We start from the raw sequence: 52,270 nt of genomic DNA on the forward strand, positions 1-52,270 counted from the left end.
ACGATACAAAGTAGTGAGTAACAGCTCACATATTGTTGATGTGGCGGGGATTTTTAAATTAAATCAAATGGATATGATGATTTTGATGTTTTCCTATTGCCACGATGAATTCGATTGCTTGAGCAACAGTAGTGAGTAACAACTCCGATTTCATATTTGTAATGGAAATTAAATCATCACCATAACTTGGTCGGTGGTATAGAAGCTAACCTGATAGGCTAATCAAATAACGGTATCTTAGATATAATTTATCGAAAAATTTAAATAGCTTATGGTAAATAAAAATAGTAGTCACTAATACAATATATTGAAAATAAAAAGATTAATGGTTGTATATAATCATTAGAAATAAGCTATAAGTTACAGTGCTTGAAATTATTTCATTTAACCTTGAAACGCTCGACAAGATGAAAAACATTGGTTAGATTATTTAGCATTCTAGAAGTCTAAACGTATAAACAGATAAAAGGGGATGAATGATGCCTATTCGTTTACCAGATGAATTACCGGCAGTTAATTTCTTGAGAGAAGAAAATGTTTTTGTTATGACAACAACAAGAGCAAGTCATCAGGAGATCCGTCCCTTGAAAGTATTAATACTCAATTTGATGCCAAAAAAAATAGAAACTGAAAATCAGTTTCTCCGTTTATTGTCAAACACACCATTACAGGTTGATATTCAACTATTACGAATTGATCAACGAGAATCAAAAAATACTCCAACAAAGCACTTGGATACTTTTTATTGTGATTTTGAAGAGATACAGGATCAAAATTTTGATGGGTTAATTGTAACGGGAGCTCCGTTAGGCCTAGTTGAGTTTAATGACGTATTATACTGGCAGCAAATAGAAAAGGTGATAGCTTGGGCGAAGCAACATGTGACATCAACCCTTTTTGTGTGTTGGGCTGTACAAGCGGCTTTAAAGGTATTGTATGACTTACCAAAATGGACAAGAGAAGAAAAATTATCAGGTATTTATCAGCATGATACGTTAGAGCCGTACGCTTTATTAACTAGAGGGTTTGATGGCTCATTTTATGCGCCTCACTCTCGATACGCTGATTTTCCTGAAGATCTTATCCGACAGCATACTGACCTAGAGATTTTAGCAAGTTCACAGGAGGCTGGTGCTTATTTGTTTGGGTCAAAAGACAAACGCTTAGCATTTGTGACAGGCCATCCTGAATATGATGGAGATACTCTTGCACAAGAATATTGGCGTGATCTAGATGCTGGTATTTCTCCTCAGATCCCATGCAATTATTTCAAAAATGATGATCCCAACAACCCCCCGATCGTGAGTTGGCGTAGTCATGGGCACTTGTTGTTCTCAAATTGGTTGAATTATTATGTGTACCAGATCACACCTTTTGATCTTACGAATATGGAACCAACGTTAGATTAAAAAAAGAAATATAAATTTAAGAATTGCAATAAAATAAGTTTTTTTACTGGTTCTACCAGTTTAAATCAAGCTTATATAGTAGAAAGTGGAGCCACAGTTAGTCTGAAAGCAGCTATTTTTAGCTGCTTTTTTTGTTTCCAAAGAAAAATTTTAAAAATGCAGTTTTCTATAATTAGTTGATTTAACGACTATTTAACATTTTAATCTAGTTAAAGGAATGGGTAATCAATTTTTAATTTTATTAAAAACTCATATTTATCAATATAATGAAGTTGCATTTAAATAAAATGGAAATCGTTTTTGATTTATTTCTATTTTGATCTTATGCTTAATTCATAGTCAACGATGAATGAGGGTTTGGTCGATGGAACAGCAATTATCTATATCGGAATTAACATTCACAAAGAATATTAAACAGCTTGATAATCAAGTATTAAATACTGATTCTATTGCATTTCTTTCTAGATTGGTTGAAGAGTTTCTTCCTCATAGAGAAAAACTATTAAAAGATAGAGTGCTCAGACAGCAAAAGATAGATGCAGGTTCTTTACCTGATTTTATTTCGGAATTTGATTCCATAAAAAAATCAGATTGGAAAATACAAGGTATTCCTGAGGATTTACAAGATCGCCGTGTCGAAATTACGGGGCCGGTTGAACGTAAAATGGTTATTAATGCTTTGAATGCCAATGTAAAAGTATTTATGGCAGATTTTGAAGATTCCCTCTCACCTTCATGGGAAAAATTGATCGATGGACAAGTCAATTTAAGGGATGCAGTTCGCGGTGACATTTCTTATACCAATGAAAATGGAAAAGTCTACCAATTAAAATCAAACCCTGCTGTTTTGATTGCGCGTGTTCGTGGTCTTCATTTAGATGAAAAACACGTTTTATCAGGAGATAAACCGATTCCTGGTGGGCTATTTGATTTCGCTATTTACTTTTTTAATAACTACCAAGCGTTATTAGAAAAAGGAAGTGGCCCTTATTTTTACATCCCAAAACTTGAGTCTTGGCAAGAAGCTAAATGGTGGAGCGATGTCTTTAGTATGGCAGAGGATCTAGTGGGTATACCTCGGGGAACGATTAAAGCCACCGTACTGATTGAAACATTACCCGCAGTGTTCCAAATGGATGAAATCTTGTATCACATGCGTCACCACATCGTGGGGCTGAATTGTGGGCGCTGGGACTACATATTCAGTTATATCAAAACACTGAAAGAGCATGCAGACCGAGTATTACCTGACCGCCAAGTTGTCACAATGACACAATCATTTTTAAGTGCTTATTCGCGCTTATTAATTAAAACGTGCCATCGCCGTGGCGCATTTGCGATGGGAGGAATGTCTGCTTTTATACCGAGCAAAGATCCTCAAGAAAATGAAACTATTTTAGCGAAAGTAAAAGCGGACAAAGAATTAGAAGCGAAAAATGGGCACGATGGCTCTTGGGTTGCACATCCGGGCTTAGCGGATACCGTTATGAATGTGTTTGATCAAGCACTTGGTCGGCACCAAAACCAGCTACATGTATCTCGTGATTTCGATGAAGAAATTACGGCTGACCAGCTATTAGAGCCTTGTGAGGGCGAACGAACCGAGGCGGGGATGCGGGGTAACATTCGTGTTGCAGTGCAATATATTGAATCATGGATTTCAGGGAATGGCTGTGTACCTATCTATGGTTTGATGGAAGATGCTGCGACAGCAGAAATTTCACGTACTTCAATTTGGCAATGGATCCGCCACGGTAAAACATTGTCTACCGGTGAAAAAGTCACTAAGGCATTATTTGAAGAAATGCTGGATGAAGAGTTACAGGTTATCCAAAAAGAACTTGGTGATAAGCGCTTTCAAAGCGGCCGCTTTCGTGAGGCTGCGGAATTAATGAGGCGCATAACAACGCAGGATGAACTTATAGAATTCCTAACTATCCCCGGATACCAATTATTAGATTAAGCATAGTAAATAGAAAATTCGATAAACCCTACATATTCTTATAAAGGAAGTGGATCATGACTACATCGCGCTTAGAACAAATTGCCCAATTAGAAAGTGAATGGAAAAAACCACGTTGGAAAGGTATTACTCGCCCATATACTGCGGAAGAAGTAGTGAAATTACGTGGTTCTGTGAATATCGAACACTCTTTAGCACGCAAAGGTGCAGAACGCTTTTGGGAGCAATTACATGGTGGTTCAAAGAAAGGTTATGTAAATGCACTGGGAGCTTTAACCGGTGGGCAAGCGTTACAACAAGCGAAAGCCGGTATTGAAGCTATTTATTTGTCAGGTTGGCAGGTAGCCGCGGATGCAAATACTTCATCAAGTATGTATCCAGACCAATCACTTTACCCTGTTGATTCAGTACCATCGGTCGTTAAGAAAATTAATAATACTTTCCGTCGTGCAGACCAAATTCAGTGGGCGAATGGTATTGGCCCTGACAACAAAGAGTATATTGATTATTTTTTACCTATTATCGCGGATGCGGAAGCTGGGTTTGGTGGCGTATTAAATGCCTTCGAACTTATGAAAAATATGATAGAGGCAGGGGCTGCGGCTGTCCATTTTGAAGACCAATTAGCCGCGGTTAAGAAGTGTGGTCATATGGGTGGGAAAGTCCTTGTACCTACTCAAGAAGCGATTCAGAAGCTGGTTGCTGCTCGTTTAGCGGCAGATGTTTCAGGTGTACCAACTATTTTGGTTGCTAGAACAGATGCCGATGCAGCCGATCTTCTAACATCTGACTGCGATGCTTATGATGCGGCTTTTGTTACTGGAGAACGCACCTCTGAAGGTTTTTTCCGTACCAAAGCAGGAATTGAGCAAGCGATTAGCCGCGGGCTAGCTTATGCACCATATGCAGATCTTGTTTGGTGTGAAACGTCAAAACCTGACCTTGAAGCAGCAAGGCAGTTCGCTGAGGCTATTCATGCTAAATTTCCTGGTAAATTATTAGCTTATAACTGCTCTCCATCATTTAATTGGAAAAAGAATTTAGATGACAGCACGATCGCGCGTTTCCAAGATGAACTTTCAGCAATGGGCTATCGCTTCCAATTTATTACGCTAGCAGGTATTCACAGTATGTGGTTCAACATGTTTGATTTAGCCCACTCCTATGCACAAGGTGAAGGCATGAAGCATTATGTTGAAAAAGTTCAAGAATGTGAATTTGCCGCAATGAATAAGGGCTACACCTTCTCTTCGCATCAACAAGAGGTGGGAACAGGTTATTTTGATAAAGTAACAACCGTTATTCAAGGTGGTGCTTCATCAGTGACGGCTTTAACTGGGTCGACTGAAGAAGAGCAATTCTAGTTAGATTATTTTCCTTTTGATCGGTGTTTCTGGTGTCTTTGTTGGTTAGCTATATCTGTTAATTTTTCAGGCACGTTTAGTGCCTGTTTTTTATTCAAAATGGGTCTGTATTCTAATAGGAGTGGTTATGATATTGACGACAGAACAGATAATAGCGCAGACCATTTTACAAGGGTTTGATGCACAATATGGTCGTTTTCTTGAAATAACCTCAGGTGCACAAGAACGGTTTGAACAAGCAGATTGGCATGCAATTCAGCATGCGATGAAAAGACGAATTCAACTGTATGACCACCATGTTGGCTTAGTTGTCGCTCAGCTACAGTTTATGGGGTTAGTTCAATCTTTAACACCAGATAAACTGGCACAGATAAAAAATATTTATAAAACCTTATTACCGGATTACCCAAGGTTTGAAATAGCGGAAAGCTTTTTTAATTCTGTTTACTGTCGGTTATTTCGGCATCGGGAGCTGACACAAGATAACCTATTTATTTTTACGTCTCAGCCTGCGAGACGCTTTTCTATTGCTCCTAGGCCTCTAGCTCGCGAATACTTTGTTAATAATAATTTAGATGAGTTATTGTTTACTATATTAAGTGGGTTACCGCTAAGGTTAAAATGGCGGAATTTAAATTTAGATATTCATTGTATTATCAATGTATTAAAAACAAAATTTTCCGATATTGAAAGCCAGAAAGTCAGCTTTCATATCGCAAATGAGCTATTTTATCGTAATAAGGCAGCTTGGCTGATTGGTAAAATTTATATTAATGATGAGGTCTATCCATTCTTACTTCCTATTCATCATGATGATTGTCAGCACATTTATATTGATACGTGTTTAACCGAGTTTGATGAAGCCAGTATTGTGTTTGGTTTCGCTCGTTCCTATTTTATGGTGTATGCTCCTTTTCCTGCAGCACTGGTTTTTTGGTTGAGGGAGATCTTACCCAGTAAGTCAATTGCTGAATTATATATGGCAATTGGCTGTCAAAAGCATGGAAAAACAGAGTATTACAGAGAGTATCTCGCCTATATTAATTTTTCACGAGAGCAATTTACGGTTGCACCAGGTGTGAAAGGAATGGTGATGCTGGTTTTTACATCGCCTTCTTTCGATCGGGTTTTTAAAATTATTAAGGACCGATTTGCACCACAAAAACAGGTAACACGAGAACGGGTCTTAGAATGCTATCGTTTGGTTAAAGAGCACGATAGAGTTGGCCGTATGGCGGATACCCAAGAATTTGAAAATTTTGTGATTAGTAAATCCTCCATCAGTGATGAATTAATGGTGGAGTTATTGAAAGAGGCTCCATCTCAAATTGAAGATTTAGGTGATAACATATTGATTCGTCATCTGTATATGGAAAGAAAGATGATCCCATTGAATATTTATATGGATAATGCCTCTGATACACAATTGCATAATGCATTAAATGAATATGGCTGGGCGATTAAGCAATTAGCGGCTGCAAATATTTTTCCTGGAGATATGTTATTTAAAAACTTTGGGGTAACGCGGCATGGGCGTGTTGTTTTTTACGATTATGATGAAATCTGTTATATGACTGAAGTGAATTTTCGTAAAATTCCGGAGCCATTATACCCTGAGCAAGAGTTATCTGGTGAGCCATGGTATAGCATTGGGGAGCAAGATGTTTTCCCCGAAGAGTTTGCTTCTTTTATTTGCCAAAATGAGAAAATTCGTCATTACTTGCAACAATATCACGCAGATTTATTTTCAGCAGATTATTGGCAAAAGTTACAAAATAGGATTTTAGCGGGGCACGTAGAAGATGTTTATGCCTACCGTGAAGAATTACGTTTTTGTCATAATCTCAATAAGGTTGCATAATTATAATAGTATTCATTAAAGGCAGTTAAAAACGACCCAGCAAGGGACTGAGTCGTTTTTCGTGTCGTTATTTTTTTGCGCCTTGTACAGCCTCTTGTGCAAGTTGGGTGATTTTTTCGTAATTACCTGAATTCAAAGCCTCTTCAGGAACTAACCAAGAGCCGCCAATGCACAGAACACTATCTAGCTCTAAATAACTAAGGTAATTAGCGAGTGATATTCCACCCGTTGGGCAAAATTTGACTTGTGAGAAAGGGCCGGCAATAGCTTTTAGCGCCTTAACGCCACCGTTGGCTTCCGCTGGGAAAAATTTAAACTCTTTTAAGCCATATTGCATACCAAGCATAAGCTCAGAAACAGTTGAAATACCAGGGATTAAAGGAATATTTCCTTTGGTAGCGGCATTGAGTAATTCATCCGTCAAGCCGGGGCTAATTGCAAATTGTGCTCCCGCTTCAGTGACTTCAGCGAGTTGTTTTGCATTGATAACAGTACCCGCGCCAATAATCGCCTCAGGTACTTCTTTGGCAATGAGGCGAATAGCATCAATAGCACATTCAGTACGTAAAGTGACTTCTAAAACTTTAATGCCACCTTTGACTAGTGCTTTTGCAAGAGGAACCGCTTGTTCTAATTTTTTTATAACAATAACAGGGACGACAGGGCCTTGTTTTAATACGCTTTCAGCGGTTATTTTCCAATTATTCATTTTCTATTCCTATTCAATGAAAATAGATTAAAAATCAATGCTACAAGCGCCTTCTTCGGCACCTGATAAGTGTCTTCTTAACGCACCGAAAAGTTCCCTTCCACACCCACTATGTTCAGCAGTTAAATCAGCTTCAAAGGGTTGGCGCTTATTGAGTTCTTCTTCATCAACCAGTAATTGTAATTCCCCAGTCAATGCATTTACCCTAATAATATCGCCATTTTTTACTTTTGCTAACAATCCGCCATTGTAAGCTTCAGGTGTGACATGAATTGCGGATGGTACTTTGCCGGATGCACCGGATAAGCGACCATCAGTGACTAGCGCGACCTTGTAGCCTTTATCCATAAGGACACCAAGAGGTGGCATTAGCTTGTGAAGCTCAGGCATACCATTTGCAGATGGTCCTTGGAAGCGGACAACGATGATACAATCTTTATTGAGTTCGCCAGCTTCAAAGTGCGCTGCGATCTCATTTTGGGTATTAAATACGACTGCTGGAGCTTCAATGATTTGATTTTCTTCAGGAACTGCTGATGTTTTCATCACAGCGCGTCCTAAATTCCCTGAGAGTAATTTTGTACCGCCATGAGGTGAGAAAGGGCGGTCTATTTCAGCAATAACTTCAGGATTGAATGAGGTTTTAGGGCCTTCTCGCCATTCTAGTTGACCATTATTTAGCCATGGTTCCATAGTATAACGTGCCAGCCCAAATCCTGAGACGGTATGAACATCATTATGCAATAAACCTTTTTGCAATAGCTGGTGGATGAGCAAAGCGACGCCACCTGCGGCTTGGAATTGGTTGATATCCGCTTGGCCATTAGGATAGATACGGCAAATAAGTGGAACAATGGCAGAAATATCGGAGAAATCATCCCAATTGATAATGATCCCAGCAGCTCTAGCTATAGCCACAAGATGCATGGTCAAGTTAGTTGAGCCGCCTGTTGCAAGTAATGCGACGATGCCGTTGACAATCACTTTTTCGTTAACCAGTTGACCGATAGGTAAGTACTGACCTGATTGTTCAGTTAAACGCGTAATTTGTCGTGCGGCAGCTTCTGTTAATGCATCTCGTAGTGGAGAATCAGGTGGTACAAATGATGCGCCGGGGAGATGTAATCCCATCACTTCCATCATCATTTGATTTGAGTTGGCAGTACCATAAAAAGTACAAGTGCCGATACCATGATAAGACGCAGCTTCCGCTTCTAATAAGGCGAGTCTATCAACTTTGCCTTCAGCATACAGCTGGCGAATGCGAACCTTTTCTTTATTTGGTAAGCCTGTTGCCATTGGGCCTGCTGGGACAAATATCGCAGGAAGGTGGCCAAATGAAAGTGCGCCAAGCATTAAACCTGGAACAATTTTGTCGCAAATACCTAAATAGAGTGCGCCATCAAACATATTATGGGATAGGCCAATGGCGGTTGACATTGCAATGACATCTCGACTTAGCATCGATAGCTCCATCCCATCTTGACCTTGTGTTACACCATCGCACATTGCGGGAACACCTGCAGCGACTTGGCCAATTGAGCCTGCTTCTAATAATGCTTTTTTGAGTTGTTCTGGGTACTTGTCATAGGGGCGATGCGCTGAAAGCATATCATTGTAGGAGTTGATGATAGCAATATCAGAGCGAGTCATGCTTTTAAGAATTTGTTTTTCTTCACTTTGGCATGCTGCAAAGCCATGGGCAAGGTTACCACAAGCGAGTGATGCTCGATGGACGGTCATACTACGAGCCTGCTCTATTTTTTTGAGATAAGCAGCTCGAGTCTTCACTGAACGAGAGATGATACGTTGAGTGATGCGATCAAGTTCTTTATTGATCACCGAAGGATTTGTCTCTTTAGAGGTGGTCACGCTCATGATAATTGCTCCATAGTGCAGTAAAAAGATGAATCAAACTGCAAGTCAATTTGGGTTGTGCCTATCGTTATTTACTCTAGTACTATAGCATCAATGTTACCGGTAACATTGTTCAATGAAAGCGAAGGCGTTGCAATATAGAAAATGAATATTCGAAGCTATCTGTGATCTGAATCAAATTTGTAATATGGTATGGATAGGGTAGGAAATAGGCAAATAAGCATGCTATAGTGGCTTTTTTGGTTATTTTATCATCAAAATTCAATTAGATAATTGTCGAAGGTTAGGCTGTATTAATGAGAAGAGTGGCAGAATGTTAAGGCTAGCTACAGCTGCATTTATATTGTTGTTGGCAAATTTTGTTAAGGCTGAGGTTGTTTTAGCTTCCGGGTCATATAACATTTTAACTGAAGTTTTTAATAAGCAAACTGAAATGCAATTACACAATGCCTCACAGGCAGAAAAAATTGATGCATTGACTCAATACTTTTTAGCCACACCTTACAATAAACAAACATTGAATATGAGCCCACTCTTAGCCGAAGAATTAGTGATTAATTTGAAAGAGATGGACTGTATGACATTCATAGAGTACATCGAGGCTTTTAAGCGTTCGAAAAACTATGAACAGTTTGTGTTAAATTTAACCAATATTAGGTATATCAACCAAAATATCACCTTTAAACATCGTCGGCATTTTTTTTCTGATTGGGCGCAAGAACCTGAAGCTATTGTGGCAGATATTACCAGTGAAATAAGTTCACATGCTGTTAAGGTAAATAAACAACTTAATTTAAAATATCATGATCAGAGATATATATCGGGATTACCCATCAAGAATAGGTCAATTAACTATATTCCAGCTAAGTATGTGGATGATGATTTATTATTAAGATTAAAAACGGGGGATTACATTGGTATTTATTCAGGAAATAATGGGTTAGATGTGAGCCATGTTGGGGTTGTAATACGTAAAGGGAAGAAAACAATATTTAGAAATGCGTCCTCATTGCGTAGAAATTTTCAGGTCATTGATATTGAACTGAATATTTATTTAAAAGGGAAGGCTGGGATTGTTATTTTTAGACCTAAATCAGATTATTAGCCTGATTTTTTGAATTTATTAATAATAAAATAAATTATTAATCTATTTTTTTGATATAAAAAATGAGTAAATCCAGTTTTTATGTATGTATAAATTTAACATATAAAGTGGAAATTATTTAATAATAAAAAACATATAATTATTTTTATTAGTTACTAATTATTACTAATAACATTTAAAATGTAAAAATATATTAAATTATCGATTTGGTAAAAATAAACATATAGGAATATAATTTTATTAAAAAAATGAAAAAACTGTTATAAAGCAATGGATTACTTTATAAATATTACTTAGTTCTTTTTCTTTTGTATATAAAAATGATGTTTGCCTATCAATCTTGTGCTTTTTGATTACTCGTAACTATTTTAAATAGTTATGGTTAATTTTATAATGAATAATACTAGCTAAATTATTTTTCTTATTTAAATTTAGGAGATGGTTATGCATATAGCTAAAAAGAAAAATGTTTATGCATTATTAGGTAATCATTTACGTAAGGCTAGAGTGAGTAAGGGATTGTCAGGAAATGAGTTAGGCTCAATTATTCATTTGAGTCAACAGCAGGTATCACGGTATGAATTAGGTATTAATAAATTGAGCTTAGATAAACTAATTGAAATTGTCATTTTTTTAGATATTGATATTAATGAAGTTACTAAAATAATTGCTAAGCAGGTTGAGTATGAAAAAATGAGCTAGCAGTAATTTAAGTAAGGTTATTTTTTATTTCTCTTTATAAAATTTTATGAATTACCTTATTCTTTTTAGAAATCGCTAGTATAAGAAAATATTTTATAACTTATACGTTACAGAGAACTAAACGATTAATTTAGCATAGTCGATGGAAAATCATTTTTATGATAACTACTTAAAATTGAAAATAATTTAAAATCAGCTTCTAGAAATAAAAATAATCAATTTATCTTTATTTTAATGGTCGATGAATTTGTTGGAACTCATAATGATAATTTTTCTAGTACTTGCTTCTGTTTTTGTGATATCTCCTACTTTTTAATGCAAGAGGAACTTTCTACAGAATAATGAAAACTTTTTGTTTCTAATATGAACTAAGAAGGTGTTAACACTATGTATTTGAACAGTTATTTCACCGTTTTGACTATATTCTTATGAATAATAAGCATCGTTTTGTCGTTAATGTATGAAAGTTGATAGTATTGATGACTACAGAATGCTTAAATAAAGCTTAATCAACAATAGAGTAAGGTTATGGTTCGATGTTCAAATATATAGGGATATTATTTGCCTTTTTACTATTAGGCTGTTCAGCCTCGAACAAGGGGTACTATCTCGATAACCGTTATCCATCAAAAAATAGTAGTCAACGTATTCAATATGTCATTATTCACTACACCGTTTCTGATGATGTGCGTTCTATAGCCACACTAACACAAGGTCAAGTGAGTTCTCACTATCTCATTCCAAGTGTACCTGAAACTAAAAATGGCCGGCCTGTTGTATTACAACTCGTTCCTGAGTCGTTAAAATCATGGCATGCAGGTGAAAGTTATTGGTTACACCATAATGGTTTGAATGATACTTCTATTGGGATTGAAATCGTCAATGCTGGATTACAAAAAGATGTAAAAGGAAAACGATATTGGGCTCCTTATAATGAAGCACAAATTGTTGCGTTGATCCCTCTCCTCCAAGATATTATGCAGCGTTATAACATTCCTCCAGAAAATATTATTGGTCACAGTGATATCGCACCACTGCGTAAGCAAGATCCAGGCAAGGCATTTCCATGGCAGCGTCTTGCTCAACATGGTATAGGGGCTTGGCCAGATCCTAAAACCGTGGCTAAATTTCTGGCGGGGCGTAATGCCAATGAGCCTGCAAACGTGTTACGCATTCAAAAAGCCCTTCATTTTTACGGCTATTCAACAATTCCTCTATCAGGTCAGTTAGATTCACAGACGAAAGAAACATTACGTGCTTTCCAACTGCATTTCCGGCCGAGAGATATTGAAGGACAAGCGGATGCTGAAACAGAGGCTATCGCGTTGGCACTTATTGAAAAGTACCGTGATATGCAAAAATTTAAGTTATTTGAAAAGACCTCGCAGTTGCCTAATGTATCAACAAACCAACAAGGTGATTAGAGGGCAGTAAAAAACTTTGTGAGATTAAGCTAAAGTGAAATACAGGTTGCTTTGTATTTCACTCTTTACTATTGAGTTAGCGGTTTGCACCATATTCATGGCTTATTTCTTTTGCGGCCTTGATAACCATAGCGCCTAATTCAGTAATACGGTCATCAGTGATACGTGATAATGGGCCTGAAATAGAAATAGCTGCAAACGCTTCTTTGTGCTCATCATAAATACAAGCTCCAATACAACGTAACCCTAAAGCATGCTCTTCATCATCATAAGAAAAACCTTGCTTTTTAGCCTGTTGTAAATTCTCTTTTAAGGCGGATGGGTTAGTTAGTGTATAAGGCGTATAAGCATGTAAACCTTTACGGCTTAAAAGTGGAACCAGTTTGTCTTCTGTTAAATTAGCAATGAACGCTTTGCCTGCACCCGAAGCGTGTAATGGCAGTTTTCCACCGATTGGTGCTGACATTCTCATTAGCGCATTGCATTGTACTTGGTCAACAATGACGGCATCGTACTCTGTATGGTCTAGGATAGCTAAATTGACGGTTTCCCCAGATTCATCCATTAAGCGGCGCAGTATCGGGTGAACGAGAGCTAACAAATTACGACTCTCTAAGAAGCTACTACCAATGATAAAAGCATGGGAAGCAATAACCCATAGGCCTAAATCGCCAGTTTGCCGAACAAATCCATGCTGTTCCAACGTCATTAATAGGCGGTGTGTTGTTGAGTTGGGTAAGCCAGCTTGCATCGCAAGGTCAGTGAGGGCGATTCCCCCTGTTGATTCGGAAATATATTCCAACAGTGTTAATCCACGACTTAATGATTGAACTTGTCCTGCTGCAGCTGCGCCACTCGCCGGCCCTTTTGCTTTTTTAAGTTTCTTAGTAATTGGTGCCGTTGCCATTAAGTCTCTCCTGACTGTCATTTAGCTTCTATTATGAACTATTTCACTTGAAAATACTCATCGGATCAGTGAAAAGTGTGCTCTTGTGCAACCTTGAAAAACTCTCATCATAACAGCGAATTTTCACGAGAGAAGTTGTGATAGGATGTTAAAAGTAAAAATTTGACTTATTTCTCAGTGTTCCATTTCAGGAGGGCAGTGCAGTGTCCGCAAAAGTTAATCAATTAGAACAAGAATTAAAAAAACGTATATTGGTATTAGATGGTGCAATGGGAACAATGATCCAACAACATAAGTTGTCGGAAGCCCAGTTTCGCGGAGAGCGATTTGCAGATTGGCCGAGTGATTTAAAGGGAAATAATGACCTATTAGTCTTAACTCAGCCAGATATCATTCGAGATATCCATTCTCAATACTTTGAAGCTGGTGCGGATATTGTTGAAACCAATACTTTTAACTCAACATCCATTGCGATGGCTGATTATAAAATGGAATCTCTTTCCGCTGAAATTAATGAAGTTGCTGCACGTCTTGCTCGTGAATGTGCTGATGAGTGGACACGTAAAACGCCAGAGCAACCGCGTTATGTTGCTGGAGTCTTAGGCCCGACAAACCGCACCGCTTCTATTTCTCCGGATGTTAATGATCCCGCTTATCGCAATATCACCTTTGATCAACTCGTTGAAGCTTATCGAGAATCTACCCGATCTTTAGTAAAAGGTGGGGTCGATCTGATCATGATCGAAACCATTTTTGATACATTAAATGCGAAGGCCGCGATCTTTGCGGTAGAAACCGAATTGGAAGTTTTGGGCGTTTCTTTACCGATTATGATCTCGGGGACGATCACGGATGCCTCAGGTCGAACATTATCAGGGCAAACAACAGAAGCATTTTATAACTCATTGCGTCATGCTCAGCCGATATCATTTGGCTTGAATTGCGCATTAGGTCCTAATGAGTTACGCCAGTATATTGCTGAATTATCAAGAATTGCTGAATGTTATGTCAGTGCGCACCCCAATGCAGGGCTACCCAATGCGTTTGGTGAGTATGACCTTGATGCGCAAAATATGGCCGAACAAATTCATGAATGGGCAACCGCAGGGTTCTTAAATATTGTTGGTGGATGTTGTGGAACGACGCCATTACATATCAAAAAAATGGCAGATGCAGTAAAAGGCATCACTCCACGCCAATTACCGTCACTGCCTGTTGAATGCCGTTTATCTGGTTTAGAACCGCTAAATATTGGCAAAAAATCATTATTTGTGAACGTCGGGGAAAGAACCAACGTGACAGGTTCAGCAAAATTTAAGCGGCTGATTAAAGAAGAAAATTACCAAGAAGCCTTAGATGTGGCTCGTCAGCAAGTTGAAAATGGCGCACAAATCATCGACATCAATATGGATGAAGGGATGTTGGACTCCCATGCGGCGATGGTACGTTTCTTGAATCTCATTGCTGGCGAACCAGATATTGCGCGCGTGCCGATTATGATTGACTCCTCAAAGTGGGAGGTCATCGAGGCGGGGCTTAAGTGCATACAAGGTAAGGGGATCGTCAATTCAATCTCAATGAAAGAGGGGGTTGAGGCATTTATTGAGCACGCTAAACTATTGCGCAAATATGGTGCTGCCGTGGTCGTCATGGCATTTGATGAAGTTGGCCAAGCAGATACACGTGAACGGAAAATTGAAATTTGTCGCCGTGCTTATCAGATCCTGACCGAAGAGGTGGGCTTCCCTCCTGAAGATATTATTTTTGACCCAAATATTTTTGCCGTAGCCACAGGAATTGAAGAGCACAATAACTATGCAGTTGATTTTATTGAGGTCTGTAAGGATATCAAGGCTCAATTACCTCATGCGATGATTTCTGGCGGAGTTTCCAACGTCTCTTTTTCATTTAGAGGGAACGACCCTGTACGCGAAGCGATTCATGCTGTTTTCTTGTACTACGCCATTCGTAATGGAATGGATATGGGGATCGTTAATGCGGGGCAGCTCGCTATCTATGATGACTTACCTTCTGAATTAAAAGACGCGGTTGAAGATGTGATTTTAAATCGTCGTGATGACAGTACGGAACGCTTACTTGAACTGGCAGAAAAATACCGTGGAGCCGGGGCAGGAGAGCAGCAAGTTCAACAAGCGGAATGGCGTAGTTGGGAAGTTGAAAAGCGCCTTGAATATGCACTAGTGAAAGGTATTACCGAATTTATTATTGAAGATACTGAAGAAACTCGCCAACGTGCTTCTAGCCCAATCGAAGTGATTGAAGGCCCCTTGATGAACGGTATGAATGTGGTTGGAGACCTGTTTGGGGAAGGCAAAATGTTCTTACCTCAAGTGGTGAAATCCGCCCGTGTAATGAAACAAGCAGTCGCCTATTTAGAGCCTTATATTCAAGAGCTTAAACAATCAGGTAGCAGTGCAGGAAAAATCTTACTCGCTACGGTAAAAGGCGATGTCCATGATATTGGTAAAAATATTGTTGGTGTTGTTTTACAGTGTAATAACTATGAAATCATTGATTTAGGTGTGATGGTCCCATGTGAAACTATTCTAAAAACCGCGCGTGAAGAAAACGTCGATATTATTGGGTTATCTGGTTTGATTACGCCATCTCTTGATGAAATGGTGCATGTCGCTAAAGAGATGGAAAGACAAGGATTTACCTTACCATTACTGATTGGTGGGGCGACGACATCAAAAGCACATACCGCTGTGAAAATTGAGCCAAATTACAGTGGGCCAACAACTTACGTGCAAAATGCTTCCCGAACAGTGGGGGTTGTCTCGGCGTTATTGTCAGCAACACAAAAAGCAGATTTTGTTGCGCGTACGCGCCGTGAATACGACACCGTACGCCAGCAGCATGGTCGAAGAAGGCCAAAAACACCACCGGTGGCACTGGATGTGGCACGTGCGAATGCGGTAAATATTGACTGGCAAAACTATCAACCACCTGTACCAAAATTCCAGGGTATTCAAGAAGTCACAGCATCTATTTCAACGCTGAGAGACTATATTGATTGGACGCCATTTTTTATGACTTGGTCGCTGGCGGGGAAATACCCGCGGATCTTAGAAGATGAAGTGGTTGGTTCTGAAGCACGTAAGCTATTGAAAGATGCCAATAATATGTTAGATAAGCTTGATAAAGAAAGTTTACTAACGCCAAAAGGTATTTTTGGTTTATTCCCTGCAAACCGAGTTGGCGATGATGTAGAAATTTATACCGATGAGTCAAGAAGCCATGTACAAGTGATGGGGCTGAATTTACGCCAGCAAACCTTAAAAACTGAGTTTCCAAACTATTGTTTATCTGACTTTGTCGCGCCAAAAAACAGCGGTAAAGCCGATTATATTGGGGCTTTCGCAGTGACAGGGGGCTTAGAAGAAGACGCGCTTGCTGATGAATATGAACAACAGCATGATGATTATAATAAAATTATGGTTAAAGCGCTGGCGGATAGGCTAGCGGAGGCATTTGCTGAATATCTACACCAACAAGTCCGTAGGCAATATTGGGGCTATGCAGCTGATGAAAACTTGAGTAATGAAGAGCTTATTCGTGAAAATTACCAAGGTATCCGCCCTGCACCGGGGTATCCGGCTTGTCCTGAGCACACAGAAAAGGCCAAAATTTGGCAGTTATTGGATGTAGAAACGCAAATTGGCATGAAACTCACCAGTTCCTATGCGATGTGGCCAGGCGCTTCGGTATCAGGCTGGTATTTTAGCCACCCGGAAAGTAAATATTTTGCGGTAGCTCAGCTACAAAAAGACCAAATTGAGGACTACGCAAAACGTAAAGGGATGTCGGTAACGGAGTTGGAGCGTTGGTTAGCACCAAACTTAGCTTATGACCCTGAAGATTAAAACCAGATCAATACATTGATTTTTCATGTATTCGGCACCATCTTATAGGTAATACATTAGAGGGGTCCAATGATGAGCTATGAATTTATTATTGAAGAAGAACTGCCACGCTCGGCGGTTTTTCCTTATCAGATCCAAAACAGTGCTGCGCCTGAAACGTTTATGATGAGTGAAGACGCGGTGAGCGCCATGATGAGTGTTTTACAGATCATGGATAAGCTTGATACCGATGATTCACTGAATGAGCACTGTTTTAATCAAATCTGGTTAAAAAGCGAGCTGACACCGGCAAGAGCAGAAGAAATTTACCTGTTTTTAGAAGAGAATTTAGCGGTAGAACCCGTCCCTTCAGAGGAAGAAATCGCTGCTTTTCATCAAGCCCAAGTTGATGAAAATAAACTGTTATCCCAAGAAAGCCCTAAAGACGGCATGGTACCCGTACATAAATTTTCGACCAATGACGGTTGGCTGGTGACCACGAAAGAGTGTGAGTGGATTGCGGAAGTGTTTTCACCAGAACTGGTGAGCGAAAATCACTTTGTTGTTTCTCAGATCTCTGAACTGTGTAAGATCAGCCACCGCACATTGGAAGCTCTGTTAATTGAGTGGGGTAAATTTAATTTATTTGCCAGTAAACATGGTGGTTACCGCGTTAATTAAGCTCTGGGGTTTATTTCGGAGACAAAAGTTTCAGCAAGAGCCGGCGTCTCCTCCATTTTCTGAATAATTTCCCTATTATTCTACTTTTTCAGCTAACATCCCTTATGAATTATTTATTGGAATGATATGTTAATGAGATAACGCCAATAAATAGGTCATGGTGATGAAATTACGTTCTTTTCTGTTAGTTCTCTATGTTAGCGGTATTTCTCTTGCGCAAGCTGGCAATACCGTTGAAGCACCTTCTGCGAAAGATAAGCCAAATGCGCTACAGGCGCAGCCTAAAAGTACGCCAATTCCTGATGAATTCAAAGCAAAATTGCAACTAGCAAATGCCGGAGATGAAGAAGCGATGGTGGATGTTGGGCTTGCTTATATGGATGGGACTGAGTTTTTAGCTGCCAATGAGCAAGAGGCTTATCGTTGGTTTAAAAAGGTAGCTGACCGAGATAATACAGATGGCGATTACTACCTTGGAATGTTGTTGCACAATCAGGAAAAGTACCAGCAAGCGGAACAATGGTATCGCCGAGGTGCCGAAAAAGGCGATGCTTATTGCCAATATGCGATGGGTTACTTATATGAACATGGTATTGGGGTAGAGCGAAATTTAAAACAAGCGAAAGCATGGTATACAGAGGCCGCAGAGCAAGAACACGCTAACGCACAGTTTGCGATGGGACTGTTTTATCATGATGGGCTAGGTGGTGATACCGATTACCAAAAGGCGAGAGAATGGTATGAAAGAAGTGCGGGAAATAATATTGCTGCCGCTGTGAATAATTTAGCGGTGATGTATGAAAATGGCGAAGGTGTAGAGCCGGACGACGAAATGGCGATTTACTTATATCGCCAAGCCGCCAATATGGGCTCTGCGACAGCACAAGTGAATATGGGTGACTTTTATCAAGAAGGCCATAGTGCAATAGAAAAGAATAGCTACCAAGCGATGTACTGGTATAAACGCGCTGCGCAACAAAATAGTATTGCAGCCCAACTGGCGATTGCGAAAGCCTATGAACAAGGTGATGGCGTTGGAAAAGACCTCGCTGAAGCCTTTATCTGGTATGAACGTGCGGCACAAAACAAATCCCAAGATGCAGGAATGAAAGTGGCTGAATTCTATGAAAAAGGGTTAGGTGGCGTTAAAAAAGACCCTGAAAAGGCCATTGAATGGTATATGTCACTTGCTAACAGTGATGGTAATGCAGCTCAAATTAAGTTAGCGAAGATGTATGTGTCTGGTGAGTTGAAAAATGTGGATGTCAATAAAATTGTGAGTTGGCTGCAACTGGCACAAGAAGATAGCATCGAAGCTCAAAACCAGTTAGCTATCTTTTATTTAACGGGAACGGGTGTAGCGAAAAACTCACAGAAAGCTCGGCAATTGCTGGAAAAAGCGGCATTTAAAAAGAACAGCGATGCACAAAATAACCTTGCGGTGATGTATGCACGAGGCGAGGGGGGCGAAAAAAATATTTTCCGTTCGGTAATGTGGTTTGAGCGAGCAGTAGAACTCGGTAATGAAACAGCAAAAGGAAATTTAGCGCTTTTAACACAGAATAAAGGTGTGACGGGCAAAATGTTGCAATACACCAACAGTGTTGCGCAACCCAGTAAAAATACGGGAAGGGATTAATTTTATAATAGAGAAGGCGATCGTGATGATCGCCTTTTGGTATTTTGATCAAACTTCGACACTATTCAAATAAGTTACTGTGCAAGGTACGAACGATCTCTTCAGCATCATTCCCAGGAACCAATAAACAAATATTGTGGCTACTTGCGCCATAGCTGATCATGCGAATATTGAATGACTCAAGTGCGCCAAAAATTTGCCTTCCTAGGCCATTCACTTGCGACAGCTCATTACCAATGATTGCGACGAGCGCTAAATTCTCTTCTACTTCGACACGACATAATGCGGATAACTCTGTCATCAGCGCATTGGTGAGTAAGCTGCCGTTAGTTCCCGTTGAACCCGTTGTATCTAAGGTTAGTGCAACACTGACTTCTGACGTCGTAATTAAATCCACTGAAATATTGTGGCGCAGTAAAATGGTGAAAATTTCCGCTAAGAAGCCTCGCGCATGCAGCATTTTTAGGCTGTGTAAGGTGAGTAGCGTTTGTTTGCGGCGCAGTGCTAATGCCCTAAATTGTGGTGGATTAGTGGTTTTATCACACACAATGGTACCGCCAGCTTCGGGAGCTTTACTTGAACCAACAAAAACAGGGATCCCGGCACGTACTGCAGGAAGGAGTGTCGCTGGATGCAAAATTTTTGCACCAAAAGTCGCCATTTCAGCGGCTTCATCGAAAGCAATTTCATCAATCCGTTGGGCACTCGGTACGACGCGAGGGTCTGTGGTGTAAATTCCAGGAACATCAGTCCAAATATCGACACGTGATAAATTAAGTACTTCAGCTAACAGAGCGGCAGTGTAGTCACTTCCACCACGGCCAAGCGTTGTCGTGCGGCCTTTTTCATCACGGCCAATAAACCCTTGGGTGATCACAACCGATTCGGCAAGGCGCGGCATGAGTTGTTGTTCTGACAATGTTTTTAGCTGAGCTAGCTCTGGTTCAGCACGACCAAAGCTGTCATTCGTTCTCATCACTTTGCGTACATCAAACCATTGGGAATTAGCATTACGTTGGCGTAGTACTTCAACAAATAGTAAGGTTGACATTAATTCGCCATGGCTGACCATTTCATCCGTTAATGCATCGGAAGTGGCTAAAGCAGCCGAATCAGCTAAATGTGCAATATTATCAAGTAACCGATTGATTTCTTCACGAATAACATCAGCTGTTTGTAGATTATCAATAATTGCATATTGAATATCTTTCACTTTTTTCAGCAGTTCATTGCGTTTATCCGCATCGCAGCCTTCAGCCAGTTCGATTAATAAATTGGTAATGCCAGCAGAAGCTGAAAGTACCACAACTCGCACATTTGGGTTGGAAAGAACGATATTGGCGCTGTTGTTCATCGCTTCAAAGTTAGCGACGCTGGTGCCGCCAAATTTGGCGATAACATACTGATGGTTGTCTGTTGAAGGCGCTGCGGTATTCATGGTGTCAATCCCTTTGGTTAAACCTAATCTTTATATAGATTTATCGGGTAAATGGGATTGCGTCAATCAAGAATCGAAGTAAATCAGTAATTCTAATGATAGGTAATTTATTATCGGTTTTCTCAATATACTCGTCATACTTCAAGCTGTGTGGGTGTTGACTGCGTTCATTGAATTATTGAGAGCGTATACCTGCTATTTTTTAAATGGTATGCATTGAAAGTGCGTATTTCAATAAAAGGGGTAATTAAGTCTGGAAAAGTGCGACGGAATTGGGGAATATCAATATAACGCAGAAAACCGATAAGTCTCGTTTTCGTGACGGGGTACAATCTATTTCTATTTAATATTATTTGGAGAGTGTTATCCATGAGAAGTATTAATCCAAGCCAAACGGCTGCATGGCGGGCGCTAGAGCAACATTTTGCGCAAATGAAAAATGTTCATATGCGCGATTTGTTTGCACAGGATAAAGACCGCTTTACTCATTTTTCGGCGACGTTCGATGGTCAAATCTTAGTGGATTTCTCCAAAAATAGAATTACACAAGAAACATTGGAACATTTATTAGCCTTAGCAAAAGAAACAGAGCTAGAAAGCGCTATCAACAGCATGTTCCAAGGTGAGAAAATTAACCGTACAGAAGACCGTGCGGTATTACATACTGCTTTGCGCAACCGCGATAACACCCCTGTTTATGTCGATGGCAAAGATGTCATGCCTGAAGTGAATGCGGTATTGGATAAAATGCAGCAATTTAGTCAGCGCATTATCAGCGGTGATTGGAAAGGGTACACCGGTAAAGCGATTACTGATGTGGTGAACATCGGTATTGGTGGTTCTGACCTTGGTCCATTTATGGTGACAGAAGCACTACGACCATACAAAAACCACCTAAATATGCACTTTGTTTCTAATGTGGATGGCACGCAAATCGCTGAAACGTTGAAAACACTGAATCCAGAAACGACATTGTTCTTAATTGCGTCAAAAACCTTTACAACGCAAGAAACCATGACTAATGCGCATTCTGCTCGTGATTGGTTCTTGGCTGCGGCAAAAGATGAAAGCCAAGTTGCTAAGCATTTTGTGGCGCTTTCAACGAATAGCGAAGAAGTTGCGAAATTTGGTATTGATACCAACAATATGTTTGAATTCTGGGATTGGGTTGGTGGCCGCTATTCATTATGGTCAGCAATTGGTTTATCGATTATTTTATCGGTTGGCTTTGATAATTTCGTTCAATTATTGAGCGGCGCCCATGCGATGGATAAACATTTTACCCAAACTCCATTAGAAAAAAACATCCCAGTGTTGTTGGGTTTGATTGGCATTTGGTACAACAATTTTTTTGAAGCAGAAACTGAAGCGATTCTGCCATACGACCAATACATGCATCGCTTTGCCGCATACTTCCAACAAGGCAATATGGAGTCGAACGGTAAATATATTGGTCGTGATGGAAAACCTGTTACTTATCAAACTGGTCCAATTATTTGGGGGGAGCCAGGAACCAATGGCCAACATGCGTTTTATCAGTTGATCCACCAAGGAACGAAGATGATCCCATGTGATTTTATCGCACCTGCGGTAACTCATAACCCGTTAGGGGATCACCATGAAAAATTGTTATCGAATTTCTTTGCGCAAACCGAAGCACTAGCATTTGGTAAAACTCGTGAAGTGGTCGATGCTGAATTTGCTGCACAAGGTAAAAATGTAGCAGATATGGAATATGTTGCGCCTTATAAAGTGTTTGAAGGCAACCGTCCAACTAACTCTATTTTATTGAAATCAATTACACCATATTCGTTAGGTGCATTGATTGCCATGTATGAGCACAAAATTTTCACCCAAGGGGCGATTTTAAACATCTTCACGTTTGACCAATGGGGCGTAGAATTAGGTAAACAATTAGCGAGCCGCATTCTGCCTGAATTAGAAAACAGTGAAAAAGTCAGCAGCCATGATAGTTCAACCAATGGTTTGATTAATAGCTATAAAGCTTGGCGATAAATTACTAACGTATTATTTAAATACTTCAATATAAGGTAGGAGCTTCCTGCCTTATATTGTTTAGTCGACATTTTGTTTAATTGAACGATTGTTTAATCGACTATTTTTCAAGCAAATAAATCTAGTTTGTTACGATATTAATGAATTTTATTATTATCGATAACTAGCTAGTATTTAAAAAACTTTTCACTATATTTTTACATTTTGTGTTGAAAATGTGACTTTTTATATAAATTGTTAGCTAACTTTAACCTTGTCGTAAAACAACGTGATATCCTATTGTGTAAGAAATACAGTAAATCATAACCATGTTATTCATGGTGGAATTTTAAGTAATGGATGAAACGCTTTTTACTTCTCAGCCGATTCACTGGCTGGCGGAGAACGATAAAATAGTGCCTGCCAATGTATTAGATTGGCTATTAGAGCTTGGCTCCATGACAAAACGTTTTGAGCAACATAGCCAGCAAGTTACCGTGATACCTTATTTAGAGCGCTATGTATCGCAAGATAAGCTAAGTGCGGATGAAGTGCAGTCTTTACCTGAAAGCCAGCGTTATTGGGTCAGAGAAGTTGTCATGTATGGAGATGGTATCCCTTGGTTACTGGGCCGAACGGTAATCCCTGAAGAAACACTGACTGATGATGACCAGCAGCTGGTGGATATTGGGAGAATGCCGTTAGGGCGTTATTTATTTAGCCGTGACAGCTTAACTCGAGATTATATTCATATTGGTTCTTGCGCAAACCGTTGGGTACGTTGTTCTCGGTTAAGATTATCGGATAAACCCTTATTATTAACCGAAATATTTTTACCTGAATCACCTGCATATCGTTAACTATCCTAAGTATTTTGAATTTTCAGGTTTCTGCAATGACACTATGCCAACAAATATAAATCAGTAAGTTGCAGAGGTTGGTGGTATTAAAATATACCCAATTTGAAGTATGATGGAATTCGAAAAGGAGCACGACAAAGTGGAGGGAAGTATGACGCTCAGTAAATGGCATGCATACAGCCGTTTAATGCGTATTGATAGACCCATTGGTTCACTGTTGCTATTGTGGCCGACGTATTGGGCATTATGGATTGCGGCTCAAGGTACGCCAAGTTTACATCTTTTAATTGTATTTACTGCCGGCGTATTTTTTATGCGTGCAGCTGGTTGTGTTATTAATGACTTTGCTGACCGTCATTTTGATGGCCACGTAGAGCGGACTAAACATCGCCCACTCCCGAGTGGTGACGTGACAGAAAAAGAAGCAAAAATATTGTTTGCTAGCCTCGTTGGCCTTTCTTTTCTGCTAGTTTTGACACTCAATTCAATGACAATTTGGTTGTCCATTGCGGCGCTTGCTTTGGCATGGATTTACCCTTTTGTTAAAAGAGTCAGTCATTTACCTCAGGTTGTACTGGGCGCAGCATTTGGCTGGTCGATTCCAATGGCTTTCTCTGCGGTGGGTGAAACACTCCCGTTAGTATGCTGGGTATTGTTTTTCATAAATATTATTTGGTCAGTGATTTACGACACGCAATATGCCATGGTTGACCGTGACGATGATTTAAAAATCGGCGTGAAATCAACAGCCATTTTATTTGGCCAGTATGACAAATTAATTATTGGGTTACTGCAATTACTGATGGTCGGCTTGCTGGTGGCTGTGGGATCATTGGCTGCTCTGGGGAGCATTTACTATTTTTCTCTGGCGCTGGTTGTGGGGTTATTTGTTTATCAGCAAAAACTGATGGTCAATAGAGAGCGTGCTCCCTGTTTTAAAGCTTTTATGAATAATAACTATGTTGGTTTTATCTTATTTGTCGGAATTTTTTTGAGTTATTGGTAAACAGGTTGTTGACGATTAACAGGAGCATGCTTTTCAGCTTTTCCTCTCAATGTCTGGAAAAACCCTAACCAAATGGCTAGGGTTTTAAGTGAGCAAATTACCGACGCTGCAGTACTATTTTAGGCGATGTCGCGTGGGCAAATTTGCCGTTTGGAAAATCAATGCGGACCACAAGATAAATAGTTTCCCCGATACTGGAGCTTGCATTATTTCCAAACTTTATAGTGTTTCCGTCGTCAGTAACAATTGAACCAATGTGAGTCTTCTTACCAACCTGATACTTATTTACCGCACTGATATTTCCGTTCCTGTATTCACTGATGATTATTGATATCGGTTTGCCATAACCGAGGTGCGAATAATTTATCACCATATTGTACCCATATCCGGAGCGATTCCCTATTTGGTTGCCGTTATATATTTCTACTAGATGTGATGGTATTGCTTTAGCTACAGTGACCTTATTCGATTGAACTTGCGCACCTGTACTCGGTGTTCCGCTTGATGAGCGAGGGATGACATTGAAATAAATTTCACACCCTATATCTGCATCTTGTATGTGATAAGTTCTGCTTGTTGATATCGCCTGATGATTCTTGTTACGCAAACAGAACCACTCGAAACTGGTTCCACTCTCAGGATCGCTCGGGCTGTCCCCATCATGGTAGCGATAATTTCCGGTCAGTAATCTACCAGGCTCTGGCTGACCATCAATTTTCACATCATGAGCTTCTGGTGCCAGCCCTCTAGTAGTGAGAGTTGATGAAGTGAATATAGCGCCAGTTGCTGGTTCTGTGATTTTAGGGTCGGTTTGTGGCGTGACCTCGACCGACAGTTGTTTTCCATTGCCATCGCCGGGGACGAGTTTATAGCTATTTTGCGTGGCTCCTGAAATATTTTTACCATCGAGTTTCCATTGAAAAAGTGATGTTTCTAATGCATCCTTATCTGCATCCGTTATCTTTGGATCAGCGGTGACCGTGTCATTAACGGCGGGTGTCTTATTATTAAATTGAACATCAGTCACGACAGGTGCATGACCGATAACGGGAAGCGTTTGGGTATTGACTTCGATCACAGAAGCGGATACGCCTCCTACGATGACCAATCCTGCTGCCAACGTTATCAGACGAATAAGGGGGATAATTTTTGTCCTCTCTGCCATTTTATGAATATCCTCTTCTGTTATCGCAGTGTGTTATGGGGGCTTATTATCAAAAATACCGCAGCGAAATGTTTCGCTGCGGGGGATAGTGATTATTTGTTCGAAACGATAACCTGAATTTTACGTTTCTGCTCTGTGCCCTTAACCGTGTATGTTGCTGTGGTTGCACCTGAAATATCTGTGTATTTGCTCGAATTCACAGAGTCTTGAATCTGCCACTTGTAAGTCAGGTTATTATCACAAGTCCCGTGACAGGTGACATTTGCTTTCAGCGAATCACCAACCAGCGGTCGTGACCCAGCTCCAGTGAGACCCGAAATAGTTACTGATTTCACGATATTGCCATTCACTGTTGGGATATTAGTGCCGCCCAATATTGTCTTACCACCGATATCGATGAAGGTTGCTGCTGCTACGGCTACACTCTCTGACGGCTCCGTCTTAGCTGGATCCGTTTTTGCGACGGCCTTAACGGTAATGTTTTTACCTAACAATGCCGATGTCAGTTTCAGCATGTCGCTCGTTTGCCCTGCAATAACATTTTTGCCGTCATGCCATTCATAGACGATAGACACTAGTGTATCGTTGTCTTTATCACTGAAGTCAAAACCTGACGCTTTCAACTCATCATTCTCACCTAATACACCGTCATTGTTCTTATCTGTGGCCGTGATGGTACCCGCTTTTAGCTCTGGTGCATGACCAATAACCGCAGTTGTTGCTGGGGAGGTTATCGAGATCGGAGTCTGAGTCGTGGCAGCGAGTGCCGATGTACCAAAAGTCATGCCTAACACGGCTCCCGCAATCAGGACAGATAGGTTGTTTTTGCGGATCATTGGGGTTTGTTGATTTTTGTTGCTCATCTAATTATTACCTTATATTTTAAATTTATTAAGTTGCCCTATAGGCGTATTTATTGTGCGGTCGCTCGCAACCTGCGTTTTTGCGTGTCTGCGGTGACTGTATATGTCATGGCTGTAGCGCCATTAATCGCTTGATACTGTCCTGATCCTTGTATTGTCTCCACTTCCCATTGCCAAGCTGTCGGCAAAATGCAGTTGACTTGGCACTCTGGTGTTGCTGTTAGGACATCCCCAACGACGGGGCGCTTTTTTATAACACTGCCGTTATGAAATATTTGTAATCCTACGGGGGCTGCCATCACTTCTATTTTTGTTGACGCTAGATTGATCCCCTCTACCTTCGGACTAAAAATGAGGGTGCCCGGCAATTTTCCAGTGGTGATGGTGGTGGTATAAACACCCGGTGCCGTTTCTTTCAACGCCTCCAACTTAACGCCACTTTGCGAAGGCGATAGTGATGACCCGCCTTTTTGTGTCGTGAAGGCGAACGGCAACTGAATCGATGAAGCCAATTTAGTCATCGGTGCATTCTGCTCATCCCGCATCGTCAGCGTTAATACCTCCGACTGATCGACATTCAGTACACCTGATCCAACCGTCAAACTTGAGTAGCGGTTAGAAAACCCTGCGTCGACAATCACTTTTATATAGGCCGGTTTTGATGCATTTCCCTTTCCATCCCATGCAATAGCACTTAGGGTATAAGTATTGCTTTTACCCGCCTGCCAAGCAGGTAGGCGAATTTGCCAAGCTGTTAAACTTTTGCCAACAGACTGTACTTTCCCACCGTTGGATGAAAACTCTGTCAGCATTCCCCATTTCACACGTTCAGCACCATATTTCGCTTTTAAGATAGCGCTCAGTGACTGTAGGCTGGCACCTCGACCACGGATTTCCTGCGGCAGTATTAAACTGATCAAATCCTGTTTACGGTATTCGAGTACAATGTTGTTATTGCGCTCAACCAGTGCCATTAGGCTGCCTGAGAGCGAACGCAGGCGAGCAACTGAACTCGATGATGTTTGGTCTTTCCAAGGCACACCGAATGAATAGGTCAGTTGTGCCTGAAGTTGCAGATCATCAGTTCCTTGTCCTGTTCGCCAGTCAGCCCCAAGGGTAATTAATGGAATAGGTGTGTAATTCAACCCTACAGTCATTGTTTTTGGCGACTTACTACGAGAGTCCTTACCTTTCATTGCCACTTCATCACCGAAATATTGTTCATATTTCAGTTTGCCACCAAGTTGTGGATAAGATGGCAACCAAGCACTGGCGGTCATATCAAATCCGTTGGCGGGGCGTTCATCGTAGTCGTCAAAATCCCGTGACTGATGCCAGTTATTGAGTCGCAGATAACCATTGGTTGAAAAGCGTAGATTATCGGACCACAATTCTCCGCCAATACCGAGTCGGCTGTTCCCACCTGTAATATCAGCGTCATAAAAGGTGTTGACGCCATACATCCATTGCTCATTGAACCGACGAGCGCCCACTCCTAAGTTTAGGGTGGTGCGATCATTAAGGTTCCGACCTCCTAACTGGGTGAACACCAGCCAATCTGGGTTTTGATATACAGGTAACAGCATGTCGGCAGACAGCGTACTTTGTGACAGTTTATCTCCCGGCTGTACACTAATTTGTGCGGTACCATATTGATTTAACCAACTCTCCATGGTTGATGACGCTGTGCTCACCGTCATATCCTTGGCCTATTTAGTCAGGTACTCCTCTGCACTTTGTGTGTTCATCGCTTGGAAAAAGTTAGGGGCAGTTTGGGCCAACCAGTTCTCAATTTCACTATCTGAGTCGTTTACTTGTACACCTTTCTTCGTCGTTTTATCTGTCGTATTAGCGATGTAAGTGCTTGGTACATCGATTTGATCTCCAGCTGAAAGTTGTTCAAAAGCGCGGGCGAAATTGCGTTTTTGATTTAATGTTTTTAATTCCTCCACCGTCAGATTGTATTGATGAGCCACACTGTGAACGGTCTCTCCTGTCTGCAGGTGTAAGGCTTCACTTTGATTCCATCTACAAACCCAGTAGCAAAGACTGAACCAGTTGGTATGATGGATACGGACAGTAAAACGGGAATCAATAAGGGCATCTGAGATGATTTGATACTGTAACGGTTAATACCAAAAATCATTTATTTATTCCTTTTATTCCTTCCTTTAAGTCGTTGTTTCCATAATTAGGATATTTCCATTGTGAATAAATGAACTATCAAAGGTGCTAAACACCAATAATAGAGTGAGATAAGCAGATATTGAGTTGCTGTTATAAATTTCAGTTATGTAATCTAATGCCTCATTTTGGTGGTGGATGTTAATACTCGACTCAATGATTGCATTTCGTCTTGCGGTGAAATTTATATATTTAGATTGATAATGTGAACGTACTTGTTTGGACTAAATAAGAAGTCATAGAGAGTGGGATTAATTAAGAAATGATAATTTATTATGAATTGAAATTATTTTTTGATATTTACCATATTTCAAACTGTGTGTTTTTTTGAATTTATTTGTTATTTATCAATTTTTTATGTTGGGTTTTGGCGGCTTTTCTTTTATTAAAATAATATTGAATACACATAAAAATCGCCTATCCTTCTAGCTATCAATATTAGGTATTGGCTGTTTTGGTTAGTGTGGTGGAATTCGATACTTTTTCAGTGAGTCCTATATATAGGAACCAAAAGTAAGCGCCATTGGTTTGGATTTCTTTAACGAAGCGATGCTCAGAGATAATACCAGATAAATAATTCAGCAACATCACCTTGATTAATCGAACTCAGTGGTTTCAAAAAACAATTCATCATTGGTGCGGCACTTCGAATTATTTAGGACATAGATTATTGTTAGCGCTAGCTCTATTAAATAAAAGGGGTAATGTGAATAACATTACCCCTTTTACTTATTTAGCTCCAAGATTTCTAGTCTGCATTTGTTTCAGTTTCTGTATTCTTCTCTATCGCAGTGGAAAACTCATCGTCTTGGCTAACACTTTCAATAGTTAAACGGATCTCAGGTGACATCAAGCGAGCCAGAACGGCATACAGTTTCTGTGCATTGGTAACAAAGATATCATTTTCATTATTATCAATGTAGCCTTCCTCCCTAAGGGTATCGACCAATGTCGAGAATACCGCTTTATCAAAGAATTCAGGAGCGTTAATACCGTGTAAAACAGAAAGGCGTTGCGCAAGGATACGACTTTGTTTTTCCAGTGTATTACGGCTGATTTCTGGACTCGCATTGAGTAATGACAATGTGATTGCATAACGTTGCAAAGTCTCACGAACGCCTGCTGCTAAGAGCTGTAATGGGCGAATACGGCGAGGATTTAGCACCACCACATCATCTTCTTTTAAGCAAATTAGCTTTTGGTTATTCAGTTCATCAATTAGTGTATCTACCGTCTCATGTAGCTCATCACTGTTATAACGCATAAACAGTTCTGCTTTTAAGAACGGGTAAATTTGGCCTACTTGATAGTGAATGTCTTGGCGGCTTATGCGTTCATGGTGTAACACAATGCTAGTTATTAGCGATGGTAATACTAATAAATGATGGATATTGTTACGGTAATAGGTCATCAAGACGGCATTTTCGCGAGGAAGAATGATAATATCCCCCATGCTGTCTTTTTCGACTTCAAATTTATCCATGTGCAAAGCATGTTCTAACAATTGCTCGGCCGTTTTATTTGGCGTTGTAGCATCTGCGGTGTATGGCACATTGCGCAATAATTGCAGGTAACAGTCGACTTGTTCAACTAGTTGCTCACGAGTCAGTGAGCGTTGACGAGAAGCCAGTAACGCAGTCGCACACAGGTTAATCGCATTGGCTGCGGCTGCATTATTAATATTGACCATAATGTTATCGGCTAACGAACTGACTGTTGGGTTTAGCCAAGTTGGTCTTTGTGGTTCGATAGGGTCGATAGAGTCGCGCCAATCAGGTACACGCTGGTTGAGATAGTGTGGAAGCGAAATTGGCTGGCCAAAGTTAACATAGCCTTGGCCTAGGTTGCGCAATTTACGCAAGCCGCGAACCATAGAGAAAAAGCCTTCTTTCTCTTTTTCTGCTCCGCGCAGTTCTTTGGCGTAAGTACCCACTTCCATCACATGCTCATACCCGATGTAGATAGGAACAATGGTGATAGGGCGTGAGTCACCGCGCAACATCGCTTGTAACGTCATGGAGAGAGTACCCGTCTTAGGCTGTAACAAACGACCGGTACGTGAGCGCCCACCTTCCACAAAGTACTCGATGGAGTAACCTCGGGCAAATAGCTCACTTAAATATTCACGGAAAACGGTCGAATACAGTTTATTGCCTTTGAACGTTCGGCGAATAAAAAAGGCCCCTAAACGACGGAAAATAGGCCCAGCAGGCCAGAAATTGAGGTTGATCCCCGCGGCAATATGGGGTGGAACTAGCCCTTGATGGTATAGCACATATGAGAGCAGTAAGTAGTCCATATGGCTACGGTGGGATGGCACATAAACGATTTCATGGCCGTCTTGTGCTAGCTGGCGGACTCGTTCAGCGTGCTGAACATTAATGCCTTGATAAAGGCGATTCCAAGTCCAACTAAGAACCCTATCCGTTAAACGTACTGCTTCATAAGAGAAATTGGCTGCGATTTCTTCCATCATCCCAACGGCATTTTGCTGAGCTTTTTTGAGTGGAATTTTTTTACTGCGCGCTTCGTCTTCAACGGCTTTTTCAATTGCTTTTGACGTCAATAACTTATTAAACAGCTCATAACGTGCAGGGAGTTTAGGCCCAACTGCTGCGAGACGTTGGCGCGAATAGTGAATACGTGCGACACGAGCAAGTTTGTTGGCAATAATGGTGTCTGTACCGTGGTCTTGTGCCATTTTCCCAATTGAGACAATCGGAGATAAACGTACGAAGCTGTCACGTCCTAACCATAAAACGGCGAAGAATTTTTGGATGCCATTTAACAGTTTCAGTGGTGGTGCTGGGGTATGGCCTTCACGACCAGGTGAGCGCCCAAACATCACGGATGCCGGTAGCATTTGAATATCTAGATTTGGGTTGTTTTTATGCAAATCTAAATAAGCATGGAATGTTTTTACTGAATCCTTACGTGGATTCGGTGAATAATAGCGAAAAACACGTGGGCCATCATCGATAAAAACGTAGGCCGGAAGCTTCGTTCCATTGATATCATTGTCGACCAGCGGGTCTGGCAGACCAATAGCTAAGCATTGGTGCCGTAGCGTGAGGAGGTCAGACTTCGAATGATAAGGTAATACGTATAGGGTTGGCCTGTTGACATCAAGCTGCAACTCAGTGATGGGATCCGAAGGAATTAGTTTACTTTTTACCAATAATTTAAGTGGTAAATTCAACGTGTTGTAATATATTTTACGCCATAGTGACATAAATGATTATAGCCTCTTGTTAACAATGCTGCGCAATCATACCAGAAATACATGGTTAGATCTGTTACTGACAATTCACTTTGACCGTAAAAATCGATTATTGTTTGTATTTTTTAAGGAATAAATATGGCGAGTCAAGTTAAGGGCTTCACGCGAGTGATTAAAGCTGCGGGGTATTCCCTTAAAGGTTTGAAGGCAGCTTGGGTTAATGAAGCCGCATTTAGGCAAGAATCTGTTGCTGCAATTATCGCGATTTTTATCGCATTTTATTTAGATATCAGCTATATAGATAGGATTTTGTTAGTGAGTTCTGTTGTTCTGGTGGCAATAGTCGAATTACTGAATAGCGCGATAGAAGCCGTAGTTGACCGTATCGGAAGTGAATATCATGAACTTTCAGGGAGAGCTAAAGATATTGGTTCTGCCGCGGTATTTGTGAGTATCGGTTTAGCGTTGTTTATTTGGGTACTCGTATTATGGCAGCGCTATTTCCCTGGTTAAGGTGTTTGGTTACTTAATCAGGTAAAAAGAAAATAAATCGATAACAAATGCTTAAATTGAGCGATTTAACTGTTCCAAATCTTCATTTACCTGTATATACTCACAGCTTGACTGTATAAACAAACAGGGGAACGGAATGAAAGCACTGACGGCTCGACAACAGCAGGTTTACGATCTAGTGCGTGACCACATTTCGCAGACGGGTATGCCTCCTACACGCGCTGAGATAGCAGCAAGCCTTGGTTTTCGTTCGCCTAATGCGGCAGAAGAGCATTTAAAGGCCTTAGCGCGTAAAGGGGTTATTGAAATCGTCTCAGGTGCATCTCGAGGTATTCGTCTGCTTCTTGAAGAAGAAACCGAAGATCAGGGGTTACCTCTGATTGGACGTGTAGCCGCTGGCGAACCATTATTAGCACAGGAACATATTGAGAGCCACTATCAAGTTGACCCTGAGCTGTTTAAACCACATGCAGATTTCTTATTGCGTGTGAATGGGATGTCCATGAAAGATATTGGTATTATGGATGGCGATTTATTAGCTGTGCATAAAACACAAAATGTACATAACGGGCAAGTAGTGGTTGCACGTATCGAAGATGAAGTCACTGTTAAACGTTTTAAGCAACAGGGTAACCGTGTTGAGTTAATAGCAGAAAACCCAGAATTCGAACCTATTGTTGTTGACTTGCGTCAGCAAAATTTCACTATTGAAGGTTTAGCGGTTGGGGTTATTCGTAACAGTGATTGGTATTAATTTTCGTTAGCAACCAGCTGTGTTACAGACGGTGAAGACGATTGCAGGCAGATTTCATGGTTTTATTCTGAAGTCTGCCTGTTTTGTTTCCTTTCTTATATTTTTCTCTTCTCTATTTTCTCTTTGCATTTCATCAAACGATCTAGCAGTCCGGCTATTTACTTTTTCTTAGGGGTTACAGGTTGTTCGTGGTTATGATGACAATGTTCATGATCTTGGCAGCTATTCACTTCGTCGCAATTTTTACATAAACCATGGTTTTCCACTACGGTATGCCTTAAGCGGAATTGGTGTTCATCTGCCAAATTAATAATTGCGGCTTCTATCGTTGTGCAATCACTTTCCGTTACGCTTCCGCACTGGTCGCAAATTAACATAACAGAGATATGGCTTGGGTTATCAAAATGGTGACAAACAACATAGCTGTTGGTTGATTCGATTTTATGGATAAAACCTTGCTCCATTAAGAACTCAAGGCCACGATAAACGGTAGGTGGCTTAGCCTGAGGTTCAATTTCACGTAGTAAGTCGAGTAAATCATAAGCACTGATCGCACCATGCTGTTGTGCTATTAGGCTCAATACCGTTTCTCTCTGTGGTGTCAACCTGACGCCTCTTGATTGGCAAATATGTTCTGCCATCGCAAGAACTTTTTTTTCACTCATCTTTTCCATTTTATTGACCCCACCCGTTGAAAAATGCAAATGTTTACTGCACACAAGTTTATCACAGTTTCTTGAACTATTGAGAATCAAGAGATGAATGCGGTGCTATCAAAAAATTTTAGCTTTGCTGAGTTTTTTTGACTAATAAATAAAATATAAAAAATGATATTTAATTTTATTTAAAAATAAACAGATAAAATGAAACATATATTAAACAAATTTATTATAAATTCATAACTCATGATGAATAATTAATTGAAAGATTTAGTTTTAATTTGATGTAATTTCAATTAAGACTTATCTTGCCTTTAATTTACAACCTTCTTTTCTCACCCTCTAAAGCTTACTTTATGGGGTTTATGTTTATTATTTTTGCAGGAGCACAGATTAATCTTATTTTATTTATATAATATTAGGCAATGATTAAAGTCATTGCCTAATATATTTAGATTAGTATTTATATTCAATACCTAACCAATAATTACGACCCTCTTCGATATACCCATTAGTATATTCATATGATTTATCGAATAAGTTATTAACTGATGTATTAACAGATATTCCTTGTCCAAAGTCATAATCTAAACGTAGGTCAGTTTTGGCATATCCACGCACTTTGCTATCTGCATCGACATAATTAAAGGCCCAGCTTCTTGCTTCTTCGGTTACAGTGATGCTGAATGGCTCATAAGGGGTAAATTTCACCCAAGCGAAGGCTTTGTGGATAGGTAATTCAGCAACATGTTTAACGCTGTAGTGTTTTGGATCAGCATGAATGTAGCCGTAACTTAAACCCGCTTCTAACCAATCGGTAATTTGCCCGTTAGTCCCTAAATCAATGCCAAAGTAGTCAACTTTGCCGCTGTTACGATTTTCGAGTATATAACCTCCATCCTGATTAGTACCGACACGATGCGCCATAATGGCATCAGTTACATGGTTATAATAGAGACTTGAAGTATATGACCAAGTGGGTGAGATATGTCCCTTGTAAGTCAAATCATAGGTAAGAGCACGCTCAGTATCGATATGTGGGTTAATGACGAATGTGTCGTCACTTTTCATTTTTTCTTTGGTATAACGCTCTTTTTGCGTTGGGAAACGGCTTCTTTCTGATATAGAAAATTGAACGGTATCTTTATTTTCTAAATGATAGCGAGCCATGACTTCCCAGTTGAACGCATGTTGGCTATTGCCATCGTATTTTTCAAAATCACCAGATTTGTAATCATAGCGCTTACCATCAGCACTTTTGCGCCAGTCATAGCCAATACCACCAATAATATCTAAGTTATCCATGGCAACCCATTGATATTCGGTAGCAATAGAATAGGTATTATCTTTATAGCGGTCGAATGGGACATCTCTTTTGGCGCGTGCACGGTGGACATCTTCTTTCCAGTGTGCAGCAAATGACAGCATATCTAATTCACGCACGGTGAAGTCAACACGCATGTCAGCACCGTTACTGTAATCATCGTAACGGCTGTAGTTATAAAGGCCTTTTTCGTAATCTTTGACAGATTTATACTGATGAAGCGTATTTTTGAACGTATCGTGGTATAGGCGACTCTGTAAGGCGATATCGTCGGTGACTTGGGTTGTACCGTTGAAATAAATGCTTTCTTTATCATAAGCAGGCCACTGCCAAATTTGTTGTTTTTTATTCGCTACGCTAGGTGGACTATTTTTATCACCCTCTTGTTTTAAATAAGTCACGACGTATTCATCTGCTTCTCGTGGTGTCCAGCCTACTTTCACCATCATACGTTTATCATCAGTTGCTGAATTCGGGCGACGGCCATTATTACCCGCTAATGGGTTATTATTTTCTGAACCCGGTATTCCCATAAAGCGCTGCTTATATTGACTGCCACTGACTTGAATAAAGCCGAGATCGTTACGCCCCCCTAAACGTGCGCTGATATTGTGGGCGTTATCTGCACCGCGAGCAAAACCTTGGTTTAAGCTAATATTGGCTTCAAAGGGTTTTTGAGACGTGGCGGTGGTTAAGTTGATAGCCCCGCCCATCAGGTTCGGGCCTTGTAATAGAGAGGTATAGCCGGTAGATAGCTCTACGCTGGCTAGCTCGCTAGTCATAAAGCGGCCAAGGTCTAGCGTACCGTCATAAGGCACGTAAGTTGGAATACCATCAAAGAAAATAGGTACTTGGCGGCTATCAAAACCACGTACATTGACTTGAGTTTCATTGCGGTTTCCTGATTTTTGAATAGAAACTCCTGGCATGGTACTCAGCGCCTGTGCGACGTTTGTTTTATTCAACTGCTTCATTTGGTTTTCTGTGATGATGTTAGCATCAGCGGCAAGCGGGGTGCTCCAAACGGACATCACATCGGTATTTTTTTCAGTGTTAGGTGAGGCTGCGTAGCCCTGTGTCGTGAATAAAGCCATCCCAATCCAATAGGTAATTTGTTTTATTTTCATTATGTCTTTCCAGTTTTGTAAATAACGATATATTATTTTTTATACAACGATATGCGTCATTAACCATAGGTGGATGCAGCCTACGGGGTAGGCTGTTTTTACGAACGGTTTTTCTGACGCTAACTTCTTAGCTTACTGCTTAAAGATCTTCACTTTTATATCTCGGGGTGCTGCGTAGTAAGGCGCGGATGTAACTAAGAGTGATACACCAGTTTGCGCGAATGCTTCTATTGTTTTTAAATTAATTCCACCTGCAATCGATAGCTGGCAAGGCCGGTTTTGCTGCTTGGTGAGTTCTTGTAGTTGCTGAATTTGTTCAATAGGCAGTTTATCGAGTTGTACAATATCGGCTTGCGCATTGATTGCAAGAATGGCCTGTTCGTAATCATCGGCCTCGACAATAATCATTTTTTCTGGGGCTGCTTGGCGCAGTGTTTTTATATGGCTTGCCCAATCATCTGGATTTTCAAGGCATTGACGATGGTTGGTGAACAGTAAAATGCTTTCTGCGCTACCCGCTCGATGAATAATAGCGCCCCCTGCCAAAATCGCAGTTAAGGCAAGAGGCTTGGTATAAGGAATAGTTTTTCGAGTACACGCAAGCTGCCCATCCGGTTGATATTGGCGCAAAATACTGACCATTTGCTGGGTGTAGTGGCTGACACCACTACACCATTCAAGCACGTTTTGCACTGCTTTCCAGCCTTGATGCAAGGCTTCAATCGGCCCAGTGGCAGAAATTAAAACACTTTGCGGCTCAACAAGTTGGCCATCTTGAAAGTGGCAATCACAAGTGATCCCCAGTTTCTCTAGCATGCGTTTGGCGATAATCAGCCCACTGATACAACCTCCGAATTTGGATGTAAAGGTTATTACACCCATTTGAGAGTGCAAGCCGAGTGCCCGTGTGGTGAGGTCACCGTATTGAATGTCATCTAGCAGTAGTTGGTCGATTAATGTATCGGGTAGGTAAATCATAATGTCAGTTCCGATTCATCAACCACATCCCAAGATACCATCGCCCAATCTCTGGATGGATAAGGAATTGTTTTACCTAAAGCCGTTTGTTCATCATAGTACTTACGTAAGATAGCGGTTTCTTCTGGTGTGATATTTTTAAGAGACCAATTGACGCTGTCAGCGAAAGTGTCAAAGCTATCAAACCCACCTTTCTTAGGACTTTTGATAAAATCAACGCGCGCATTAATGCCCATTTGATGCAAAATATTCACGGCGTAAATGTAGGTTGGCAAACGAATAACTTCGCGGCCTATCTTGCGAATAATGTGTTCATCAATAAATGTTGGGTTGATGGTATGAGTGGTGTAAACCCGTAATTTTGTTTGGCGATTGAGCTTGAGTAAAGCGGCTTTTAAATCATCAACGAGTGTTGAACGCGATGCCACTGAAATATCCACTTTTGGCAATGAACTCCAATCATCTTCCCATGCGAGTACTTCAAAGCGTGCATGGTGAATAGCGAGTTCTTTTGCGCGCAGTTCAGCCATCTCAAGCATGCCACGACTATAATCAATACCAATAACATCTTTGAATTCATTCGCAAGACACAGACTGATGGAGCCAGGGCCGCAGCCCACATCAAGCAGTGTTTCAGCACCTGTTAAATCCATTAATTTGCGAAACTGGACTAAATATGGGTCATTGGGGTTAGCGCAAGTTTGCGCCATTTGTTGTGCTTTTTTATCCCAATGTTCCGGTTCTTTACGGCTTCGTTGAGCTTGTTGCATATGTTGCTGGTACATTTTTGCAAAATCGATTTGATTGATTAACATGGCTTCTGACCTTAACTAGAAAACGCTGATGGAAACTGAAAGTGAGATTGAATGCTATGTTTATCCACATTATAGAGGGCTGCTAAGTTAGTAAGTGTTAACATACATTTAGATAATCCTTGCCTTGCTTTGTGGTGCTTATCGAGCAAAATAACATTATCAGCGATAGCAGCGGCATGCTGTGGATGGTGAGTTGACATCAAAATTGTCATACCGCGAGATTTTAATTTTTCTATTTGCTCAAGTAGGCGAATTTGATTACCAAAATCAAGGCTAGCGGCAGGTTCATCCATAATTAGAAGTAATGGTTTTTGTATTAAAGCCCTTGCTATCAATACTAATTGCTTTTCTCCTCCACTAAGCGTGCTGTATAGGCGTGATGCTAAATGTGAGATATTCAGATGCTTGAGTTGTTGATAGGCTAAATTTTTTTCTGTTTCTTTAGGAACCGAAAATAATGAAATATGCGGTGTTAAGCCCATCATAACCATATCAAGTACCGTGAAGGTAAAGGGGGTATCATGAGCTTGGGGAACATAGGCGACAGTTTTGGCGATTTCGCGTGGTTTAAGGTTCTTAATCTCTTGCCCATTGAGCCATACCTTACCTTTAATTGCCGGTAATAGTCCCAGTAAAGTTTTCATTAACGTGGTTTTACCGCAGCCGTTGGCGCCTAATAAGCAGCTAATCTCACCTTTAGGTAACGAAAGATTTATACCATCAATGATTGATATGTCATGATAACCAATAGCGACCTCTTGCAAAGACAAAATACTCATTTCACCCGCCTTGTCTGTAACAAAATAGCCAAAAAGAAGGGGGCGCCAATTGCGGAGGTTAAAATGCCTATGGGTAATTCAATTGCCGCAATAGTCCGTGCTAAGGTATCTGTAATGAGTAATAAAATAGCACCAATTGCCAGTGATGCAGGGAGCTGATAGCGAAAGTTAGCGCCCACTATCATTCGAGTGATATGTGGCACAATCAAGCCTATCCAGCCAATAATTCCCGCAATAGAAACCGCACTTGCCGTGAGTAAAGTGGCACAAACAATGAAGATAGCACGAGTTAAACTGACATTGATCCCAAGGCTTTTGGCTTCTTCATCCGATAAACTGAGTAAATTCATTCGCCAGCGTAATAATAATAACGGAATAATACCGATAACCATCATCGGTAACACGGAGACTAGGTCAGCTTGGGTAATCGATGACAATCCACCTAACAACCAAAATGTGATGGAAGGCAGTTGAGTGTAGGGATCGGCAAGAATTTTCATTAAGGAGATGGCAGAACCACATAGTGCACTGATGGCAACACCGACCAGCACCAAGGATAAAACAGGATCATGCTGCCGCGCTAATCGAGCAATAAAACAGACTAAGGAGACGGTGATTAGCCCACCAATAAATGCGCTCAGTTGAATGTAAAATAAGGATTGGCCAAAGAAAATACCGATAACAGCACCCACGCCAGCACCGGCGGAAACGCCTAAAATATCAGGGGAAACTAATGGGTTACGGAACATACCTTGGTAAGCCGCTCCTGCAATAGCTAGACCTCCACCAATGACAATAGCGGCTAACGTGCGAGGAAATCGTATTTGCCAGAAAATAGTTTCATGGCGCGGGTTGCTCAACTCGCTATGAGAAGATAACTGGCTGACAAATAGATGATAAAGCTCATTGAATGTAAGTGAGTACTTACCACTTATTAAGGCGATAATAAAACTTATTAATAAAATGATGATTAATAAAAAGGATCTTCTCCCTTGTCTCAGTACATCATTCATGATTTTTCCATGAGCAACTCAACTTGCTGTGCCGTTAATGATGAATGGTAGAAATGAGTAAAAAACTCAGCGATATCATGCTTAATATTCGCAGCAATATTTTTATCAAAATGGCTTTGTAGGCGTCTCATTCCCAATAGGCGGTTAACCCCTGGAGGCCCATCTAACCAACCAAATGGCATGCCACTAAATAGTAATAATTGGTTGTTGGCAATGGCATCAAGGCCTCTCCATAATGCGGAATTTGTCATTAATTCAATGGATTCGTCATATTGAGTTATAATGATGTCAGGGTTCCATTGATATAATTGCTCCATAGAAACCGTAGTCAGACCATGGAAATTAGGAATATCAACCACATTACGTAACCCGAGCATTTCAATCGCTTCAGTATGAATTGAGCCTTTAGCGCCAGTTTCTAAACCTTTTGCTCCTCTTGCAAGGTAAAAACTCAGCGATTTTTGTTGGTTTTGATTGGCAAATAAAGTGGCATCATTAATATAGCGTTGAGCGAGTTGGCTCAATGTTTGAGCCTGCGGGATAACGCCTAATATTTCACCTAGTTGTGTAAGTTGTTGAGGTGAATCTTTTAACCCGCCGGCGATTAATAAACAAGGTACATGAGTTTGTTTGGCGACCTTTTCCGCTTGTGAGCGATAAGTTTCGTCAATGTTTCCGGTATCAATGATCAAATCTGGGCTATAAGACAGCAGCTGCTCAAGAGAAAGGGTGCTCCCACGGCCTGCTAAGCGGCCATAAACAGGTAGCTCAAGCCATTGTGGTGCAAAAAGGCCGGTTTGCCCTTTTTTCAGCGAAATAGAGGCGAAACCCACCATCTTTTCAGGAGCTAATGCGAACATCAGTAAGTCGGAAGGAGGACCTGAACTGATGACTCGGTGAATATTTTCTGGTGCTGGGAGTTTTCCAAATATGGCCGCTTCGACGGCTAGGCGAGTTTGTGCAACGCTCGGCAAGCTGTAAAAAATAGCCAGTGCTGCACTGGATTTAAGGAACTGCCTACGATTGATTGCCATAATCTAATTTTATTGCTTCGTTATGATAATAATTATATAACGCGAAAATTAGCGGAGTCATGATAGAGAGTCAACTATAAAAGTTGCCGTGCTCAGAAAATTCGATGTTTATGTGATGTAAATCAGTAACAAAGATTGCTATCCATTAATAGATAGCAGAACATAGTTATCGTTAACGAATTGGATATCGCTTTGAACTTATGAAGAAAAAAAGACCTTCTCTGCAGGATGTTGCCGACCAAGTTGGCGTCACAAAAATGACGGTGAGCCGTTTTTTACGAAACCCAGAGCAGGTTTCAGAAGCTTTGCGCGATAAAATTGCTCAGGCGGTGGAGGCTTCCGGGTATATTCCAAATAAGGCGCCCGATATTTTATCGAATTCAACCAGCCATGCCATTGGGGTATTGCTCCCATCTTTAACTAACCAAGTTTTTGCCGAAGTCATCCGTGGAATTGAAGCAGTGACGGACCGTCATGGTTACCAAACCATGCTCGCTCACTATGGTTATTTAGCAGAAAAAGAAGAAGAGCGGCTGACCTCGCTACTTTCTTATAATATTGATGGTGTGATTTTAGCCGAACGAACACATACTGAACGCACGTTACGTATGCTGAAAACTGCGGGGATCCCCGTTGTTGAGATTATGGATAGCGTTTCACCTTGCCTAGATATCGCAGTGGGTATCGATAACTTTGAAGCTTCCCGCCAAATGACCCAAGCGATGATTGAGCGTGGCTGCCGTAAAGTTGTGTATTTAGGGGCAAGGCATGATGAGCGTACTTTTATTCGTTTAAAGGGTTATGAGCAGGCCATGCTCGATGCAAATCTTGAGCCTCGTAATGTGATGACACAAGCGAGCTCGTCATATTCGCTAGGTGCCCAACTACTGCACGATTGCCGCGCTAAATACCCAGATACCGACGGTTTATTTTGTACCAATGATGACTTGGCGATAGGGGCGATTTTTGAGTGTCAACGTCTAGGGATTCAAATCCCACAAGACCTTGCTATTTCAGGTTTTCATGGCCATGACGTAGGGCAAGTGATGACGCCAAAACTGGCAAGTATTTTGACGCCAAGGGACCAAATGGGGCGCAAGGCGGCGGAAGTTTTGTTGGCGAGAATGTCTGGTAAGAAGCTTGTCGAGACGCATTTTGATGTGGGGTTTAGTCTCCTCACTGGCGAAAGTATCTAATTTTATCCGTCATACTTCGCGCCGTAGCGTCGTTGCCCGCACTTGCTAACTCTAGTCACATACTTGTGTATGCTCCCAGAGGTTAGCTCGATTGGCGTCTAGCTACAACACGAATTATTTAGGATAAAGAGCAAGCTATAATGCGAGTTATTAATTCAAATTATTTCGGGTAGCTTTATCCGTCATACTTCGCGCCGTAGTGTGAATTATTTACGATAGCTTTATTTGTTGAACTTCAAATTATTAAAAACTCATATCTTGGCACCCTCTATATTATTGCGATAACTATCACAGTTCTGCTTTTTTCTTGGCCAATTTTATTGCTAAATAAATCCTCACTGATGATAATGTTACCCGTAACTTGTTACCGGTAACAAATGCCGGTTTTTAACTAAAGCCAGGACAATAGTGAATATCTGAGGAGTTTCCTATGAATGATACCCAAAAACAAAACTATACATTTGTACTAATGGGGGTATCGGGTAGTGGTAAGTCTGCTGTTGCCACAGGTGTCGCACAGCAACTGCAAGCTGCCTTCCTTGATGGTGACTTTCTTCACCCTAAATCAAATATTTTAAAAATGGCATCGGGTCATGCATTAAATGATGATGACCGTAAACCTTGGTTAGTTGCATTGAACAATGCCATTTTTGCAATGCAAAGAACAAATAGGGTATCTCTGGTGGTGAGCTCCGCATTGAAAAAAAGCTATCGAGATATCTTAAGAGAGGGGAACCACAACCTCTATTTTATTTACCTAAAAGGTGATGCGGTTGTTATTGAAGAAAGATTGAAAGCACGTAAAGGGCATTTCTTTAAACCTGAAATGCTGAAATCGCAATTTGATGCCTTGCAAGAACCTGGCGCGGATGAACCTGATGTGCAGGTTGTTGATATTCGCCCATCCTTAGAAAACGTGATTGAAAATACGTGTTCTACTATTCGTAAGATTGTCGCTGGAGATAACTAATGAATACCCCAGAAACATTAAGCACGTTAACGCTCGTGCTGACGGCGGTTGGCTCGGTCGTTTTACTGCTCTTTTTAGTGATGTATGCTCGTTTACACGCATTTGTCGCGCTCATGATCGTTTCTATTGGTGCGGGTTTGTTTTCAGGTATGCCAGTACAACAGATCACTGAAACCATGCAAAAAGGAATGGCGGGAACCTTAGGATTCCTTGCTATCGTAGTCGCTCTCGGAGCAATGTTCGGTAAAATTCTGCATGAAACAGGTGCTTTAGATCAGATTGCGAATAAGCTACTGAATCTGTTTGGTGAAAAAAATGCGCATTATGCAGTGGGTGTCGCAGGGTTGATTTGTGCTCTACCACTCTTCTTTGATGTGGCGATTGTTTTGTTAATCGGTGTGGTGTTTGCGGTAGCGAACCGCACTGGCCATAACGTTGTTCGCCTTGCTATCCCATTATTTGCAGGGGTTGCCGCTGCGGCTGCGTTCTTATTACCGGGGCCAACACCAATGTTGGTTGCATCACAAATGGGTGCAGACTATGGCTGGATGATTTTAATTGGGTTATGTGCTGCTATCCCTGGCATGATTTTAGCGGGACCTTTATTTGGTAAATTTATCAGTAACTTTGTTCATATTGATATTCCAGCGGATTATCAAGCGCCAAATACAGAACATGGCAGAATGCCAAGCTTTGGATTTAGCTTGTGTTTAGTGCTTTTCCCATTGGTATTAGTGGGTTTAAAAACCATCGGAACACATTTAGTTGAAAAAGGAACCACGCTTGAGCATTGGTTAGAGTTTATCGGTCACCCTTTCACCGCATTACTGTTAGCGTGTTTACTGGCGATTTATGGCCTAGGTTTCCGTTATGGTATGGATAAAGAAAAAGTCATGGCGATTTGTTCTGCAGCGATTCAACCCGCTGGGATCATTTTACTGGTAACGGGTGCTGGTGGCGTATTTAAACAAATTTTAGTGGATTCAGGTGTTGGCCCTGCGCTAGGTGATTCTTTAATTGGTGCTGGTTTACCGATTGCGGTTGCTTGCTTTGTATTAGCAGGAGCAGTACGTGTTATTCAAGGCTCTGCCACGGTTGCATGTTTAACTGCAGTAGGCTTAGTACTCCCAGTTATCAGTGAGCTAGGTTACTCAGGAGCACAGCTGGCGGCTTTAGCAATTTGTATCTCTGGCGGTTCATTGATCTTAAGCCATGTGAATGACTCCGGTTTCTGGCTATATGGCAAGTTTACGGGTGCGACAGAAGCACAAACGTTAAAAACATGGACGGTAATGGAAACTATTCTTGGCACGACAGGGGCAATTGTTGGTATGGTGTTCTTTATGTTCTTGTAATACGGTTCATAAAAACACACCAAAGTTAAATTCATTGAATTAAACGTCATCAAAGCGCCCACAATCAAGTGGGCGTTTTTCTTTATTAGCTTAATTAGCTTAAATTAATTTTAGGAATAACAATTTCATTGTGATGCTGTGGGGAGCTAATGCGTTTAGCGTGACCCGGTGATAATTCAATATGTGTAGTAAAAAATGAGGCTAACCCTAAGTCATGAGTAGACAAGAAAATAATTGATTTATCTAATTCAAACTCTTGTTTCATTAATTGTAAGAATGGGAGTGCATCAGAGGTCGCCATAAATGATGTTGATTCGTCTAACAAGATCATGTCAGGTTGTTTCATCAGTATAAGAGCAAGCTGTAATTTTTGCTTTTCCCCTGTAGATGCAGCGATATCGGTGACGAGAGTATCATCTAATGTTTCTTTGCTAATCAGTAAGCTCGGGCAGCAGAGTTTAGTAAGACGAACAATTATGTCGTTATCGAATACACCATAGAAATTAAAATTATCGCGAATACTGCCATGAACGAATGTTGAAACACCATTATGGTAGGCAATCTTTTCTGTTAAAAAGCACTGGGAAATTTCATCGATACTAATACCATTGATTGTAATATTCCCTGAGGCGTATTGTGAAGTCCCACATAAGGCTTTCATCAGTGATGTCTTTCCTACTCCTGAAACACCTGTTATACCGATAACATCACCGGGTTTGGCTTCAATATTGAGCTGGTTAATAATCGTTTTGCCATGAATACTAACGCTAAGATTTTTTGCACTAAAATGTGTTATTGAATCTGTTGTTATGCCATCTACTTTAAAATGAATAAGTGGATTGTTTTTTAACTGATCAATACTGGATTTGATATGAAATAGATGTGTTTTTACTATAAATAAGCGATTAATCGCACTTGTGATAGCACCAGAAAGTCGACCATTAATGATCATTACGGCGATAATAGAAGCTAAGCTTAAGCTTCCGTCACCAATAGCCAAATAGCTAGCTATGTACATTACTATCATGGATAAAAACGTATTTACTTTGATAATTTCCATCCAATGATGATTGGCCTCGTTTAGTTTTAATTTTATTTTTTCATCTTCATTGGTTTTTATACTGATGTATTGCTTAAAATAGTCATCTCTGGCAAAACAAAGCTCATGTTTTTTTTGTTCTAACGAGTAGTACATGGCTGATTTTTCATAGTTTAAGGTGTTAGCTCTCAGCATATTTTTGTAGGATAGAAAGCGGATGTGCAGACATAAAAAGATAAACCCAGCGTAATAGCTCAATAGCAATAATGAATAAAGACCTAACATGCCAACAATACAAAATGAAAATAAAATAGCTAACCCAATATCATAAATAATTTGTGGCTTAATTTCCCATACCTGTAAGATTGATGCTTCTGCTGTTCTTACCTTAATTGAGGCACTTTTACAGCTAGATTGTTTTAATAAGTTAACAAAATAACGATTAAAAATACTGATATTAAGCTTTATTTTTTTTATATTTTGTTCATGAATAATATGTTTGATGAAAAACTCTAAGCCAATGACGACAATAAAAATAAAACTGATATACAATAAAGAGCTTACAGATTCGCTATAAACTAACCGAGAATTAAAGAGATTTGAATATAATGGAAGTAGTAGCGAAAATACAATTAAAGGTAACGAAAATAAACTAGACTTTGGTGTTAGTTTGATTAGTGATTGGTATATACTATCTTCATTAAGTGTTTTCTCATTAGATGAAAATGAAAATAAATTTTTACTTTCAATGAGTTGCGGTGTTATGGTTAGATCGGTTGTTAAGTTGGTCAGCTGACCACTTTGATTTTTGATAATAATATATTTTCCATCTGTTATTTCCATAATAAAGAGTAATGGTAGTTTTTTTTCACTGAAATCAATGATGGGAATATATTGATAAGTGAAAAAATCATTATCAATAAATTCATTGATGTTATTTAGAATATATTTATTATCATACGAGATCGCCGGAGTCGTAAAAGGCTCTCCTAATATTTTAAAGTATTGATTAATAATATCATGAAAATTACTTGCTTTCATATTCCTCACCTTTTAGGAAGCAGGCATTAACTCCCACATTATCTTCGACAGGCTTTAGTGCTTTAATCGAAGCATTAGGCGTGTTTCGTTTAATTAATATCGTATTATAGACGGTATATGTCATTGCGGAATCAAAGGAAATATTATTACCGTAGGTGCAGTAAATATCTACAGATTTGACTTTTTTATTATCAAGAACTTGTAAAACTTCACGACTAAAGGTTAATGACTTGGCCATGATATTTTTATTATTGAATTCCTCAGTTTCATCCGTATTTTTTTCTTTAATTCCCGTTAAAAGAGCTTTGTCTTTATTTTTTTCTACTTCCATTGCACTTGCTAATACATTCGCAAGTAATACAGCCATCAACAATGTCATGGTCGCGACGGCTGCCGATAATGCTGAAATAAAACCCAACATATAATCACCAAACGTTAAATGTAATATTATCGCTAATTAGAGCGGTTAAATAATTAAGAACAGATATTTTTTTACTTGATATATAGATCATAACCGGCAAGCCATCATGGTCAGCGGAAATAATAGTATCTTGTTCTGGAGTCACTTGTACCGAATAAAAGCGCTCTTGGCCCATCCTTTCACGATCAGTAAAAGAATCGGCACTAATTTTGGTGACCTTACCGCGAATAATTTTTTTAAACCCGGGAGAGTTCACAACTATTTTTACAGGTAGCTGAGGAGAGATAAAAGGACGATATTTTGCCAATATTTTACCTTCAACAACTCGGCTATTTTGCTGTTTTTTAATTACCATCACTAAGTTTGAGGCTTCAACGTAAGAACCTTTTTCTAAGTCTTTCTCTATACTTAGAACAACTCCATCTATGGGGGATAATACGCTATTAGCCCTGATTTTATTTCTTAGTAACTCCATTTGTCCGCTATTTTCTAGTTTCTCCTTTTTTAAGCGATTAAGTTGATCTTCATTTTCTTGTATTTCACCAATAAGGCGTGCGGTATATTTTTTTTCAGATAATGCAATTTCTCTAAGTATCCTCTGACCATTCAATTCACCTGTTGTAATCAGTGACATAGTTCTACTGATTTCAGAATTATTATTCAATTTTTCAATTTCAGGAGCTCGTGCGGTGGATAATAAACTTCCTTTTTTCTTCAAAATGTTAATTTGGTTTTCTAATTCAGCAGACTCTTTAATTTGTGCAATATATTGAGCTCGTAAGCTAGTAATTTCCATACCTAACAAAATATAGCCATATAGTTCTCGGTATGCACTTAGTGTTTTACTTTTCAAATTTTTTGCAATCGAAAAATATTCAGATTCATTACTAATACTTCCATCAAGGATCTTATTTAATAAAATTTTATTATCTTCTAGCTCTTCAATACGCTCACTGGCAAACTCAACAAGATTTGTTAGTGTTCTTTCTTGATGCAATACATCTATATTCGTATATGAAAACAAAATTTGGTCTTTTTCTACTTTGTCTCCGGTTTTGATACTAAATTGATTAATGAAGCCAGATGCTGGACTCACGATTTCTAATCGATTAGATACCCCAGAGATAATACCTTCTCCGGGGGAAGAGACTTCAATTTCAGCTAACAAGATATAACCAATAAATAGCGACGTGATACCCAAAAGAATTTTTACTTTTTTAGGTATTCGGTATAGCTCTTTAGTAATTAGCGCTAATTTATTCGGTTTTTGATATAATATTTTAAATGAATAAATAAACTTATTATATATCTGATTTAATTTATGAAGATGGCGTTTCAATTTTGGCTAGCTTCCCAATTAATTGGACATATTCCATTTTGTTTTTCATATCTGCTATCATAATTTCTGTAATGCGCTTTTCAATAGTTAACATGTCAAATAAAGTATTAACCATTTCATAGAAAGAGGACTGCGATATTTCATATTCACGTTGCTGACTTTTAATAATAGAATGCATGATATTTCGTTGCTCTTGTAAGCCAGCTAATTCAGTCGCATTTGAATTAGCAATGAGCTTTAGATTTTTAATTTTTGCAGTTGATTCTTTATATTTATAATCAGCTTTTTCTTTTGCTGCTTCATATGATTTAAATTGTGATAACTCAGTGAGTTTTTTATCCATATCAAAAATATTTAATTTCATCTCCATACCGATATAGGATTCATTACGGTTTCTCGTTTGATCAAGATATCGTTCTTCTGCGATTAGATTAACGTTAATGAAAGAATTTTGTTGATACGCACTTTCTTTCATCGAATCCGCTTGCATTTTCAATATATTATATTCGATATTTTGTTGAATATTCTCGCTATCAATAATCGTCGATTTTAAATTTTTGAGTAGAGCTGGTGGAACTAGTACGCCATCTTTCGGAAATGATATCCCAGAGGCAAGCTCAATATTTGATTTATATTGTTCAATTTCTTTTTCTATATTTGTTCTTTCTGTTTCAATACGTTGCATTAATAATGAAGCTTGCTCTACATCACTAGATTTAGCAACTCCGCTTTTATAGCGACGATTAATTGAACTAAAAATATCTTTTGCATTGTTATTTAAAATTTCCGTCGTTTTTGTTAGTTCACTAAGGTAATGGATACCAATAAGATTGTTGGTGATAGCGCTATAAAGATCGTCTTTTTCTTTGTTCAGAGAAAGTTCTGATACCTGTAGTTTTAGGTTTTTTTCATTAAATCGATGACGTAATGTGCTATCATATACCATTGAAGTTGCAGTGATATTACTATTAATACTGTTATCACTATTTTTAATTTTACTTGATGCTGATACTTTAGGAAGATAAAAATAATCAGTTTGTTTAGCTCGATAACCTTCTGCTTCTAATTCTAATACTTTCACTTTGATAGGATTAGAGTTTTCTAATACACGATTAATAAAGGATTGAAAGCTTTCAACTTTTTCAGTTGCAAAACTATAATTAGGTAATAATAAAGGTGCAAATAAACATAACGCTAGGGGGATAGTTCTCATTTTTTACTCCATCGATAATAAGGTTAATAGTTTTTTTCGACTTTCAATTGTTTTTTCTTTTAGCCATTTAGTGGTTTGATTAATCTTTGATATTTCTGCTGATATTTTCTCATTGTCAGCTTTTCTATTGACTTTTTCTTTTAATAAATAAGCGTTTAATTTTATTTTCCAGTCATCATCTGCATTTTTGATTGATCGTAAAACAGTTAAATTTTCTTGTGCTGTCGTAGATAAGGTTAAGAGATGCGTAGTGATTTGGTTTGTTAATTCATTATTTTCAGGAATAGACACGATTTTCTGTGCGATATTGATATTGACATCCTGTAAGTTTGAAAGTGTTTCTTGAATTTTATTTAATTCTTCGGTGTGTATTGTTGATGTTTTTGCCTTAGATTTCTTATTTTCTTTTTGATAGAAAAAATTAAAGAAATTCAAACTTACTAAGAGTAAAACGGAAACAGAAACCCCAAGGATAGAGGTTAAGAATGCAAAGGACATTGAGTTAAGTGCCATAGATATAGATGAAATCATGGCATTCATTTTTTCAGAAACATCTCCGTCACCAGATAATGATGCAGAAATAGCGGTGATCATTCCTGTCAATCCGATAAAGGTACCGATTAGTCCTAAGGAAACAGAAACGGATGCGGAGAGTTTGGTCTGATTCGACAGAAAAACATAATGACTTAACTGATTTTTTTTAAATATTTTGTGGCACAAAAAAATAATTAATGGATAAATATAAATACCAATCATGGTATAACTTATCTCTGGTGCTAATGAAAGGCATTGCTGAACTATTTCTTGTACTGCTTGTATGAAGAAAAAAGCAAGAAAGGTCACTGCATAAAAAAGTAATCCAATATAATACATTTATTTATAATCCCAATAGATACATGAATTCCACCCTGGGCAATGTTCACTTGTTCCTTGTTGTAGAACAATTTCTTTATTGATTCCAAGGCTTTTAATTAACGATGTTACATAAAGTAAGTTATATGTGTTTTTCTCCTTACTACCACTTATTTTTTTATCAATATAACCACTCAGTATGATTTTATTCCCAGGGCTATCTTTAAATTCTTTACTTAATAGCTTAGTTTCATCATTCGAAAGATGAATACCCCCCTTAAAACTGAGAAGTTTATTTTTTAAGTCTAATTGTACTTTTTCAAAACGTAATTCACTGTAGTTAATATATTGCTCGACAGATTTCATGCCACTAAAAATGAAAACCATAGAAACAAGTATTATTATACAGAGTGTTCCACTTAATCCATCTACCATAGGTGCTAGCTCATCGTCTGAACCATCATAATCTTCTTCTTCTGACATAAAAATTTCATTTTGTTATTAAATATATTATGAGGGTGTATTATAAATAGGTTTGATTTGAGTTCATCAGAGTTTAAGACCAAAAATAACGAATGTGAGGTCACTCTATATTCGAGCTCATGTTATTTTTAATAAAATCGATATAATGCGTTTTATTAATCGATGCTAATTACTATTAGCGTAGGAACTCACTTTTTAAATAATAGTTTAATAATATGACGAATATAATAAAATCAGTTGAATCAAATAACATAACGATCAAAAAATTTAAGGTTCAGGGGCTTGATTTAATTGTTACAACCCCGAATGGAACAGTCGAAAAAATAGAAAATGGGCTTTCTGAAATTATTTCAGGGGGTATAGTTTTATTAACTGAGCAAGGTAACGTATTATCGCAAGATGAAATTTTATCATCGATAACGATGAATATTGGTGCTGATGCAATCTACCTCAAAGAACAATTTATCAGTGAAACGATCGAACTCGCTGAAGATATAGATACTAAAAAAGATGAGGATGATGAAGAAAAACAGTTTGCAGAAAAGCTAGCAGAATTAAATCAAGAAAATCAAAAATTAGCAAAAGAGGTTCAAGCCTTAGAGTCCCAGACTGAGAAACAAGAAGAGCAATTAAGCTCTTCATTGACAAAATTATCCGAAGCAAAAGCCCAATTAAAAGAACAAATTAAATCAGAGAAAAGTAAAAAAGAGAGTGTGAGCGATCCCGCATTACCTCCATCACCACCACCTATGCCAGCGAAATCTTCAACTTCATCTGAATCTAGTACTCCTGCGAATAAAACACCCGAAAATCCCATAGTCATTAAGCCAAAAACTCAAGTTTTTATTCAAGGGAAGCTAAGTGAAGAATCAGACTCTGGGAAAAAAGATGACGGTATTACAAATAATAATAAACCAACGTTTATTGGTACCGTTTCCCTTGATTCTCAGGCATATCTTATTTTGGATGGTATAAAATACCCAATTACAGCGGATAAAGAAGGACATTGGTCATTAAAAATAACTAAACCGTTAAAAGACGGCGTGTATGAATATGAACTCGCTGCCTCAGCTGATGGTAGTAACCCTTTAATTTTAAAAAATAAAATAATTATTGATACTCAATT

42 protein-coding genes are annotated in these 52,270 nt (G+C 39.5%); 19 read left to right on the forward strand and 23 right to left on the reverse strand.

Annotated elements, in window-relative coordinates; genetic code table 11:
* Nucleotides 1-479 precede the first annotated feature (479 nt).
* The 4 genes from metA (at nt 480) to aceK (ending at nt 6,597) form a co-directional block, all read left to right on the forward strand.
* Nucleotides 480-1,409, forward strand: coding sequence for a homoserine O-acetyltransferase MetA (metA, locus tag PR683_RS19650; protein WP_004915271.1), 930 nt, complete (start codon nt 480-482; stop codon nt 1,407-1,409).
* A 364-nt stretch (nt 1,410-1,773) separates the two neighbouring features.
* Entirely contained in the window at nt 1,774-3,372 is a 1,599-nt protein-coding gene (aceB, locus tag PR683_RS19655) for a malate synthase A (RefSeq protein ID WP_272581950.1), read from the forward strand.
* Between the two features lie 56 nt (nt 3,373-3,428).
* On the forward strand, nt 3,429-4,736 hold the full coding sequence (gene aceA / locus PR683_RS19660; protein ID WP_004915268.1) for an isocitrate lyase: 1,308 nt from the start codon (nt 3,429-3,431) through the stop codon (nt 4,734-4,736).
* Nucleotides 4,737-4,863: 127 nt separating this feature from the next.
* Nucleotides 4,864-6,597, forward strand: a complete 1,734-nt coding sequence (gene aceK / locus PR683_RS19665) for a bifunctional isocitrate dehydrogenase kinase/phosphatase (protein WP_110731447.1) — start codon at nt 4,864-4,866, stop codon at nt 6,595-6,597.
* Nucleotides 6,598-6,664: 67 nt separating this feature from the next.
* Here aceK and PR683_RS19670 read toward each other — a convergent pair whose 3' ends face one another.
* Both PR683_RS19670 and edd read right to left on the reverse strand, forming a co-directional pair.
* The gene (locus tag PR683_RS19670; RefSeq protein WP_109913084.1) at nt 6,665-7,306 is read right to left on the reverse strand and encodes a bifunctional 4-hydroxy-2-oxoglutarate aldolase/2-dehydro-3-deoxy-phosphogluconate aldolase; all 642 of its coding nucleotides are present in this window, start codon (nt 7,304-7,306) and stop codon (nt 6,665-6,667) included.
* Between the two features lie 27 nt (nt 7,307-7,333).
* Nucleotides 7,334-9,184: a phosphogluconate dehydratase gene (gene edd / locus PR683_RS19675; RefSeq protein ID WP_272571768.1), complete on the reverse strand. Its 1,851-nt coding sequence runs from the start codon at nt 9,182-9,184 to the stop codon at nt 7,334-7,336.
* 313 nt (nt 9,185-9,497) lie between these two features.
* On the opposite strand from edd, the gene PR683_RS19680 reads away from it, so the two are divergent.
* From PR683_RS19680 to PR683_RS19690, 3 genes are all read left to right on the forward strand, one after another.
* Entirely contained in the window at nt 9,498-10,289 is a 792-nt protein-coding gene (locus tag PR683_RS19680) for an N-acetylmuramoyl-L-alanine amidase-like domain-containing protein (protein ID WP_109913083.1), read from the forward strand.
* Nucleotides 10,290-10,733: 444 nt separating this feature from the next.
* Nucleotides 10,734-10,991: a helix-turn-helix domain-containing protein gene (locus PR683_RS19685; protein ID WP_004915254.1), complete on the forward strand. Its 258-nt coding sequence runs from the start codon at nt 10,734-10,736 to the stop codon at nt 10,989-10,991.
* Between the two features lie 536 nt (nt 10,992-11,527).
* Nucleotides 11,528-12,415 carry an N-acetylmuramoyl-L-alanine amidase gene (locus PR683_RS19690; protein ID WP_109913082.1) on the forward strand — a complete coding sequence of 296 codons (888 nt, stop codon included), beginning with the start codon at nt 11,528-11,530 and terminating at the stop codon, nt 12,413-12,415.
* Nucleotides 12,416-12,491: 76 nt separating this feature from the next.
* Here PR683_RS19690 and iclR read toward each other — a convergent pair whose 3' ends face one another.
* Entirely contained in the window at nt 12,492-13,322 is an 831-nt protein-coding gene (iclR, locus tag PR683_RS19695; RefSeq protein ID WP_004915246.1) for a glyoxylate bypass operon transcriptional repressor IclR, read from the reverse strand.
* A gap of 203 nt (nt 13,323-13,525) precedes the next feature.
* Here iclR and metH point away from each other — a divergent pair, with 203 nt between their 5' ends.
* The 3 genes from metH (at nt 13,526) to PR683_RS19710 (ending at nt 19,508) form a co-directional block, all read left to right on the forward strand.
* On the forward strand, nt 13,526-17,209 hold the full coding sequence (metH, locus tag PR683_RS19700) for a methionine synthase (RefSeq protein WP_209102608.1): 3,684 nt from the start codon (nt 13,526-13,528) through the stop codon (nt 17,207-17,209).
* 69 nt (nt 17,210-17,278) lie between these two features.
* On the forward strand, nt 17,279-17,869 hold the full coding sequence (locus PR683_RS19705) for a hypothetical protein (protein ID WP_181937095.1): 591 nt from the start codon (nt 17,279-17,281) through the stop codon (nt 17,867-17,869).
* Nucleotides 17,870-18,032: 163 nt separating this feature from the next.
* Nucleotides 18,033-19,508, forward strand: coding sequence for a tetratricopeptide repeat protein (locus PR683_RS19710; protein WP_109913079.1), 1,476 nt, complete (start codon nt 18,033-18,035; stop codon nt 19,506-19,508).
* Nucleotides 19,509-19,569: 61 nt separating this feature from the next.
* On the opposite strand, the gene lysC is transcribed toward PR683_RS19710, so the two are convergent.
* Entirely contained in the window at nt 19,570-20,946 is a 1,377-nt protein-coding gene (gene lysC / locus PR683_RS19715) for a lysine-sensitive aspartokinase 3 (RefSeq protein ID WP_004915235.1), read from the reverse strand.
* Nucleotides 20,947-21,315: 369 nt separating this feature from the next.
* On the opposite strand from lysC, the gene pgi reads away from it, so the two are divergent.
* The 3 genes from pgi (at nt 21,316) to ubiA (ending at nt 24,807) form a co-directional block, all read left to right on the forward strand.
* A complete protein-coding gene (gene pgi, locus PR683_RS19720; protein WP_117163064.1) occupies nt 21,316-22,962 on the forward strand; it encodes a glucose-6-phosphate isomerase in 1,647 nt (548 codons plus the stop codon).
* Nucleotides 22,963-23,297: 335 nt separating this feature from the next.
* Nucleotides 23,298-23,801 carry a chorismate lyase gene (gene ubiC, locus PR683_RS19725; RefSeq protein ID WP_004915228.1) on the forward strand — a complete coding sequence of 168 codons (504 nt, stop codon included), beginning with the start codon at nt 23,298-23,300 and terminating at the stop codon, nt 23,799-23,801.
* A 151-nt stretch (nt 23,802-23,952) separates the two neighbouring features.
* Nucleotides 23,953-24,807, forward strand: coding sequence for a 4-hydroxybenzoate octaprenyltransferase (ubiA, locus tag PR683_RS19730; RefSeq protein WP_272575976.1), 855 nt, complete (start codon nt 23,953-23,955; stop codon nt 24,805-24,807).
* A 97-nt stretch (nt 24,808-24,904) separates the two neighbouring features.
* Here the strand turns inward: ubiA and PR683_RS19735 are convergent, their stop codons facing one another.
* The 6 genes from PR683_RS19735 to plsB all read right to left on the reverse strand — a co-directional run bounded on the left by PR683_RS19735 (nt 24,905) and on the right by plsB (nt 32,251).
* Nucleotides 24,905-25,972 (reverse strand): hypothetical protein, encoded by a 1,068-nt coding sequence (locus tag PR683_RS19735; RefSeq protein WP_196720030.1) that lies wholly within the window; start codon nt 25,970-25,972, stop codon nt 24,905-24,907.
* Nucleotides 25,973-26,064: 92 nt separating this feature from the next.
* Nucleotides 26,065-26,835 carry a ZirU family protein gene (locus tag PR683_RS19740; RefSeq protein ID WP_196720029.1) on the reverse strand — a complete coding sequence of 257 codons (771 nt, stop codon included), beginning with the start codon at nt 26,833-26,835 and terminating at the stop codon, nt 26,065-26,067.
* 50 nt (nt 26,836-26,885) lie between these two features.
* A complete protein-coding gene (locus PR683_RS19745; protein ID WP_272581951.1) occupies nt 26,886-28,529 on the reverse strand; it encodes an inverse autotransporter beta domain-containing protein in 1,644 nt (547 codons plus the stop codon).
* Nucleotides 28,530-28,544: 15 nt separating this feature from the next.
* A complete protein-coding gene (locus tag PR683_RS19750; protein ID WP_272571766.1) occupies nt 28,545-28,811 on the reverse strand; it encodes a hypothetical protein in 267 nt (88 codons plus the stop codon).
* Nucleotides 28,812-29,457: 646 nt separating this feature from the next.
* Nucleotides 29,458-29,610: a transposase gene (locus PR683_RS19755; RefSeq protein ID WP_162617350.1), complete on the reverse strand. Its 153-nt coding sequence runs from the start codon at nt 29,608-29,610 to the stop codon at nt 29,458-29,460.
* A gap of 157 nt (nt 29,611-29,767) precedes the next feature.
* Entirely contained in the window at nt 29,768-32,251 is a 2,484-nt protein-coding gene (plsB, locus tag PR683_RS19760; protein WP_109913070.1) for a glycerol-3-phosphate 1-O-acyltransferase PlsB, read from the reverse strand.
* 126 nt (nt 32,252-32,377) lie between these two features.
* Here plsB and PR683_RS19765 point away from each other — a divergent pair, with 126 nt between their 5' ends.
* Both PR683_RS19765 and lexA read left to right on the forward strand, forming a co-directional pair.
* Nucleotides 32,378-32,752, forward strand: coding sequence for a diacylglycerol kinase (locus PR683_RS19765; protein ID WP_004915220.1), 375 nt, complete (start codon nt 32,378-32,380; stop codon nt 32,750-32,752).
* A 136-nt stretch (nt 32,753-32,888) separates the two neighbouring features.
* A complete protein-coding gene (lexA, locus tag PR683_RS19770) occupies nt 32,889-33,506 on the forward strand; it encodes a transcriptional repressor LexA (protein WP_004915217.1) in 618 nt (205 codons plus the stop codon).
* Between the two features lie 158 nt (nt 33,507-33,664).
* Here the strand turns inward: lexA and zur are convergent, their stop codons facing one another.
* The 7 genes from zur to PR683_RS19805 form a co-directional block, all read right to left on the reverse strand.
* The gene (gene zur, locus PR683_RS19775; RefSeq protein ID WP_004915213.1) at nt 33,665-34,180 is read right to left on the reverse strand and encodes a zinc uptake transcriptional repressor Zur; all 516 of its coding nucleotides are present in this window, start codon (nt 34,178-34,180) and stop codon (nt 33,665-33,667) included.
* Nucleotides 34,181-34,621: 441 nt separating this feature from the next.
* The gene (locus tag PR683_RS19780) at nt 34,622-36,616 is read right to left on the reverse strand and encodes a TonB-dependent receptor plug domain-containing protein (RefSeq protein WP_272581952.1); all 1,995 of its coding nucleotides are present in this window, start codon (nt 36,614-36,616) and stop codon (nt 34,622-34,624) included.
* A 132-nt stretch (nt 36,617-36,748) separates the two neighbouring features.
* Nucleotides 36,749-37,594: a ModD protein gene (gene modD, locus PR683_RS19785; protein ID WP_109913067.1), complete on the reverse strand. Its 846-nt coding sequence runs from the start codon at nt 37,592-37,594 to the stop codon at nt 36,749-36,751.
* Complete coding sequence (locus PR683_RS19790) at nt 37,591-38,409, reverse strand: class I SAM-dependent methyltransferase (protein ID WP_115166476.1); 819 nt, start codon at nt 38,407-38,409, stop codon at nt 37,591-37,593. The genes modD and PR683_RS19790 overlap by 4 nt, the downstream gene beginning before the upstream one ends.
* 11 nt (nt 38,410-38,420) lie before the next feature.
* On the reverse strand, nt 38,421-39,188 hold the full coding sequence (locus PR683_RS19795) for an ABC transporter ATP-binding protein (RefSeq protein WP_164528321.1): 768 nt from the start codon (nt 39,186-39,188) through the stop codon (nt 38,421-38,423).
* Nucleotides 39,185-40,201: a FecCD family ABC transporter permease gene (locus tag PR683_RS19800; RefSeq protein WP_109913064.1), complete on the reverse strand. Its 1,017-nt coding sequence runs from the start codon at nt 40,199-40,201 to the stop codon at nt 39,185-39,187. Before PR683_RS19800 ends, PR683_RS19795 begins: the two co-directional genes overlap by 4 nt.
* Nucleotides 40,198-41,235 (reverse strand): ABC transporter substrate-binding protein, encoded by a 1,038-nt coding sequence (locus PR683_RS19805; RefSeq protein WP_272513578.1) that lies wholly within the window; start codon nt 41,233-41,235, stop codon nt 40,198-40,200. The genes PR683_RS19800 and PR683_RS19805 overlap by 4 nt, the downstream gene beginning before the upstream one ends.
* Before the next feature lie 200 nt (nt 41,236-41,435).
* Here PR683_RS19805 and gntR point away from each other — a divergent pair, with 200 nt between their 5' ends.
* The 3 genes from gntR to gntU all read left to right on the forward strand — a co-directional run bounded on the left by gntR (nt 41,436) and on the right by gntU (nt 44,756).
* Nucleotides 41,436-42,431, forward strand: a complete 996-nt coding sequence (gntR, locus tag PR683_RS19810) for a gluconate operon transcriptional repressor GntR (RefSeq protein ID WP_109913062.1) — start codon at nt 41,436-41,438, stop codon at nt 42,429-42,431.
* Nucleotides 42,432-42,861: 430 nt separating this feature from the next.
* Complete coding sequence (gene gntK / locus PR683_RS19815; RefSeq protein ID WP_004915186.1) at nt 42,862-43,401, forward strand: gluconokinase; 540 nt, start codon at nt 42,862-42,864, stop codon at nt 43,399-43,401.
* On the forward strand, nt 43,401-44,756 hold the full coding sequence (gene gntU / locus PR683_RS19820; RefSeq protein ID WP_004915184.1) for a gluconate transporter: 1,356 nt from the start codon (nt 43,401-43,403) through the stop codon (nt 44,754-44,756). Before gntK ends, gntU begins: the two co-directional genes overlap by 1 nt.
* Nucleotides 44,757-44,850: 94 nt before the next feature.
* Here the strand turns inward: gntU and PR683_RS19825 are convergent, their stop codons facing one another.
* From PR683_RS19825 to PR683_RS19850, 6 genes are read right to left on the reverse strand one after another with little or no spacing between them, the layout of a single operon-like run.
* Nucleotides 44,851-46,836, reverse strand: a complete 1,986-nt coding sequence (locus PR683_RS19825; protein WP_196724041.1) for an ATP-binding cassette domain-containing protein — start codon at nt 46,834-46,836, stop codon at nt 44,851-44,853.
* A complete protein-coding gene (locus PR683_RS19830) occupies nt 46,823-47,257 on the reverse strand; it encodes a hypothetical protein (RefSeq protein ID WP_109913059.1) in 435 nt (144 codons plus the stop codon). The genes PR683_RS19825 and PR683_RS19830 overlap by 14 nt, the downstream gene beginning before the upstream one ends.
* Before the next feature lie 4 nt (nt 47,258-47,261).
* Nucleotides 47,262-48,596 carry an HlyD family efflux transporter periplasmic adaptor subunit gene (locus tag PR683_RS19835; protein WP_231136664.1) on the reverse strand — a complete coding sequence of 445 codons (1,335 nt, stop codon included), beginning with the start codon at nt 48,594-48,596 and terminating at the stop codon, nt 47,262-47,264.
* A complete protein-coding gene (locus PR683_RS19840) occupies nt 48,577-49,809 on the reverse strand; it encodes a TolC family protein (protein ID WP_004915176.1) in 1,233 nt (410 codons plus the stop codon). Before PR683_RS19840 ends, PR683_RS19835 begins: the two co-directional genes overlap by 20 nt.
* Nucleotides 49,810-49,812: 3 nt before the next feature.
* The gene (locus tag PR683_RS19845; protein ID WP_196720026.1) at nt 49,813-50,682 is read right to left on the reverse strand and encodes a hypothetical protein; all 870 of its coding nucleotides are present in this window, start codon (nt 50,680-50,682) and stop codon (nt 49,813-49,815) included.
* A complete protein-coding gene (locus PR683_RS19850) occupies nt 50,683-51,144 on the reverse strand; it encodes a hypothetical protein (RefSeq protein ID WP_164528326.1) in 462 nt (153 codons plus the stop codon). It lies immediately after the preceding gene.
* 215 nt (nt 51,145-51,359) lie between these two features.
* Here PR683_RS19850 and PR683_RS19855 point away from each other — a divergent pair.
* Nucleotides 51,360-52,270: Ig-like domain-containing protein (locus PR683_RS19855; RefSeq protein ID WP_232799106.1), on the forward strand; the 911-nt coding region annotated here is incomplete at its 3' end.

This window comes from Providencia sp. PROV269 (assembly GCF_028477785.1).
Classification (GTDB): domain Bacteria; phylum Pseudomonadota; class Gammaproteobacteria; order Enterobacterales; family Enterobacteriaceae; genus Providencia; species Providencia rettgeri.

What these genes read in the sequence shown, in the direction of transcription:
- metA (WP_004915271.1), top strand. Translation starts at nt 480, where the DNA reads ATGCCTATTCGTTTACCAGATGAATTACCGGCAGTTAATTTCTTGAGA.
- aceB (WP_272581950.1), top strand. Translation starts at nt 1,774, where the DNA reads ATGGAACAGCAATTATCTATATCGGAATTAACATTCACAAAGAATATT.
- aceA (WP_004915268.1), top strand. Translation starts at nt 3,429, where the DNA reads ATGACTACATCGCGCTTAGAACAAATTGCCCAATTAGAAAGTGAATGG.
- aceK (WP_110731447.1), top strand. Translation starts at nt 4,864, where the DNA reads ATGATATTGACGACAGAACAGATAATAGCGCAGACCATTTTACAAGGG.
- PR683_RS19670 (WP_109913084.1), bottom strand. Translation starts at nt 7,306, where the DNA reads ATGAATAATTGGAAAATAACCGCTGAAAGCGTATTAAAACAAGGCCCT.
- edd (WP_272571768.1), bottom strand. Translation starts at nt 9,184, where the DNA reads ATGAGCGTGACCACCTCTAAAGAGACAAATCCTTCGGTGATCAATAAA.
- PR683_RS19680 (WP_109913083.1), top strand. Translation starts at nt 9,498, where the DNA reads ATGTTAAGGCTAGCTACAGCTGCATTTATATTGTTGTTGGCAAATTTT.
- PR683_RS19685 (WP_004915254.1), top strand. Translation starts at nt 10,734, where the DNA reads ATGCATATAGCTAAAAAGAAAAATGTTTATGCATTATTAGGTAATCAT.
- PR683_RS19690 (WP_109913082.1), top strand. Translation starts at nt 11,528, where the DNA reads ATGTTCAAATATATAGGGATATTATTTGCCTTTTTACTATTAGGCTGT.
- iclR (WP_004915246.1), bottom strand. Translation starts at nt 13,322, where the DNA reads ATGGCAACGGCACCAATTACTAAGAAACTTAAAAAAGCAAAAGGGCCG.
- PR683_RS19705 (WP_181937095.1), top strand. Translation starts at nt 17,279, where the DNA reads ATGATGAGCTATGAATTTATTATTGAAGAAGAACTGCCACGCTCGGCG.
- PR683_RS19710 (WP_109913079.1), top strand. Translation starts at nt 18,033, where the DNA reads ATGAAATTACGTTCTTTTCTGTTAGTTCTCTATGTTAGCGGTATTTCT.
- lysC (WP_004915235.1), bottom strand. Translation starts at nt 20,946, where the DNA reads ATGAATACCGCAGCGCCTTCAACAGACAACCATCAGTATGTTATCGCC.
- pgi (WP_117163064.1), top strand. Translation starts at nt 21,316, where the DNA reads ATGAGAAGTATTAATCCAAGCCAAACGGCTGCATGGCGGGCGCTAGAG.
- ubiC (WP_004915228.1), top strand. Translation starts at nt 23,298, where the DNA reads ATGGATGAAACGCTTTTTACTTCTCAGCCGATTCACTGGCTGGCGGAG.
- ubiA (WP_272575976.1), top strand. Translation starts at nt 23,953, where the DNA reads ATGACGCTCAGTAAATGGCATGCATACAGCCGTTTAATGCGTATTGAT.
- PR683_RS19735 (WP_196720030.1), bottom strand. Translation starts at nt 25,972, where the DNA reads ATGGCAGAGAGGACAAAAATTATCCCCCTTATTCGTCTGATAACGTTG.
- PR683_RS19740 (WP_196720029.1), bottom strand. Translation starts at nt 26,835, where the DNA reads ATGAGCAACAAAAATCAACAAACCCCAATGATCCGCAAAAACAACCTA.
- plsB (WP_109913070.1), bottom strand. Translation starts at nt 32,251, where the DNA reads ATGTCACTATGGCGTAAAATATATTACAACACGTTGAATTTACCACTT.
- PR683_RS19765 (WP_004915220.1), top strand. Translation starts at nt 32,378, where the DNA reads ATGGCGAGTCAAGTTAAGGGCTTCACGCGAGTGATTAAAGCTGCGGGG.
- lexA (WP_004915217.1), top strand. Translation starts at nt 32,889, where the DNA reads ATGAAAGCACTGACGGCTCGACAACAGCAGGTTTACGATCTAGTGCGT.
- zur (WP_004915213.1), bottom strand. Translation starts at nt 34,180, where the DNA reads ATGGAAAAGATGAGTGAAAAAAAAGTTCTTGCGATGGCAGAACATATT.
- PR683_RS19780 (WP_272581952.1), bottom strand. Translation starts at nt 36,616, where the DNA reads ATGAAAATAAAACAAATTACCTATTGGATTGGGATGGCTTTATTCACG.
- modD (WP_109913067.1), bottom strand. Translation starts at nt 37,594, where the DNA reads ATGATTTACCTACCCGATACATTAATCGACCAACTACTGCTAGATGAC.
- PR683_RS19790 (WP_115166476.1), bottom strand. Translation starts at nt 38,409, where the DNA reads ATGTTAATCAATCAAATCGATTTTGCAAAAATGTACCAGCAACATATG.
- PR683_RS19795 (WP_164528321.1), bottom strand. Translation starts at nt 39,188, where the DNA reads ATGAGTATTTTGTCTTTGCAAGAGGTCGCTATTGGTTATCATGACATA.
- PR683_RS19800 (WP_109913064.1), bottom strand. Translation starts at nt 40,201, where the DNA reads ATGAATGATGTACTGAGACAAGGGAGAAGATCCTTTTTATTAATCATC.
- PR683_RS19805 (WP_272513578.1), bottom strand. Translation starts at nt 41,235, where the DNA reads ATGGCAATCAATCGTAGGCAGTTCCTTAAATCCAGTGCAGCACTGGCT.
- gntR (WP_109913062.1), top strand. Translation starts at nt 41,436, where the DNA reads ATGAAGAAAAAAAGACCTTCTCTGCAGGATGTTGCCGACCAAGTTGGC.
- gntK (WP_004915186.1), top strand. Translation starts at nt 42,862, where the DNA reads ATGAATGATACCCAAAAACAAAACTATACATTTGTACTAATGGGGGTA.
- gntU (WP_004915184.1), top strand. Translation starts at nt 43,401, where the DNA reads ATGAATACCCCAGAAACATTAAGCACGTTAACGCTCGTGCTGACGGCG.
- PR683_RS19825 (WP_196724041.1), bottom strand. Translation starts at nt 46,836, where the DNA reads ATGAAAGCAAGTAATTTTCATGATATTATTAATCAATACTTTAAAATA.
- PR683_RS19830 (WP_109913059.1), bottom strand. Translation starts at nt 47,257, where the DNA reads ATGTTGGGTTTTATTTCAGCATTATCGGCAGCCGTCGCGACCATGACA.
- PR683_RS19840 (WP_004915176.1), bottom strand. Translation starts at nt 49,809, where the DNA reads ATGAGAACTATCCCCCTAGCGTTATGTTTATTTGCACCTTTATTATTA.
- PR683_RS19845 (WP_196720026.1), bottom strand. Translation starts at nt 50,682, where the DNA reads ATGTATTATATTGGATTACTTTTTTATGCAGTGACCTTTCTTGCTTTT.
- PR683_RS19850 (WP_164528326.1), bottom strand. Translation starts at nt 51,144, where the DNA reads ATGTCAGAAGAAGAAGATTATGATGGTTCAGACGATGAGCTAGCACCT.